Source organism: Aquabacterium sp. A7-Y (assembly GCF_026153205.1).
In the GTDB taxonomy this organism is placed as follows: Bacteria; Pseudomonadota; Gammaproteobacteria; order Burkholderiales; family Burkholderiaceae_C; genus Caldimonas.
Window position 1 is genome coordinate 1 of the sequence record NZ_JAPFBW010000012.1, and the last position, 55241, is coordinate 55241.

Annotated in this window: 52 protein-coding genes and 1 pseudogene (1 of these 53 running past the window's edge); 21 read left to right on the forward strand and 32 right to left on the reverse strand. The window is 69.6% G+C overall.

Going from position 1 to position 55241, the window contains the following annotated elements; genetic code table 11:
* Positions 1-33: 33 nt before the first annotated feature.
* The 3 genes and pseudogenes from ppk1 to OOT46_RS12475 form a co-directional block, all read right to left on the reverse strand.
* Positions 34-2108, reverse strand: a pseudogene (ppk1, locus tag OOT46_RS12465) (polyphosphate kinase 1).
* A 158-nt stretch (positions 2109-2266) separates the two neighbouring features.
* Positions 2267-3028 (reverse strand): LytR/AlgR family response regulator transcription factor, encoded by a 762-nt coding sequence (locus tag OOT46_RS12470; RefSeq protein WP_265403934.1) that lies wholly within the window; start codon positions 3026-3028, stop codon positions 2267-2269.
* A 51-nt stretch (positions 3029-3079) separates the two neighbouring features.
* Positions 3080-4180: a sensor histidine kinase gene (locus OOT46_RS12475; RefSeq protein WP_265403935.1), complete on the reverse strand. Its 1101-nt coding sequence runs from the start codon at positions 4178-4180 to the stop codon at positions 3080-3082.
* 134 nt (positions 4181-4314) lie between these two features.
* Between OOT46_RS12475 and argH the strand changes: the two genes are divergently transcribed.
* Complete coding sequence (gene argH, locus OOT46_RS12480) at positions 4315-5718, forward strand: argininosuccinate lyase (RefSeq protein WP_265403936.1); 1404 nt, start codon at positions 4315-4317, stop codon at positions 5716-5718.
* 22 nt (positions 5719-5740) lie between these two features.
* On the opposite strand, the gene OOT46_RS12485 is transcribed toward argH, so the two are convergent.
* Positions 5741-6532: a protease inhibitor I42 family protein gene (locus OOT46_RS12485; RefSeq protein ID WP_265403937.1), complete on the reverse strand. Its 792-nt coding sequence runs from the start codon at positions 6530-6532 to the stop codon at positions 5741-5743.
* Positions 6533-6717: 185 nt separating this feature from the next.
* The gene (locus OOT46_RS12490) at positions 6718-7431 is read right to left on the reverse strand and encodes an MgtC/SapB family protein (protein ID WP_265403938.1); all 714 of its coding nucleotides are present in this window, start codon (positions 7429-7431) and stop codon (positions 6718-6720) included.
* A gap of 216 nt (positions 7432-7647) precedes the next feature.
* On the opposite strand from OOT46_RS12490, the gene OOT46_RS12495 reads away from it, so the two are divergent.
* Positions 7648-8841, forward strand: a complete 1194-nt coding sequence (locus tag OOT46_RS12495; protein ID WP_265403939.1) for a zinc-dependent alcohol dehydrogenase — start codon at positions 7648-7650, stop codon at positions 8839-8841.
* Here OOT46_RS12495 and OOT46_RS12500 read toward each other — a convergent pair.
* Positions 8817-9743 (reverse strand): DUF72 domain-containing protein, encoded by a 927-nt coding sequence (locus tag OOT46_RS12500; protein WP_265403940.1) that lies wholly within the window; start codon positions 9741-9743, stop codon positions 8817-8819. The genes OOT46_RS12495 and OOT46_RS12500 overlap by 25 nt on opposite strands.
* A 161-nt stretch (positions 9744-9904) precedes the next feature.
* Between OOT46_RS12500 and OOT46_RS12505 the strand changes: the two genes are divergently transcribed.
* The 4 genes from OOT46_RS12505 to OOT46_RS12520 all read left to right on the forward strand — a co-directional run bounded on the left by OOT46_RS12505 (position 9905) and on the right by OOT46_RS12520 (position 14933).
* A complete protein-coding gene (locus tag OOT46_RS12505) occupies positions 9905-10387 on the forward strand; it encodes a hypothetical protein (protein WP_265403941.1) in 483 nt (160 codons plus the stop codon).
* 250 nt (positions 10388-10637) lie between these two features.
* Positions 10638-12158, forward strand: a complete 1521-nt coding sequence (gene adh / locus OOT46_RS12510; RefSeq protein ID WP_265403942.1) for an aldehyde dehydrogenase — start codon at positions 10638-10640, stop codon at positions 12156-12158.
* 64 nt (positions 12159-12222) lie between these two features.
* The gene (locus OOT46_RS12515) at positions 12223-12606 is read left to right on the forward strand and encodes a DUF779 domain-containing protein (RefSeq protein ID WP_265403943.1); all 384 of its coding nucleotides are present in this window, start codon (positions 12223-12225) and stop codon (positions 12604-12606) included.
* A gap of 266 nt (positions 12607-12872) precedes the next feature.
* Positions 12873-14933: a sigma-54-dependent Fis family transcriptional regulator gene (locus tag OOT46_RS12520; RefSeq protein WP_265403944.1), complete on the forward strand. Its 2061-nt coding sequence runs from the start codon at positions 12873-12875 to the stop codon at positions 14931-14933.
* Between the two features lie 20 nt (positions 14934-14953).
* Here OOT46_RS12520 and OOT46_RS12525 read toward each other — a convergent pair whose 3' ends face one another.
* From OOT46_RS12525 to OOT46_RS12560, 8 genes are all read right to left on the reverse strand, one after another.
* The gene (locus OOT46_RS12525; protein WP_265403945.1) at positions 14954-15607 is read right to left on the reverse strand and encodes a DUF1287 domain-containing protein; all 654 of its coding nucleotides are present in this window, start codon (positions 15605-15607) and stop codon (positions 14954-14956) included.
* Complete coding sequence (locus OOT46_RS12530) at positions 15552-16292, reverse strand: penicillin-insensitive murein endopeptidase (RefSeq protein WP_265403946.1); 741 nt, start codon at positions 16290-16292, stop codon at positions 15552-15554. The genes OOT46_RS12525 and OOT46_RS12530 overlap by 56 nt, the downstream gene beginning before the upstream one ends.
* Entirely contained in the window at positions 16289-16897 is a 609-nt protein-coding gene (locus OOT46_RS12535; RefSeq protein ID WP_265403947.1) for a gamma carbonic anhydrase family protein, read from the reverse strand. Before OOT46_RS12535 ends, OOT46_RS12530 begins: the two co-directional genes overlap by 4 nt.
* A gap of 73 nt (positions 16898-16970) precedes the next feature.
* Positions 16971-17564: an NAD(P)H-dependent oxidoreductase gene (locus OOT46_RS12540; RefSeq protein WP_265403948.1), complete on the reverse strand. Its 594-nt coding sequence runs from the start codon at positions 17562-17564 to the stop codon at positions 16971-16973.
* A gap of 86 nt (positions 17565-17650) precedes the next feature.
* Positions 17651-18154: a hypothetical protein gene (locus OOT46_RS12545; RefSeq protein ID WP_265403949.1), complete on the reverse strand. Its 504-nt coding sequence runs from the start codon at positions 18152-18154 to the stop codon at positions 17651-17653.
* Positions 18155-18285: 131 nt separating this feature from the next.
* Positions 18286-18648, reverse strand: coding sequence for a GFA family protein (locus tag OOT46_RS12550; protein ID WP_265403950.1), 363 nt, complete (start codon positions 18646-18648; stop codon positions 18286-18288).
* On the reverse strand, positions 18641-19168 hold the full coding sequence (locus OOT46_RS12555; RefSeq protein WP_265403951.1) for a GNAT family N-acetyltransferase: 528 nt from the start codon (positions 19166-19168) through the stop codon (positions 18641-18643). The genes OOT46_RS12550 and OOT46_RS12555 overlap by 8 nt, the downstream gene beginning before the upstream one ends.
* Positions 19169-19200: 32 nt before the next feature.
* Positions 19201-19680 (reverse strand): metallophosphoesterase family protein, encoded by a 480-nt coding sequence (locus tag OOT46_RS12560; protein WP_265403952.1) that lies wholly within the window; start codon positions 19678-19680, stop codon positions 19201-19203.
* A gap of 116 nt (positions 19681-19796) precedes the next feature.
* Here OOT46_RS12560 and OOT46_RS12565 point away from each other — a divergent pair, with 116 nt between their 5' ends.
* From OOT46_RS12565 to OOT46_RS12585, 5 genes are all read left to right on the forward strand, one after another.
* Entirely contained in the window at positions 19797-21017 is a 1221-nt protein-coding gene (locus OOT46_RS12565) for a DNA polymerase Y family protein (protein WP_265403953.1), read from the forward strand.
* Between the two features lie 33 nt (positions 21018-21050).
* Positions 21051-21968 (forward strand): LysR substrate-binding domain-containing protein, encoded by a 918-nt coding sequence (locus tag OOT46_RS12570; RefSeq protein ID WP_265403954.1) that lies wholly within the window; start codon positions 21051-21053, stop codon positions 21966-21968.
* A gap of 69 nt (positions 21969-22037) precedes the next feature.
* Positions 22038-23228, forward strand: coding sequence for an alpha-hydroxy acid oxidase (locus OOT46_RS12575; protein WP_265403955.1), 1191 nt, complete (start codon positions 22038-22040; stop codon positions 23226-23228).
* 137 nt (positions 23229-23365) lie between these two features.
* Positions 23366-24145, forward strand: a complete 780-nt coding sequence (locus OOT46_RS12580) for a CPBP family intramembrane glutamic endopeptidase (protein ID WP_265403956.1) — start codon at positions 23366-23368, stop codon at positions 24143-24145.
* Positions 24146-24235: 90 nt separating this feature from the next.
* Positions 24236-24508 (forward strand): hypothetical protein, encoded by a 273-nt coding sequence (locus tag OOT46_RS12585; protein WP_265403957.1) that lies wholly within the window; start codon positions 24236-24238, stop codon positions 24506-24508.
* A 22-nt stretch (positions 24509-24530) separates the two neighbouring features.
* On the opposite strand, the gene OOT46_RS12590 is transcribed toward OOT46_RS12585, so the two are convergent.
* The 5 genes from OOT46_RS12590 to dcd all read right to left on the reverse strand — a co-directional run bounded on the left by OOT46_RS12590 (position 24531) and on the right by dcd (position 27754).
* On the reverse strand, positions 24531-24896 hold the full coding sequence (locus tag OOT46_RS12590) for a DUF1801 domain-containing protein (protein ID WP_265403958.1): 366 nt from the start codon (positions 24894-24896) through the stop codon (positions 24531-24533).
* A 311-nt stretch (positions 24897-25207) separates the two neighbouring features.
* Positions 25208-26098 (reverse strand): DUF2243 domain-containing protein, encoded by an 891-nt coding sequence (locus OOT46_RS12595; RefSeq protein ID WP_265403959.1) that lies wholly within the window; start codon positions 26096-26098, stop codon positions 25208-25210.
* Positions 26099-26197: 99 nt separating this feature from the next.
* Complete coding sequence (locus OOT46_RS12600) at positions 26198-26572, reverse strand: hypothetical protein (RefSeq protein ID WP_265403960.1); 375 nt, start codon at positions 26570-26572, stop codon at positions 26198-26200.
* A 191-nt stretch (positions 26573-26763) separates the two neighbouring features.
* Entirely contained in the window at positions 26764-27030 is a 267-nt protein-coding gene (locus OOT46_RS12605) for a hypothetical protein (protein ID WP_265403961.1), read from the reverse strand.
* 154 nt (positions 27031-27184) lie between these two features.
* Positions 27185-27754 (reverse strand): dCTP deaminase, encoded by a 570-nt coding sequence (gene dcd / locus OOT46_RS12610; RefSeq protein ID WP_265403962.1) that lies wholly within the window; start codon positions 27752-27754, stop codon positions 27185-27187.
* A 286-nt stretch (positions 27755-28040) separates the two neighbouring features.
* Here dcd and OOT46_RS12615 point away from each other — a divergent pair, with 286 nt between their 5' ends.
* A complete protein-coding gene (locus tag OOT46_RS12615; RefSeq protein WP_265403963.1) occupies positions 28041-28568 on the forward strand; it encodes a DUF962 domain-containing protein in 528 nt (175 codons plus the stop codon).
* A gap of 24 nt (positions 28569-28592) precedes the next feature.
* On the opposite strand, the gene apbC is transcribed toward OOT46_RS12615, so the two are convergent.
* Positions 28593-29684: an iron-sulfur cluster carrier protein ApbC gene (gene apbC / locus OOT46_RS12620; RefSeq protein WP_265403964.1), complete on the reverse strand. Its 1092-nt coding sequence runs from the start codon at positions 29682-29684 to the stop codon at positions 28593-28595.
* 128 nt (positions 29685-29812) lie between these two features.
* Here apbC and metG point away from each other — a divergent pair, with 128 nt between their 5' ends.
* The gene (gene metG / locus OOT46_RS12625; protein WP_265403965.1) at positions 29813-31876 is read left to right on the forward strand and encodes a methionine--tRNA ligase; all 2064 of its coding nucleotides are present in this window, start codon (positions 29813-29815) and stop codon (positions 31874-31876) included.
* A gap of 57 nt (positions 31877-31933) precedes the next feature.
* Here the strand turns inward: metG and lolA are convergent, their stop codons facing one another.
* The 3 genes from lolA to OOT46_RS12640 all read right to left on the reverse strand — a co-directional run bounded on the left by lolA (position 31934) and on the right by OOT46_RS12640 (position 35731).
* The gene (gene lolA / locus OOT46_RS12630; RefSeq protein ID WP_265403966.1) at positions 31934-32539 is read right to left on the reverse strand and encodes an outer membrane lipoprotein chaperone LolA; all 606 of its coding nucleotides are present in this window, start codon (positions 32537-32539) and stop codon (positions 31934-31936) included.
* On the reverse strand, positions 32536-34959 hold the full coding sequence (locus tag OOT46_RS12635) for a DNA translocase FtsK (RefSeq protein WP_265403967.1): 2424 nt from the start codon (positions 34957-34959) through the stop codon (positions 32536-32538). The genes lolA and OOT46_RS12635 overlap by 4 nt, the downstream gene beginning before the upstream one ends.
* A gap of 103 nt (positions 34960-35062) precedes the next feature.
* On the reverse strand, positions 35063-35731 hold the full coding sequence (locus OOT46_RS12640) for a Crp/Fnr family transcriptional regulator (RefSeq protein ID WP_265403968.1): 669 nt from the start codon (positions 35729-35731) through the stop codon (positions 35063-35065).
* A gap of 243 nt (positions 35732-35974) precedes the next feature.
* On the opposite strand from OOT46_RS12640, the gene trxB reads away from it, so the two are divergent.
* The 3 genes from trxB (at position 35975) to rpmG (ending at position 37656) form a co-directional block, all read left to right on the forward strand.
* Complete coding sequence (gene trxB / locus OOT46_RS12645; RefSeq protein WP_265403969.1) at positions 35975-36937, forward strand: thioredoxin-disulfide reductase; 963 nt, start codon at positions 35975-35977, stop codon at positions 36935-36937.
* Positions 36938-37228: 291 nt separating this feature from the next.
* Complete coding sequence (gene rpmB, locus OOT46_RS12650; protein WP_265403970.1) at positions 37229-37462, forward strand: 50S ribosomal protein L28; 234 nt, start codon at positions 37229-37231, stop codon at positions 37460-37462.
* 26 nt (positions 37463-37488) lie between these two features.
* Entirely contained in the window at positions 37489-37656 is a 168-nt protein-coding gene (gene rpmG, locus OOT46_RS12655; protein WP_047194013.1) for a 50S ribosomal protein L33, read from the forward strand.
* A 256-nt stretch (positions 37657-37912) separates the two neighbouring features.
* Here the strand turns inward: rpmG and OOT46_RS12660 are convergent, their stop codons facing one another.
* The 3 genes from OOT46_RS12660 to purN form a co-directional block, all read right to left on the reverse strand.
* Positions 37913-39136 carry an acyl-CoA desaturase gene (locus OOT46_RS12660; RefSeq protein ID WP_265403971.1) on the reverse strand — a complete coding sequence of 408 codons (1224 nt, stop codon included), beginning with the start codon at positions 39134-39136 and terminating at the stop codon, positions 37913-37915.
* Between the two features lie 150 nt (positions 39137-39286).
* On the reverse strand, positions 39287-40546 hold the full coding sequence (locus tag OOT46_RS12665) for an RsmB/NOP family class I SAM-dependent RNA methyltransferase (RefSeq protein ID WP_265403972.1): 1260 nt from the start codon (positions 40544-40546) through the stop codon (positions 39287-39289).
* A gap of 51 nt (positions 40547-40597) precedes the next feature.
* Entirely contained in the window at positions 40598-41227 is a 630-nt protein-coding gene (gene purN, locus OOT46_RS12670) for a phosphoribosylglycinamide formyltransferase (RefSeq protein WP_265403973.1), read from the reverse strand.
* A gap of 107 nt (positions 41228-41334) precedes the next feature.
* Between purN and OOT46_RS12675 the strand changes: the two genes are divergently transcribed.
* Both OOT46_RS12675 and OOT46_RS12680 read left to right on the forward strand, forming a co-directional pair.
* Positions 41335-42642, forward strand: coding sequence for a tryptophan--tRNA ligase (locus OOT46_RS12675; protein ID WP_265403974.1), 1308 nt, complete (start codon positions 41335-41337; stop codon positions 42640-42642).
* Positions 42643-42673: 31 nt separating this feature from the next.
* Entirely contained in the window at positions 42674-43105 is a 432-nt protein-coding gene (locus OOT46_RS12680) for a DUF3717 domain-containing protein (RefSeq protein WP_265403975.1), read from the forward strand.
* A 6-nt stretch (positions 43106-43111) separates the two neighbouring features.
* On the opposite strand, the gene OOT46_RS12685 is transcribed toward OOT46_RS12680, so the two are convergent.
* From OOT46_RS12685 to OOT46_RS12710, 6 genes are all read right to left on the reverse strand, one after another.
* Positions 43112-44464: a sensor histidine kinase gene (locus OOT46_RS12685; RefSeq protein ID WP_265403976.1), complete on the reverse strand. Its 1353-nt coding sequence runs from the start codon at positions 44462-44464 to the stop codon at positions 43112-43114.
* Positions 44464-45189 carry a response regulator gene (locus tag OOT46_RS12690; protein WP_265403977.1) on the reverse strand — a complete coding sequence of 242 codons (726 nt, stop codon included), beginning with the start codon at positions 45187-45189 and terminating at the stop codon, positions 44464-44466. Before OOT46_RS12690 ends, OOT46_RS12685 begins: the two co-directional genes overlap by 1 nt.
* Before the next feature lie 126 nt (positions 45190-45315).
* Complete coding sequence (locus OOT46_RS12695; RefSeq protein WP_265403978.1) at positions 45316-45894, reverse strand: Spy/CpxP family protein refolding chaperone; 579 nt, start codon at positions 45892-45894, stop codon at positions 45316-45318.
* Positions 45895-46006: 112 nt separating this feature from the next.
* On the reverse strand, positions 46007-46960 hold the full coding sequence (locus OOT46_RS12700; RefSeq protein WP_265403979.1) for an XdhC family protein: 954 nt from the start codon (positions 46958-46960) through the stop codon (positions 46007-46009).
* A gap of 21 nt (positions 46961-46981) precedes the next feature.
* Positions 46982-48409: an ATP-binding protein gene (locus OOT46_RS12705; RefSeq protein ID WP_265403980.1), complete on the reverse strand. Its 1428-nt coding sequence runs from the start codon at positions 48407-48409 to the stop codon at positions 46982-46984.
* Positions 48406-49071 (reverse strand): response regulator transcription factor, encoded by a 666-nt coding sequence (locus tag OOT46_RS12710; protein ID WP_265403981.1) that lies wholly within the window; start codon positions 49069-49071, stop codon positions 48406-48408. The genes OOT46_RS12705 and OOT46_RS12710 overlap by 4 nt, the downstream gene beginning before the upstream one ends.
* A gap of 103 nt (positions 49072-49174) precedes the next feature.
* Between OOT46_RS12710 and OOT46_RS12715 the strand changes: the two genes are divergently transcribed.
* The 3 genes from OOT46_RS12715 to OOT46_RS12725 all read left to right on the forward strand — a co-directional run.
* A complete protein-coding gene (locus OOT46_RS12715) occupies positions 49175-49702 on the forward strand; it encodes a hypothetical protein (RefSeq protein WP_265403982.1) in 528 nt (175 codons plus the stop codon).
* A 137-nt stretch (positions 49703-49839) separates the two neighbouring features.
* Complete coding sequence (locus tag OOT46_RS12720) at positions 49840-53100, forward strand: AAA family ATPase (RefSeq protein ID WP_265403983.1); 3261 nt, start codon at positions 49840-49842, stop codon at positions 53098-53100.
* A 49-nt stretch (positions 53101-53149) separates the two neighbouring features.
* Positions 53150-55241, forward strand: partial view of an AAA family ATPase gene (locus tag OOT46_RS12725; protein ID WP_265403984.1) — the 5' portion only. It continues 1154 nt past the right edge of the window; 2092 of the gene's 3246 nt are visible here — the first part of the coding sequence; the start codon lies at positions 53150-53152; its stop codon lies beyond the right edge, outside the window.

Sequence of the window (55241 nt, forward strand, 5' to 3'; positions counted from 1 at the left end):
TGGCAGCTCCCGGTTCTCGGCGCCGCGCCCGCGTCAGCCGGCGAGGCCGTAGCGTTCCATCAAGGCCTGTTGCGCACTCGGTCCGTCGGTCTGCAGGCGCTCGTAGTGACCGTCGGGCTGCAGGGTCCAGGCGTCGCGTGCGTCGTGCAGATAGGGCACCAGGCACTCGTCGACGACACGCTGGCGCAGCCGCGCATTGCGCACCGGCCAGGCGATCTCGATGCGCCGGAACATGTTGCGGCTCATCCAGTCGGCGCTCGACAGGTAGAGCGCCTCGTCGTCCTCGCCGTCGCCCCAGCAGAAATACGCCACCCGCGAATGTTCGAGAAAGCGGCCCACCACCGAGCGGATGCGGATGCGCTCGGTATAGCCGGGCACCCCGGGCGGCAGCATGCAGGCGCCCGCACGATGAGGTCGATGTCGGCCCCGTGCTGGGCGGCTCGCACCAGCGCCTCGATCATCGGCACGTCGGTCAGCGCGTTGACCTTGATGACGATGCGCGCCCGCCGGCCCGCGGCGGCCGCCTCGGCGACCTGGTCGACGTGACGCACCATCTGCTTGTGCAAGGTGAAAGGCGCCAGCTGCATGTGGCGCGGCATGCGCACCCGGGTGAGGCTGGCAAGCTGCTGGAACACCGTGTCGGCGTCGGCGGTCAGCTCGGCATCGGTCGTCAGATAGCCGACGTCCGTGTACAGGCGAGCCGTGCGCGGGTTGTAGTTGCCGGTCGAGAAGTGGGCATAACGGCGCAACATCGGCCCACGCGAGCCGCTTTCGCGGCGCGTCACCAGCAACAGCTTGGCGTGGGTCTTGAGGCCGACGATGCCGTAGACCACCTGGGCCCCCACCGCCTCGAGCTGCTCGGCCCAGTTGATGTTGGCTTCCTCGTCGAAGCGCGCCTTGAGCTCGACCACTGCCATCACTTCCTTGCCGCGGCGAGCGGCCTCGATCAGCAGGTCCATCAGGACCGACTCGGTGCCGGTGCGGTAGATGGTCTGCTTGATGGCCAGCACCTCGGGATCGTGCACCGCCTCCCGCAGGAACTGCACCACCGGCTCGAAGGATTCGAAGGGATGGTGCAGCAGCACGTCGCCCTGCTTGAGGCGCTCGAAGATGGACAGGTTGCGCGGCAGGCTGGCCGGCCAGCTCGGCTCATAGGGCGGAAAGCGCAGCCCGGGGGCGTCGGCCTGGTCGATCAGCTGGTTCAATCGCACCAGGTTGACCGGCCCGTTGGCGCGGTACAGCGCAGCCTCCGGCAGGCCGAACTGGTGCAGCAGGAAGGCCGCCAGCTCCGGCGGACAGGTGCTCACCACCTCGAGCCGGATGGCCTGGCCGAAGTGCCGCGTGCTCAGCGAGGTGCGCAGCGCCTGGCGCAGGTTGGTGACGTCCTGCTCGTCCACCGCGAGGTCGGAGTCGCGGGTCACGCGGAACTGCGAGAAGGCCTCCACCGGCCGGCCCGGGAACAGTTCTTCGAGGTGGGCGCGGATCACGCTGGACAGCAGCACAAAGGCCTGCACCCCCCCGGTGATCGCATCGGGCAGGCGGATCACGCGCGGCAGCACACGCGGCACCTTGACGATGGCGATGGTGTTGTCGCGACCGAAGGCGTCCTTGCCACCCAGCTTGACGATGAAATTGAGTGACTTGTTGGCGACCTGCGGAAAGGGATGCGCCGGGTCGAGCCCGACCGGCACCAGCAGCGGGCGCACCTGGCGCTGGAAAAAGTTCTCCACCCAGCGGCGCTGCGCCTCGTTGCGCTCGGCATGGTTGAGCACCACGATGCCCTCGCGCTGCAGCGCCGGCATCACCTCTTCATTGAAAAGCGCGTACTGCTGGTCGATCAACTGGTGGGCGGCGGTTGCCACGTCCGCCAGGTCGCGCGCCGAGACGCCGCCGTTGGGCTGGCGCGAGGCTTCCAGATAGTCGCCGAAGCGCACCTCGAAAAACTCGTCCAGATTGGAGGAGACGATGCACACGTAGCGCAGGCGCTCCAGCAGGGGCACGTCTTCGCGCCTGGCCTGGGCCAGCACCCGGTAATTGAACTCGAGGATCGCTCGCTCGCGATTCAGCAGTCTCAAGCCGGCGGCTTGCACAGGGACATCGGCCATCATGGAAATTCAGTATATGACCGCCTCATGACAGATCCACGACAAGAAGTCGCTCATTGTTCGAGGCAGGCCCGGCCGCATCCTCGCGGAGGGCCGGGACATGGCACGTCAACGAGGTGGCGCGGGATCCCGGCCGGCCGTGCCGAGACCGCCTGCGCCGCTCAGAGCCCCTGCCGCGTCAGCGCGTCGCGCACGCCGGCGACCTGCCGGCGCGAGACCGCCAGCCACTCGTCGACCCCGTCCAGCCGCACCGCCCAGCCTTCCTTGCCGCCCTCGTCGTCGTCCATCGGGGCCAGCCGACGCTCCAGCGCCCGAACCGCCTTGCGCGCCACCAGCGCGTTGCGATGGATGCGCAGGAAGCGGTCGCCGAGGCGCTCCTCGAGCTCCGACAGAGAGTCGTCCAGCACATAGGTGTGGCGGGCCGTGCGCAAGGTCACGTACTTGAGTTCGGCCTTGAGGTAGAGCACCTCGGTCAGCGGCACCCGGGTCACCCGGCCGCGGTCGTTGACGACAAACACCGGCTCGGGGCCGTCGTCGGTCGCGCCGCTGCGGGCCTTCAGGCGCTCGGCCGCACGCGCGAGTGCCGCCTGCAGGCGCTCCCGGCGCACCGGCTTGGTGAGGTAGTCCACCGCCTCCAGGTCGAAGGCGGTGACCGCGTGCTCGGGGTGAGCCGTCACGAATATCACCGCCGGCGCCTGCGCGTGCGAGCGCAACTGCGCCGCCAGCTGGGTGCCGTCGGCCCCCGGCATCTGGATGTCCAGCAGCAGCACGTCGCAGCTCTGCTGCGTCAGCCAGCTGAGCGCCTGCACGGCGCTGCCGGCCTCGCCCACCACCTCGGCGGCAGGCGCCTCGCACTCCCCCACCAGCGCCCGCAACCGCAGGCGGGCCAGCTCTTCATCGTCAACGATCAACACCCTGAGCATGTGGCCTCCGCTCTTTGACCTTACTTGTGAATATCTTGTCTAGGTTATGCATCAATCCAGCGGCACCACGACGTGGACCCGCCAGGTGTTGCGCTCCGGCCCGGCGGCGAACTGGGCCGCCAGGTCGTGCATCAGGCGCAGGCGCTCCTTGACGTTGCGCAGCGCGATGCCGTGGCCCGGCAAGCCGGGGTGATCCGCCGGCGGCAGCGAGTTGCTGACCGAGATCAAGGCCTGTCCGCGCCGCGTGCCGGTGCGCACCCGCACCCAGCCCCCCTGGGCGGCCGGCTCGATGCCGTGCCGCACCGCATTCTCCACCAGCGGCTGCAGCAGCAGCGGCGGCACGCGGGCCCGGCCGGCGGCCGGATCAATGTCCCAGCTGACCTTCAGTCGCTTGCCGAAGCGGATCTCCTCGATCGCCAGGTAGCGCTGCGCCAGTTCGACCTCCTCGGCCAGTGTGACCGAGCTGCCGGACTCGATCAGCGCGACACGGAACAGCTCGGCGAGGTCCTCGAGCACCGACTCGGCGCGACCCGGATCGATACGCACCAGGGCAATCGCGGTGTTGAGGGTGTTGAACAGAAAGTGCGGCCGGATGCGCGACTGCAGCTCGGCGAGCCGCGCCGCCGTGACGGCCGGCAGCTCGCTGCGCGAGCGCAGCCTGAGCGCGTAGAACAAGGCCGCCGCGAGCGTCGCGCCGCCGGCCAGCGGGCCGATCGGCGGCACCTGCCGGTGCAGCTCCAGCCCCACCAGCCCGGCCTGCCACCAGCCGTAGAAGCCGCACAGCGCGCCCAGTCCCGTCGCCACCAGCCACTGCCCGGGCTCCGACACCCGGGCCAGCGGGCGCTTCAGCATGCAGGCCACCACCAGCCACAGCAGGGTGCCGGGCATCGCGACCGCCGCGCCCTGGGCGAAGGCGAGCAGCCAGGTCCAGACATCCGACGCGACAAAACTGACGCCGATCGCCAGCACCGCGTGCACGAACAGCACCGCCCGCATGACCACGCCCACATGGCAGGCATCGAAAGGCGACAGCGCCAGAGCCGATGCCCCGGCGGCGCCTTGCGCGGCCAGGTGGTCGAAGATGGTCGTCGTCGCGAACTGGCTCGACGTCGACGCGCCGGTGCGACGTGCCGGCGGGGCGGAGCTGGGCAAGCAGGAGTCTCCTAGAATCGGCAGCTGATCCTCGTGACTTCACGAATACCGGCTTGCGCCGATTTTCCAAGACTGCCCCGGCCTCCGGCAAGCGTCTTGCGCTGCGCCCGTCGGCCTCCCAACCACCGCTCATCATGTCTGCCAATCAACTCGACAAGAAATCCCAAGCCTGGTCCGCGCTGTTCTCCGAGCCGATGAGCGAGCTGGTCAAGCGCTACACCGCCAGTGTCTCCTTCGACCGGCGCCTCTGGCGTGCCGACATCGACGGCTCGCTGGCGCACGCGGAAATGCTGGCCGCCCAGGGCGTCATTTCGGCCGCGGACCGCAGCGCCATCGAGCGCGGCATGGCGCAGATCGTCCAGGAGATAGAGTCCGGCGCCTTCGAATGGAAACTCGACCTCGAGGACGTGCACCTCAACATCGAGGCCCGGCTGACACAGCTGGTCGGCGACGCGGGCAAGCGCCTGCACACCGGCCGCTCGCGCAACGACCAGGTCGCCACCGACGTGAGGCTGTGGCTGCGCGGCGAAATCGACCTGATCGGCGGCCTGCTGGCCGACCTCCAGGCCGCCCTGCTCGACCTGGCCGAGAAAAACGCCGACGTCATCCTGCCCGGCTTCACCCACCTGCAGGTGGCCCAGCCGGTGAGCTTCGGCCACCACATGCTGGCTTATGTCGAGATGTTCTCGCGCGACGCCGAGCGCCTGCTCGACGTGCGCCGCCGCGTCAACCGCCTGCCGCTGGGCGCCGCCGCGCTGGCCGGCACCAGCTACCCGCTGGATCGCGAGCGGGTGGCCCGCACCCTGGGCATGGAAGACGTCTGCCAGAACAGCCTGGACGCGGTCAGCGACCGCGACTTCGCGATCGAGTTCAGCGCCGCGGCCTCGCTCGCGATGGTGCACGTCTCGCGCTTCAGCGAGGAGCTGGTGCTGTGGATGAGCCAGAGCTTCGGCTTCATCGACATCGCCGACCGCTTCTGCACCGGCTCGTCCATCATGCCGCAGAAAAAGAACCCGGACGTCCCCGAGCTGGCGCGCGGCAAGACCGGCCGCGTGGTGGGTCACCTGATGGGCCTGATCACGCTGATGAAAGGCCAGCCGCTGGCCTACAACAAGGACAACCAGGAAGACAAGGAGCCGCTCTTCGACACGGTGGACACGCTCAAGGACACCTTGCGCATCTTCGCCGAGATGGTCGGCGGCATCACCGTCAAGGCCGAAGCGATGGAGCGGGCCGCGCTGCGCGGCTACGCCACCGCGACCGACCTGGCCGACTACATGGTCAAGAAGGGCCTGCCCTTCCGCGACGCCCACGAGGTCGTCGCGCATGCCGTGAAGAGCGCGCTGCAGCAGGGTGTGGATCTCTCGGAGCTGCCGCTGTCGACCTTGCAGGGTTTCTCGCCGCTGGTGGGCGAGGACGTCTACGAGGTGCTGTCGCTGCGCGGCTCGCTGAACGCCCGTGACATCCTGGGCGGCACCGCGCCGGCGCAGGTGCGGGCCCAGATCGCCCGGCACCGCGAGCGCCTCGCCGCCCGCTGAAGCCGCGCCCGCGGGTCCGGCTTCAGCGCACGGTGATGTTGAAAGTCGCGATGTCCGCCGCCTTGGCCATGGGGTCGGTGGCGGAGCGGTATTCCACCCGCAGCACCTGGGTGCCGCTGCCGGCCGCCGTGAAGCGGAACATGTCCAGCCCGGGCGCATCGGGGGTGAGCTCGCTGACGTGCTGCGCCTCGCCCTGGGCCTTCATCGCGCCCAGCCGGTCGGGCAGCGCGGCCCAGCGATAGCCGCTGCTCGGCTGGCTGGCCAGCAGCAGCACCACCTGGTCGCCCGCCTTGACCTCGGCGTCGCTGCCGCGATCGGCATAGGTCAGCACCAGCGACGCCGGCGGCACACCCGCCGGCACCCGCACCAGGCTGCGCGGCAGGTGGGCAGGCAGTTCGCGCCCTTCCGGGCTGAGCGCGCGCAGCACCTGAATGCCGTCCTGGCGGAAGGCCCGCATGCGCTCCGGCACGGTGGGATCGAGGTGGATCACGCTGGCCTGGGCGTCCTCGGCGGTGCCGCTGGCCTGCATCCAGCTGCCCGACACGGTGTCGGTGCGCTTCTTGGGGTCGGCGCCACCGAGGAAGGTCTGGCGCAGGCTGTAGCCGCCCGGCGTGCCGGCCGCGGTGGTGTACAGCAGCAAGTCGGTGCGCACGCCCGCGCAGTCGGTGCACGGCAAGGTGCCGACATAGCGGGCCACCGGCACCGCGCCGGGCGGCGGCTGGTGGCCCGCCGCATCGCTGCCGGAACGCCAGGAGGCGCAGCCGGCCAGCGCCAGCGCGGCGAGCAGCACCGGGAGCCGTCGGGGAAGGTTCATGCAGTCCATGGCCTGGGATCCTGAAGGGAGGTTGGGGAATGGAAATCGCGGCGCGTCCGGCTCGGGCCGGGTCCGACGCGTGCCCTGCACCCTAACGACGAAGCCCGGCGGGCGCAAGCCGGCGCCCACCGACAGCCGCACCGCAGTTGTATCGAGCCGCCTTGCCCGGCCCCCGGCAGCCCCGCTCAGTCGCCCATCGGCAGCAGCCGGAACTCCTTGACGATCTCCAGCGTGCAGAGCATATCGGCCAGCGCCCCAGCCCGGCCGGCGCGGTCGGTGCGGATCACCATGCGGTACTCGAAAAATCCGGCCCCGCCGTCGAGCCGGTAGTTGAGGTTGGCGATCGTGAAGCCGTAACGCTTCAGCATGCTGCGCATCTCGTCCTCGTCCATTTTTGCGTCGCGCTGGAAGCGCACCACGAAATTGGCATAAAACTCACTCGGCATGCGGCTCTCGATCCAGCGGAACAGCGAGAGTGTGCCCAAGGTCAGCGCGGTGGCGAGGACGGCCGGGAAATAGAAACCCACGCCCACCAGAGTGCCGATCGCGGCGGTGATCCAGATCGATGCCGCGGTCGTCAGCCCGCGCACCGACAGGCCGTCCTTCATGATGGTGCCGGCGCCGAGGAAACCGATGCCGGTCATGATGCCCTGCGCCATGCGGGTCGGGTCCAGCGTCACGTTGGTGTGCAGCATCTCCGGCATCCAGCGGTGCTGGTAGACCGTGACCAGCATCAGCAGGCTGGTGGACAGGCACACCAGCCCGTGCGTGCGGAAACCCGCCGGGCGGCCGTGGTAGCTGCGCTCCAGGCCGATCGCCGCGCCGATCGCGAGTGCCGCCACCAGCCGGAAGGTGATGTTCTGGGACGCCGGGTCCGAAATCAGCTCGTGCAGGGTCATGGTTGTGTAGCCCTCCCTTACATCTACCCCGTGTAGAGCAGGCCGCGTGCCAAGCGCCCGCAGCCCAGCGCCATGCCGGATGGTCGGCTGACGCGCGCCCCGGCCGGCACTTCTTACGGCGCCGCCCGGTAAAGCGGACGGCGCCGTGCCGCCCGCCCAGGGGCACAAAAACTGCCCGCAGCCACACACGCTCCCGCCGCGTCCGAAGGAATCCCCATGCAAGCGTTGACCTACCAGGGCCCGCACAAGGTGCGTCTCGAAACCGTGCCCGACCCGGTGCTGCAGGGCACCGACGACATCATCCTGCGTGTCACCGCGACCGCGATCTGCGGCTCCGACCTGCATCTCTACCGGGGCAAGGTGCCGGGCATGGAGCCCGGCGACGTGCTGGGCCACGAGTTCATGGGCATCGTCGAAGAGACCGGCCCCGGCGTCACCCGGCTGAAGCGCGGCGATCGTGTGGTGGTGCCCTTCACGATCGCCTGCGGCGACTGCTTCTTCTGCAGCCGCTCGCTGTTCGCCGCCTGCGAGACCACCAACCCCGGCCGTGGCGCGCTGCTCGCGCCCAAGGGCGTGCGGTCGGGCGCCGGCATGTTCGGCTACAGCCATCTCTATGGCGGCTACGACGGCGGCCAGGCCGAGTTCGTGCGGGTCCCGCGTGCCAACGTGGGGCCATTGCGGGTGCCGGACGACCTGCCGGACGAGCGGGTGCTGTTCCTCTCCGACATCCTGCCCACCGGCTACCAGGCCGCGCTCAACGGCGGCATCGGTCCGGGCAGCAGCGTCGCCATCTTCGGCGCCGGACCGGTGGGCTGCATGGCGGCCGCCTGCGCACGGCTGCTGGGGGCCGAGCGCCTGTTCATGATCGACCATCATGGCGGGCGGCTCGATTTCGCGGCCGCTGCCTACCAGGCGGAGATCCTGAACTTCGACCAGCACGAGGATCCGGCCGCGCTGATCCTGGAAGCGACCGCCGGCCGGGGCGTGGACGCGGCCATCGACGCGGTGGGTTTCGAGGCCAAGGGCAGCACGGTCGAGACCCTGCTGACCAACCTCAAGATCGAAGGCTCGAGCGGCCAGGCGCTGCGCCAGTGCATCGCCGCGACGCGCCGCGGCGGCACGGTGAGCGTGGCCGGGGTGTATGCCGGTCACATCCACGCCTTCCTGTTCGGCGACGCCTTCGAGAAGGGGCTGAGCTTCAAGATGGGCCAGACCCACGTGCAGCGCTACCTGCCCGAATTGCTCGCTCATGTGCAAAGCGGTGCGCTGCGGCCGGAGGACATCATCACCCACCGCCTGCCATTGGCCGACGCCGAGCGCGGCTATGAGATCTTCGCCCGCAAGGAGGAGGACTGCCGCAAGGTGGTGCTGCTGCCGGGCGCCGCTCAAGCCCGGCTGAGCGCGGGATAGCCTGGCGCCCCGGGTTCGACAGGCGACTCGGGCAGCCCAAGCATCGCGCGCAGCCGCATCGCGTCGAAAGGCGCGTGCACCTTGGCGTCGTTGTCGAAGTAGCAGTAGACGTCGCGCGCCGGCAGCGTCTCGGGCGGCTGGTCGGAAATCAGCCGCGCGTCGGCCGGCTGCGATCCCGCGCTCCAGGCCCGGATGCGCTCGGCCCAGCCTTGCAGGGCCGCGTCACCATAGCCGCTGGCGTACAGCTCCTGGTCACCGTGCAGCCGGATGTAGACGAAATCGCTGCACAGGTCCTCGCGCCAGGGCCACTTGCCGGCCGTGTCGGCCACCACCAGCGCAACCCGGTGGCGCCGCAGCATGGCGACAAAGGCCGGGTCCAGGAAACTGTCGTGGCGCACCTCCACCGCATGCCGCAGCGGGCGTGGATGGTCCACCTGCAGGCGCTCGCGCCCGTGCATGAAGGCCTCGCGCCGCGCCGCGATCGCCATCGCCTGCCCGGTGTCGCGCGGCAGACCGGCCAGGAAGGTGTCGAAACGCTCGGGATCGAAACGCATCGTGGGCGGGAACTGCCACAGCAGCGGCCCGAACTTCTCGCGCAGCTCGAACAGGCCGGAGGCGAAAAAGTTGGCGATCGCCACGTCAATGTCCTTGAGCCGGCGCACATGCGTCAGGTAGCGCGGCCCCTTGACGCTGAAGACGAAACCGCGCGGCGTGTCCTCGTACCACTCGGCGTAGTCCTCGGGCCGCTGCAGCGAATAGAAGGAACCGTTGATCTCGATGCTCTGCAGCCGGCGCGACACCCAGCACAGCTCCTGCCGCTGCGCCAGGCCTTCCGGGTAGAACACGCCGCGCCAGGGCTCGTAACGCCAGCCGGAGATGCCGATGTAAATCAGACCGCCCATGCCGCCGTTCAGCAAGAACAGTGCGCGGCGGTCGCGAAGCCGGAAACAGGCCGGACCCGGTGCCGCTGTTCCGGCGACCGCGCCGTCCCCGGCTTCCTAGACTCGCTGTTGCGCGCGCTGGAGCCCCTGCCGGCGCGCTGAAGAAGGACGAGAGACCCAAGATGACCGTTGTTCCCGTGGTACTGAAGCTCGACTGGGAGTCCGGCGAAGGACGCGTCGAGGTCGGCGAGGCGTTTGCCGAAGCGCACGCGCGCTTCCGTCGGGACGTGCTGGCCGACTGGAAGGACGAGATCGAGCGCCTGCTGCAGCAGGCCGAGGACGCGCTCGACCCGCAGCGTGCCGATCAGGAGATCGCCGAGCAGCGCCAGCGCAACCTGCAGCGCCGCCGCCTCTGCGAAGAACTCGGCGGCCAGACGATCAAGCTGGCCGAGCCGCTGGTCAACGGCGACGTGCTGATGCACCTGTCCGACGGACGCAGCGTCGTGCTCTACGCCTACGACGAGGACGTCAAGCTCGAACGGGTCGATCCGCTGCGTGCCCGGCTGCATGCGCAGAAGGCGTGCGCGGGCGATGTCTACGTGCGCGAAGACCCGCCGGAGCGCCCCACCCCGCACCCCGAGGCGGCGCCCGTGCTCGCCAGCTGAGCCCCGCCCGCCGTCGCGCTGTGGCGAACTGAAACAGCGCCGCACGCCGCTGTGCCAGAGCGCGGCAGCGCCGGTCCCGGCCCCTGGTGTTTGCCCTGGCTCCAGCCCCGGAAAGGCCCAACCCGGCGCGCCGAAACGCCGCGGCCGCCTCCTGGCACACCGCTCGCAATAGTCTTCCTCGACGGCCCGGCCGCTCGCGTCCGGGCTGCGCACCGGGGCCACCCGCCCCTATCCCTTTCGAGGAGACACCATGGACATGCTGGAACCCGGCCGTTTCGGCCACGCGGTCAACTTCAAGAAGCGCTACGGCAACTACATCGGCGGACAGTGGGTCGAGCCGGTCGGCGGCCAGTATTTCGAGAACATCACGCCGGTCACCGGCAAGCCCTTCTGTGAGGTGCCGCGCTCGAACGCCGAGGACATCGAGCGCGCCCTGGACGCCGCGCACGCGGCCCGCGCGGCATGGGGTCGCACCTCGCCCGCCGAACGCGCGAACGTGCTCAACCGCATCGCCGACCGGATGGAGCAGAACCTGGAAATGCTGGCGACCGCCGAGACCTGGGACAACGGCAAGCCGATCCGGGAAACCATGGCGGCCGACCTGCCGCTGGCGGTGGACCACTTCCGCTATTTCGCGGCCTGCGTGCGGTCGCAGGAAGGCTCGATCGGCGAGGTCGACCACCAGACCTATGCCTACCACTTCCACGAGCCCCTGGGTGTGGTCGGCCAGATCATCCCCTGGAACTTCCCGCTGCTGATGGCGACCTGGAAGCTGGCGCCGGCGCTGGCCGCCGGCAACTGCGTGGTGCTCAAGCCCGCCGAGCAGACGCCGGTGTCCATCCTGGTCTGGCTGGAGCTGGTGGGCGACCTGCTGCCGCCGGGGGTCGTCAACGTCGTCAACGGCTTCGGGCTGGAGGCGGGCAAGCCGCTGGCATCGAGCCCGCGCATCGCCAAGATCGCCTTCACCGGCGAGACCACCACCGGCCGGCTCATCATGCAGTACGCCAGCCAGAACATCATCCCGGTGACCCTGGAGCTGGGCGGCAAGTCGCCCAACATCTTCTTCGACGACGTCTGCGCGCGCGACGACCGCTTCCTCGACAAGGCCATCGAGGGTTTCGTGATGTTCGCGCTCAACCAGGGTGAGGTCTGCACCTGCCCCTCGCGCGCGCTGATCCAGGCCTCCATCTACGATCGCTTCATGGAACGGGCCCTCAAGCGCGTGGCGGCCATCCGGCAGGGCAACCCGCTGGACAAGAACACGATGATCGGCGCGCAGGCCTCCAGCGAGCAGCTGGAGAAGATCCTCAGCTACCTCGACCTGGGCCGGCAGGAAGGCGCCTCCTGCCTGATCGGCGGCGAGCGCAACGTGCTGTCGGGCGATCTCGAAGGCGGCTACTACATCAAGCCCACCGTCTTCAAGGGCCACAACAAGATGCGCATCTTCCAGGAAGAGATCTTCGGCCCGGTGGTCTCGGTCACCACCTTCGAGGACGAGGAAGAGGCCCTGGCCATCGCCAACGACACGCTCTACGGACTGGGCGCGGGCGTCTGGACGCGCGACATGAACACCGCCTTCCGCATGGGCCGCGCGATCCAGGCCGGCCGGGTCTGGACCAATTGCTACCACGCCTACCCGGCGCATGCGGCCTTCGGCGGCTACAAGCAGTCGGGCATCGGCCGCGAGAACCACAAGATGATGCTCGACCACTACCAGCAGACCAAAAACCTGCTGGTCAGCTACGCCGAGCAGCCGCTGGGTTTCTTCTGAGGGTCCTGGGCGCTGCCGCGGCACCCCACGCCGGGTGCCGCGGCCTGCCCCGAAAGGAAACAGGATGAGCCGTTTCGAAGAGGTCCCGCAAGTCACCGCCAGCACCGCCGCGCTGGCGCTCATCGGCCGTCTGGCGCAGCAGCACGGCGAGCTGATGTTCCACCAGTCGGGCGGCTGCTGCGACGGCAGCGCGCCGATGTGCTACCCGGCCGGCGAGTTCCAGCTCGGCGACCGGGACCGGCTGCTCGGCCGCATCGGCGGCATGCCCTTCTACATCAGCGAGGCCCAGTACGAGTACTGGCGCCACACCCAGCTGATCATCGACGTGGTGCCGGGCCGCGGCGGCATGTTCTCGCTGGAAGGTCCGCTGGGCCTGCGTTTCCTGACCCGCTCGCGCCTCTATGACGAGGCCGAGCTGCAGTGGCTCGCCGATCACGGCCGGCTCTGACACCCCGCCCGCCCACCGCGGGCGGGCCCTCTCCCCCGCTCGGATCGTGCCGCCCCGGTACAGCGCTCGGGGATCACCCTGAGCAGCACTGCACGCTTGTGTGTCAGAACGGGACAGCCCTGCTCCTGTTCGGGAAACAAAACTTTCATCGCTGGATTTGCACCGCCTTTGTGCCTAGCATGGGGACGCCGCGCGCCCGCCGACACGCCGGCGGGACCCACAGTCAGGAGACGCCGCGCAAGCGGAACCACAAGGAGAGGCCGAAGATGCCTACCCGACACGACGGCAGCCCACAAGGCGTACGCCACCAGGCCCGTGCTCCCGGTATGTCCGGCAGCACGTCTTTCCCGGCGCCCGACCCGGAGCACCAGGAGTCCATCACGCGGTCGCACCAACGCTGCGAGGCCCTCGGCCTCAGGCGGCTCGAACGGCCGGATCTGGCGCCGGTCAGCCGGCCCGAGCTGGCGCTCGCCCGCGAGCGCAACCATCGCCTGCTGCAGCACGCGGCGCCGGTGATGGAACAGCTGCTGGAGCAGATCCTCGCGACCCGCAGCATCGTGGTGCTCAGCGATGCCCACGGCACGGTGCTGCACTCGGTCGGGCCGAGCGATTTCCTGGAGCGCGCGGCCCAGGTCGCGCTGGCGCCCGGCGCCGACTGGTCGGAGCAGCACAAGGGCACCAACGCGGTCGGCACGGCCCTGATCACCGAGGCTCCCAGCGTCGTGCACGGCGGCGAGCATTACCTGCAGGCCAACGGCTTCCTGACCTGCTCGGCTGCCCCCATCTTCGACCCGCGCGGCGAATTGCTGGGCGTGCTCGACGTCAGCGGCGACTGCAGCTCCTATCACCCGCATACCCTGGGGCTGGTGAAGATGTCGGTGCGCATGATCGAGAACCGCTGGCTGCGCGAGGACCACCGCAAGGTGCTGAGGCTGCACTTCCACGCGCGCGCCGAGTACATCGACACGCTGATGGAGGGCATCCTCGCGATCGACCGCGATGGCCGGGTGCTGGGCGCCAACCGCAGTGCTCTCGAGCAGCTGGGCGTCAGCGGCGCGGCACTGCGCATGAACACGCTGGTCGGCCTGTTCGGCATCCCCGTGGACGCGCTGGTCGATCACTTCCGCTCGCCCGTCGCCGCGCCGCTGTGCCTGTGCGGCAGCAACGGGCAGCAGGTGTATGTGCGGGCGCGCTTCAACTGGACCGGCTGGGCCCGGCTGCAGGGCGACACGCCGGCCAACGACGGCCCTGTCGATGTGGTGTCGCAGGTCCCGGCGATCGCGGCCGCGCCCGGCAGCGCGATGCCAGCCGCGGCCCACCCCACCGGGCCCGCGGACGAGACCCGGGAGCCGGCCGCCGCGCTGGAGGCGCTGCACAGCGGCGACGCGCAGATGGCCTCGGTGGTCGGCAAGATCCGGCGGGTCCTGGACCGCGGCATTCCGGTGCTCATCCTGGGCGAAACCGGCACCGGCAAGGAACTGCTGGCACGGGCCATCCACCAGGACAGCAGCCGTGCCAGGCGGCCCTTCATCGCGGTCAACTGCGCCTCGCTGCCCGAGGCGCTGATCGAGGCCGAGCTGTTCGGCTACGAGGAAGGCGCCTTCACCGGCGCGCGCCGCAAGGGCGCGCCGGGCAAGATCGTGCAGGCGCACGGCGGCACGCTGTTCCTCGACGAGATCGGCGACATGCCGCTGGCGCTGCAGGCCCGCCTGCTGCGGGTGCTGCAGGAGCGCCAGGTCACGCCGCTGGGCAGCACCCGCTCGGTGGAGGTCGACGTGGCGGTCATCAGCGCGACGCATTGCCGGCTGCAGGAAATGATCCAGCGCCAGGCCTTCCGCGAGGACCTCTACTACCGGCTCAACGGGCTGGCGGTGCGGCTGCCGGCGCTGCGCGAGCGGACCGACCTGATGCGCCTGGTCGAGAAGATCCTGCGCAGCGAATCCAAGGGCCGGGTGCCGCAGCTCGACGCCGAGGTGACCCGGCTGGTGCTGCGTTACCGCTGGCCCGGCAACATCCGGCAGCTCTGCAACGTGCTGCGCACCGCCGCCGTGATGGCGGCCGGCGAAGCCCTGATCACGCGCGCCCACCTGCCGGACGACTTCCTCGACGACGCCCAGCGCGGCGCTGTCGAAGCGCCGTGGGCGCCGCAGGCCCCGACCGAGGAAGAGTGCGGCGCGGCGGGGACGCTGGAGGAACTGGAGCTGCAGGCGATACGGCGCGGCATCGAGGAGGCCGGCGGGAACATCTCGGTGGCCTCGCGGCGGCTCGGCATCAGCCGCAACACCATCTACCGCAAGCTGCGCTGGCGGCAGACGGAAACCAGCTGATCCGCTGAGCTCCGTTCAGCTCAGCGCCGGGCCGGCAGGCCGCGGTAGTGGCCCGTGATCGGGTAGGCGAACAACACGTCCTCCTCCTGCGTGCCGCGGCCGATGTTGTGCAGGACGAGGGGCCGCCCCGCCACCGAGCGCGACGAGACGATGCCGATGTGCGGCAGCCGGCCGGGCAGCTCCCAGGTGACCAGGTCGCCGGCCTGGTAGTCGCCAGGGTCGCCGCTGACCGGCAAGGCGTAACCCTGGCGCCGGAAAAAGACCTGCAGATTGGGCACGCGCCGGTGGTCGATGTTCGGGTCGGGACGTCGCAGGCCCCAACGGCGCGGATAGGCGCTCCAGTTCACCGACATGTCCTCGTGCACCAGGCGCTGCAGGTCCACCCCGAGCCGGCGGTAGGCGCGCACCACCACGTCGGTGCAGACACCGGTGTGATCCGGCACGTCGCCGCCGGGATAGGCGAGGCGGCGGTAGCTGCCGTCGTAGTGGGTGGTGACGCCGATCTGGCGGCGCGCCGCCTCGACCAGGCGCTCAGGGCCGGTGTCGGCCGCCGCCGGGCCGGCCAGGCAGCCGGCGATCAGGCACGCCGCCGCCCATGCTGTCGCGCGGCGGCCGCGTTCAGCGCCGGACCGCGGGGCGCGGAAGCGGCTGGCACGGAAGATCGAAGTCCACATGGTAGTGCTCGTCGTGTCGCACCCAGGCAGGGCGCTGCATGAAGTTGAGCCGCGTCCGCAGTTCAGCGCCGCGCGGCGTCGCGAACAAATGCGGCAGATAGGCGGGGTCGAGGATCACCAGGGCCAGGCGCATGCCCTGCTGCGTGGCCGCCAGGTGCAAGCGGTGCAAGTGCTCGGCCAGTGCTGCGAAGTCGATCTGCAGCTCGCCGTGCCGACCCTCGGCGTCGAACTCGAGGTCGTAGCCGAAGCGTGTCGAGACCTCGGTGGGCAGGAAAACCGCGCGCCCGGCCGCGTCCCGCACCGGCACGAAAAAGTCGACCGACAGGCCGTTCTGGTGGGTCCGGTGCGGGCGGAAGGGCCCGCCGCCGGCAGCGCCGGTCTCACCGTAGACAAAACGCAGCGAGGCATCCTCGGCCTGCAGGGCGGCATACGCTGCTGTCACGACCTCGGCCACCCGGGCGTGCACATAGGTGCGTCCGGCCGGCCCTGCGAGCGGGCTGTAGGCCTGGAAGTTGGGGCCGCGGGCCGGCAGCTGCACGCCGCCTTCCAGCCGTCCGCGTGCGACGCTGCCGAAACACCGGCTGCCTTCGGCCCACGCCGGCACGCCGAGGGCCAGCCCCAGCATCAGGCACAGGGCCGCGATGCCGCAGGGCCCCGAGCGTCGAGACGCCGGCCCCGGTCTCAAGCGATGTCGCCTTGGATTTCGCGAGCGCTGCCGTGGGACGCCAGCGCCTCGGACAAACCGCGCGTGATCTTCACCATGTCGGCATCGGCACGCTGCAAGCCGTAGACCGTGAGCGGGAAGTCCAGCGGCTGCTGCAGGGCCCAGATCTGCTCGTGCTGGTCGGGTGGCAGCAGGCGAGCCGGGTCACCCACCGCGACCCAGCCGATGGGCACGTTCTCGCCCGGCGCCAACCGGCTCCGGAGATGCACCACCGCCCCGATGCGCACCTCGCAGCCGCGCGCGAGGTGGGCTGCATGGAACACCGAGGCGCCGGTCGCGATGAACACCTGGTCTTCAACGGTGCAGCCGACGACATGCGTGTTCGGGCCGACCAGGCAATGGTCGCCCATCATGAGCGAGTGCCGGGCGGTGCTGCGCAGCACCGCGTTTTCCATCACGATGCAGTCGCGGCCCAGCTCGATGGAGCCGCCTTCGGCGATCACCTGCGCGCCGTAGAGGATGCGGCAGCCGGGGCCGATGACCACATCGCCACAGATGCAGGCATTGGGGGCGACCCAGGCGGTCGGGTCGATGCGCGGGGAGTGTCCTGCGTGACTGACAAGCATGCGGCGGCTTTCGAGGTGAAGGAAAAAGATCGCCGCAGCATAGCCGAGCCCGCCCTGCTCGGCCCCCCCCGGCTCAGAGGTGCCGTTCCACCGTGGCGCGCACCTCCGCCAGCCAGGAGGCGCGCAGCTCGGGCGTGCTGCTGGAGACCGGGCCGAACACGCGGCGCTCGAAGCCGGGTACCCCGCACAAGCCGAACACACAGTGCTTCCACAAGCCTTCGAGCGGATTGCCGAACACGGCCACCTCACGCGCCCAGGGCGTGTTGGAGGTATTGAAGACCAGGGCGACGCGGGCCCGCAGCAAGCCGACCGGCTCGCCCTCCGGGCAGACGCCCGGGGGATAGTCATAGGCCAGGCCGGGCCGGAAACAGCGGTCGATCCACCCCTTCAGAATGGCCGGTGGCTGGCCCCACCAGTTGGGGTGGAAGACCAGCACCAGGTCGGCCACCGCGAGGTCGCGGCAGTGGGCCTCGACCAGCTCGTCTGACGAGTCGCGGTTGCCCGCTTCCCCGGTCGGCTGGACCGGATCGAAACCCTCGGCATGCAGGTCGTGCCACAACACCTCGTAGCCCTGCTCGGCGAGCAGGGCCACCGCCTCGCGCGACATGGCATGGCTCAGGCTGTGCGGCGAGGGATGGGCAACGATGACCAGTGCGTGTCGGGACATGCGGACATTCTGTGGCGACGGCGGCGTCCCCGCAGCGGGGGATTACACCCGGGCCGGGACACCGCGCCCGGGAGGACAGGGCCGTCTCAGGACGCGTAGCCGATGTAGGGCACGCGGCCGCACCAGAAGTCGTTCAGGCTCTGCCACCAGCGGCGACCTTGGTCGCCGAGCTTGGCACGCAAGTCTTCCGGATCGGCGCCGTCGGCCGACCAGACGTTCTGCAGACCTTCGAGAACGCCGATCGCAATGAACTCGCGCACTTCCTCGGATCCGTGCTGGAGCACCCGCTCGATGCAGGCGGCCACCTGGGGGAAGCAGGCGAGGTCGTCGGCCTTGTGCAGCGAGAGCAGGTGGTGGGCAAAGGCGGTCGCGGCGATGTAGAGCAGGCTGGCGCCGTTGACCTGCTGGTGCTCGCGCCATTCGGCGGCGAAAGAGGGGCAGGCCTGGGCCAGCAGCGCCATGACCTGCTCCGGCTCGGACACGCCCGACGCGAGGACGCCGAAGTCGGAGTCCGAGGCGTCAGGACGCTCGTGGACGAGCGGGGCGACACGGTGAGCACGCTGCGGAAGATGTTGAACTGCTTGTGTCATACGCATGTGATCCTTTCACAGGTTCATCATGCACTTGCGCATTCTCAAGTCACCGCCGCGGCACCTTTCGCTTCCATCTTTTACAGAGTTGTATCCCTCAGCCGGTACGCCGGGTAGGCCGGCACTTCGCGTCAATCCATCGCGACACCGGGCGTCTGGCGCACCGGGATGCCGGCGAGGTCGACGTCCTCCAGGCAGAAGACGTTGATGCCCAGGTGGTCGGGCGTGACGCGCTTGCGATGGAAGGGATAGATGCCGCAGGTGCCGCAGAAGTAGTGGCGGGCGGTGTGCGTGTGGAAGCGGTATTCGCGCAGCGCCTGCTCGCCGGCCAACAAGCGGAAGCGACTCTCGTGCACCTTGACCATCAAGGCATTCTTGCGACGGCAGATCGAGCAGTCGCACGTCGTCAGTTCGGGAAAGTCCGTCTCGATCTCGAAGCGGACCGCGCCGCAATGGCAGCTGCCACGGCAGGTTTGCAAAAGGCGATCACTCATGCACCGACTCCCCCGGCCAGGCAGGGACCGCCTGCAGTGGCAGCGCCATGGTCTGAACGATGACCGACGGATGGCTCTCCAGCGGACGGCGCTCCGGCAGGAAGCCGAATCCTTGTCCGAGGTAGAACCGGCTGGCACGCCGGTTCTCGGGCGAGACCGACAGGACCACACGACGATGTCCGAGCGAGCGTGCGTGGTCAAGCACCTGCCGCACCAGCGCTGCCGCGACGCCGCTGCCGCGGGCGGCGGGTTCAACCCACATCGAGATCAATTCGCAGTCCCCGCCAGTCACCACCCCGCCGACCAGGCCGACGGGTCGCGCACCCTCGCCCGGTCCCTCGAACGCCAGCCAGAACCAGGGACTGGTGGTGGCCGATGCCCGCTCGCGCCACTGCGCCTCGCTGAAGCCGAGGGCGTCGATGTGGCGGAGCCCGAAGGCCTCGGGCGCATCCTCGAGCGATCGCAGCCGGATGGCCCGGAGTGCGCTCCAGTCGCTCTCGGAAGTGGGTCGGATCATCATGCCGGCGATTGAAGCGGAGCCGGTCGGACCCGTCAAGGTGCCGCCTTCGGCGCCCCCATCAAGTCGACGATGCGCGCGGCGACCGAGCCGCCCCCGACCTCCAGCACCGCCACGCTGACCGGCAGCTTGAAGCGGCGCGGCCCGGCGCTGCCGGGGTTGACGTAGAGCACGCCGTCGCGCTCCTGCACCAGCGGCTTGTGTGAATGCCCCGAGACGACCACCGCAATGCCCTCCGCGGCCGGGTCGATCGACAGCTCGGCGAGGTCGTGGATCGCCAACAGCACCAGCGCGCCCAATGCCAGTCGCGCCGTCTCGGGCAGGGCTTCGGCCCAGGGCCCGTGGTCGTTGTTGCCGCGCACCGCCGTGACGGGCGCCAGCCTGGCGAGTTGTTCGAGGATGCCGGCATGGCCGATGTCACCGCCGTGCACGATGTGGCTGCACCCCTGCAGCGCGGCCAGCGTTTCGGGGCGCAGCAGGCCGTGGGTGTCGGAAATGAGGCCGATGCGTGTCATGGCGGGATCACCTTAACAGAGGGCCGCGGGCGACGCGTCGAGACGCTGCAATGTCTGGCACACCGAGCACAGACTGTATGAAAATACAGGTCTCCCCGGCTCCCCTGCAGTCCCTCATGCGCCGCTACATTGCCCACCTCGACATGGACGCCTTCTATGCGTCGGTCGAGTTGCTGCGCTACCCCGACCTGCGTGGCCGCCCGGTGGTGATCGGCGGCGGCCGGCGCCACCAGCCGGTGCAGCGCGAGGACGGCACACGCAGCTACGCGCAGCTGCGCAGCTATGTCGGGCGCGGTGTCATCACCACGGCGACCTACGAGGCGCGAGCCCTGGGCGTGCACTCCGGCATGGGGCTGATGAAGGCGGCGGCGCTGGCGCCCGAGGCGGTGCTGCTGCCGGTGGACTTCGACGAGTACCGGCGCTATTCGCGCCTCTTCAAGGCCGCCGTCACCGCGATCGCGCCGCACATGGAGGACCGTGGCATCGACGAGATCTACCTCGACCTCGGCGAGCTGCCCGGTGTGCGGGACGCGGTCGGCGACGACCCGCTCGGCGGCGTGCGTGCGGTGGCCCAGTCCATCAAGGACGCGGTGCGGGCCGCCACCGGGCTGAGCTGCTCCATCGCGGTGACCCCCAACAAGCTGCTGTCCAAGCTGGGCTCCGACCTCGACAAGCCCGACGGCCTGACCCTGGTCACCGAGGCCGACATCCCGACCCGCATCTGGCCCTTGCCGGCCAAGCGCATCAACGGCATCGGCCCCAAGGCGAACGAAAAGCTGGCCGCGCTGGGCATCCACACGATCGGCGAGCTGGCGGCGGCCGACCCGCAGTGGCTGATCGGCCACTTCGGCGCGAGCTACGGCGCCTGGCTCCATGAAGCCGCCCACGGCCGCGACGACCGCGCCGTGGTGACCTACAGCGAGCCCAAGTCGCTCAGCCGTGAAACCACTTTCGACCGCGACCTGCACGCGCGCCAGGACCGCGAGCAGCTCGGCGCCATCTTCACGCGCCTGTGCGAGCAGGTGGCCGATGATCTGGTGCGCAAGGGGTATGTCGGCAAGACCATCGGCCTGAAGCTGCGCTACGACAACTTCAAGACGGTCACGCGCGACCTGACCCTGCCCGGCCCCACGCAAGACCCGCGAGTGATCCGGCAGGCGGCCGGGCAGTGCCTCAAGCGCGTGCCGCTGGAGCGGCGGCTGCGCCTGCTCGGGGTGCGGGTGGGATCGCTGAGCCGGCCCGGGGCAGCGCCCGAAGGCCCACCGGGCGATGCCGAGGACAGCACGAGCGCCGATGCCCGCGACCCGTCGGTGGCCTATACCCTGCCGCTGTTCTGAACGCCGGGACGGTCCTTCAGCTAGCATCCCGCCATGTCCGCCCTGCCCCCGCTGCGCCTCCCCACGCTCGACGGCCTGCGCGCCTTCGAGGCGGTGGCCCGCCTCGGCAGCTTCGAGCGCGCTGCGGAGGAGCTGCACGTGACGGCCAGCGCGGTCAGCAAGCGTGTCGCCACCGTCGAGGAACTGCTGGGCACCCAGTTGCTGCAACGCAGCGGCAAGAGCCTGCGGCCCTCGGCTGCCGGCAAGGAGTACCTGGAGCAGGTGCGCGCGGCGCTGGGCCTGCTGGCGGCCGTGCCGCTGCACCGGCGCACCGGTCCGAGCACCGAGCGGCTGCGCGTCTGCGCGCCGCCCACCTTCGCGCGCCAGATCCTGGTACCGCGGCTGGAAAGCTTCACGCGCGCGCACCCCGGGGTCGAGCTGGAGGTGGTGCTGAGCATTCCCTACCTGGACCAGGACGCGACCGAGGCCGACATCGAGGTGCGCAACGGCGACCCGCTGGCCGCCGGCGGCACGCCGCTGATGCAGGACGTGGTGGTGCCGGTCGCCGCGCCGGCGCTGATCCAGCGCCTGCCGCCCCTGGCGATGCCCGCCGACCTGCGGCACGCGCCGCTGCTGCGCACCCCGCTGGAGCCCTGGACCCCGTGGTTCCGCGCCGCCGGGCTGGACTGGCCCGAGCCGGCCCAGGGCCCGCGGCTGGTCGACCTGGGCCTGCTGCTGGAAGCGGCCCTCAGCGGCCAGGGTGTCGCGCTGGCGCGGCCCAGCCTGGCGCAGCACGCCCTCGGCAGCGGCACGCTGCGACCGCTGTTCGCACTGACCGTCCCGGCCTCCCAGCCTTATTTCCTGCTGCCGCATGCCGAGGGCGGCGCTGCGGCGGCCTTCGCCGGATGGCTGCGGCGCTGCTGCGAGGACGCGGCGGCCCGGGGCCTGGAACTTCTTTCGGGTCCGGACTGAGAAACTTTCCGGGCAGGGTAGGCCCGGCTTGCCTAGCATGGCCTCCATACGCCTGACCGGAGACCCCGCATGCCCGCGCCCATCACCTGCGTCGAAGACCTACGCCGCCTCGCCAGGAAGCGCGTGCCGCGCGCATTTTTCGATTACGTCGACGGCGGCTCCTACGACGAGGTCACCCTGAGGGCCAACCGGGACGACCTGGCGCGCATCGCGCTGCGCCAGCGTGTCGCGATCAACGTCGAGCAGCGCTCCACCGCGACCACCTTGGCGGGTGAGGCAGCCACGCTGCCGGTGGCCCTTGCGCCCACTGGCCTGACCGGTCTGAACTGGCGCAACGGCGAGATGCTGGCAGCGCGCGCGGCAGAGCGTTTCGGCGTGCCCTTCACGCTCAGCACGATGTCGATCTGCTCGATCGAGGACGTGGCCGGCTTCGTGCAGCGACCGTTCTGGTTCCAGCTCTACGTGATGCGCGACCGCGGCTTCGCGGCCTCGCTGATCGAGCGGGCCCGCGCCGCGCGCTGCTCGGCCCTGGTCCTGACCCTGGACCTGCAGATCCAGGGCCAGCGCCACCGCGACATCAGAAACGGGCTGTCGGTGCCGCCGCGGCTGACCTGGGCCAACGCGCTCGATATCGCCCGCAAGCCGGCCTGGGCGCTGGGCGTGCTGGCGGGCCGGCGCAAGAGCTTCGGCAACCTGGAAGGGCGCATCCCGGGCGCCGACAGCCTCAGCACCCTGAGCCAGTGGATCGCCGGCCAGTTCGACCCGACCCTGAGCTGGGACGACGTCGAGTGGGTGCGCAAGCTGTGGGGCGGCAAGCTCATCCTCAAAGGCATCCTCGACGTCGAGGACGCGAAGATCGCCGCGGGCATCGGCTGCGACGCGCTGGTGGTCAGCAACCACGGCGGGCGCCAGCTCGACGGTGCGATCTCCAGCATCCGCGCGCTGCCCGAGATCGCCGACGCCCTGGGCGGCGGCACCGAGCTGCTGTTCGACGGCGGCGTGCGCTCGGGGCAGGACGTGCTCAAGGCCGTGGCGCTCGGCGCACGCGGCTGCTTGATCGGCCGGGCCTTCCTCTATGGCCTGGGCGCGATGGGCGAGGCCGGCGTCACCTCCGTGCTGGAGATCCTTCAGCGCGAGCTCGACGTCAGCATGGCGCTGACCGGCACACGCGACGTCCGGCAGGCCACGCCGGAGCTGCTGCGCCTGCCCTTCGACTGGGCCTCCGCCGCCCAGGCACTGCCGCTGCGGCGCGCCGCCTGAGCGGCACGCCTCGGGCTCAGCCGGGGTCGCTGCTTCAGCCGTCGGTTCAAGCGCTCGTCGGGCGTCTCGCCGCAGACCTTCCGACGCCGCCAGAATGCGGTGCTTGGAGCCGGGCGGCCCGGCGAGGAGAGGAAACAATGACACAAGGCACACAGGGGAAAGGCGGCGTCACCGGGCGGCATGCCGGATTTCGCCCGGGAGGCGCGGCCTTGCGGCCCGGTTTGGCGCTGCGCGCCGCGGCCGCGCCTGCGATGGCGGGACTCGCCTGGCAGGCCGGCTGGATCCACGGCCCCTGGCCGCTGCTGGCCGCGCTGCTGTTCGGGGGCCTGCTCTACGCTTCGCAGGCGGCCTCCCGGCGCAGCGCGCCCTGGTATTTCGCTGCTGCGGGGGCGCTGTTCCTCGCGTTCGGCCTGTCGCTGGTGCCGGGCTTCGGCCGGCTCGACCTGGGCCCGGTCTCGGTCAACACCGGCAAGGCCCTGGCGGGCCTGGCCGCGGCGGTGATGCTGCCTTCAGCCTGGCGCTGGAACCGTGCCTGCACGGTGGTGGCAGGCGCCTGCCTGGTGGGTGTCCCAGCGCTGGCCTGGGCCATCGGCTACGTCCACTGGGGGCCGGCGCCGCTGCGCGCCGTGGCGCTGTTCGCGGTCGGCAACGCGTTCGGCACCTTGGCCGAAGAGTGGTTTTTCCGCCGCTGGGTGCAGCAGCCCTTGCAGCGCTGGGGCGCCGGGTTCGCGGTGGGGGTCACTGCGGTGCTGTTCGGTCTGGCCCACCTGGGCGGCGGCACCCACTTCGCGCTGCTGGCCACGCTGGCCGGGCTCGCCTACGGCGCGGTTTTCCACCTCAGCCGCGGCAGCGTGTGGGCGTCGGTGGCGCTGCACCTCGGCTTGAACGTCCTGCGCCGGCTGCTGTTCGGCCTTTGACCCCGGCCCCCGTTTCAGGGGGAACCCGCCGTCGCCAGCCCTCCGGAGGCTGACGTCAAACTTACAATGCGCGTCAGGGAAAACACCACCATGACGTTGCACCAACTCCACCTGTTGAAGCGCTGGCACCAGGCGCACAAGAAGGACCATCCGGTCGAATACCACGTCTACGACCTGGTGCTCACCGCCTGGGTGGCGGGCTGGGCCGGCGCGCCGGCGGCGTTGCTGCTGGAGGCCCCGCTGGGGCTGTTCGGCTGCGGCCTGCTGTTCCTGGCGCCCGCTTTCTACATCGCCTTGCGCAGCCGCCTGCACCAGGCCGGCCGGCTGCGCTGCGACTGGCTGGGCGCCCTGCCGGCGCTCTGAGGCGACTTTTTTCCAGCCGGGTTCAGCCGGCCACGGCGTCCAAGGCTGCCTGGACCAGGGTGCGGACCAGCGCTTCGTCGAGAGGCTGCCGGTAGCGGCATTTCAGGTGGCGCACCCCCTTGCCGCTGCCTTCGAGCTGCGGAAACTGCGGCGCCAGCGCCGCGCCCTGGAAAAACTGCAGATTGGCATGGGTCTTGTGCGTGATGATGGCCATCACGTGCTGACCCGCGGCACTGAAAACCAGGTTGCCCCACTTCACGCTCTGCTCCAGGTGGGGCGCAGCGTCGAGCACGGCGCGCTGCAAGGCCTGCGCGGTGGCGCGCTCGTCGGGCAGGAGATTGTCGAAATAGGCGGCCACGAGGGCCGCTGGGCGCACGGGTGTCCGCATCGCGTCTACCCCCTGCGGGCCTGCTCGGAGCCGCCCGCTGCATGGCAGACCCCGCAAGACAAGGAAAGCCGCTTCGTCGGCAGCGGGAGGCGGCGAGGTGAGGTGAAAGGAATTCGCAAATCAGTGAGAAGCTTGTTTTGCATCAGAGCCATCGCGGGCAGCAGGTGCCCCCTTGTCACCCGGGGTGTCACCGGGGATCACCAGGCCTCAGTATCGGAGCCTCCCGGCCTCCTCAGCAAATGGGTGCTCCTACAACCACTGGCTTTGCTGCGATAAGCACCATCGACGAGCAAAGACGTGCAAGAAGCTGCTCAGGCCTGCTGAGCGTGCACAGCGGCCGCTCCGGGACGGCCGGCCGCCGGGACCGGACGAACGGCAGGGAGTCCGCCTTGCGGCGCCTGCCATGACAGGCAGGCACCGACGATCGCGGACGGGCTGAGGGCCAGCACCCCCTCGTCCCACCAGACCCGGCCGGGCAGCGCCTGGCCCGCGGACGGTGCCAGCACCCAGACGGTGCCGGCGGCATTGACCCACAGCACCCGCCCCTGCAGCCGTTCAGCGGCCTGCAAAGCCCGCGCAGCGGGCACCTCGGGGGCGAGCAGCAAGGTGACGGTGGACCTCACCCCGCGCGGCGGCTGCGCTGCCCACCAGCCGGCAGATGCGGCCAGCAGCACCAGGGCGGCCGCCGACGCCGCGGCGCCGCCCGAGGGTGGGCGCCGGGTCGCGGCACGCAGCCGCCAGCCCAGGGCCAGCGGCAGCACACCGAACACGATCAGCCAGCCGAGGTCCCAGGCGAGCGGGTGCGCCGTGTCCATGCGGACGCGGTGCAAGCCCAGCCACCAGTGGCTGAGCAGCGCGTCAACCACATGCCAGGCGCCGAAACCCAGCAGCGCCCAGCCCACCAGCGCACGGGGGCTCGCCGTGCGGCCGATATGTCGGTGCTGCCTCAGGAGCAGCACGGCTCCGGCCAGGGCCAGCAGGTACATCAAGGCATGGAACAGGCCGTCGGCCAGGACTTGGACCCGCAGGTCCTGCCAGCCTTCCCCCTCCAGCCCGCTGAGCAGGTGATGCCACTGCAGCACCTGGTGCAGCAGGATGCCGTCGAAAAAGCCACCGAGGGCAAAGCCCACCAGACCCGCCGCCCAGGGCAGTCCGCGCGGCGGGTCGGAAGCGAAAGAGGAAGGGGACAGGACCTCGGACATGCGGGCACCTCCTGGCGTGATGGGGAGCGTCACCCCGCATCAGCAAGTCGGGCGCCCGACCGCCCTGGCAGGGCCGATCGGACGGGGTGCCGGACCCCGTCAGTGGGCCTGCGCCGCCGAGCGTGTCGGGGCAGGAGCACGCTGGCAGCTCTCGAAGATCTCGAGCGCCAGCGCGCTGAGAGTCTCGTCGCCGCTGCTGTGGGCCAGCGCCATGCGATCGAAGGCATAGGCCCGGTCGATCAGCATGCGCGCGATCTGCACCGGCCAGCCGTAGCCGGCCATCAGTTCGCGGAAGCGCGCCAGCGTCAGGAGGTCGGCCGAGGGCGCGGCCTGCTGCAGGCCGGACTCGACCGCGTCGATGCGGGAATGGGCCGACGCCGCCATCGCCTGTTGCGGTGGGGCAGCGATGGCCGCGATATCGAACTCGGTGGGCAGGTCGTCGAGGTACTCGATCACGTCGGGCAGAGGAATCATGGCGGCGTCCTGGGTGGCACCGGCCTCCGCAGCGGAAGCCGATGTCGCCACGATAGCCGGCCAGCTGCGCCGGCGATCGGCCGAAAAACGGGGCAGCCTGCCGGCAGTTCCCGCTCCGCCGGGAGCCGGTCGCGCCGAGGCGCTGCGGTGCCGGCTCGGACCCGGGCGACGACGGTTGGGCACCGAATGTCTCATGACACCAGCGCTGCCGGTTCCCAGCACGCCTGCAAGTCGGTCGCGCAACGGCGCAGCGGATGGCAATTGCTGCTCAACGCTGACCTGAGGCAGCCGACCGCATAGGCGCTGTCGCGCTGCAGGCGGGTCAGGTCGACCCACCATCCCTGCCCGGCCATCATCCATTTGAAATCGACCAGCTGGAGCAGTTCGACCGGCGCGTGCTGGACCTCGCCTGTCGAGGACTCGCGTCGCTGCAGTTGTTGGCTCTGTACGGTGCTCATCGTGGCCTCCACTGTCACACTCCCTGCGTCGGGGGAGCCATGCAACAACATTAGGTGGAGGACCGCCTGACGCACATCCCAAGCAAGAGGGGGAGCCGCCCCCCCAGTTTTGGGATTGAATTCGCGCTACGCGACCGTGCTTTTCAGGGCGTATTCAGGTTTTGGGCAGGGTCACGCCGCGCTGGCCCTGGTACTTGCCGCCGCGATCCTTGTAGCTGGTCTCGCAGGTCTCGTCGCTCTCGAAAAACAGCACCTGGGCGCACCCCTCACCCGCATAGATCTTCGCCGGCAGCGGCGTGGTGTTGCTGAATTCCAAGGTCACATAACCTTCCCACTCCGGCTCGAAGGGCGTGACGTTCACGATGATGCCGCATCGTGCATAGGTGCTCTTGCCCAGGCAGATCGTCAGAACGCTGCGCGGGATGCGGAAGTATTCGACCGTGCGTGCGAGCGCGAAGCTGTTCGGCGGGATGATGCAAACGTCGCCCTTGAAGTCGACAAAACTCTTTTCATCGAAGTTCTTGGGGTCGACCACCGTCGAGTGGATGTTGGTGAAGATCTTGAACTCGTCGGCGCAGCGGATGTCGTAGCCGTAGCTGCTGGTGCCGTAGCTCACGATCTTGTGCCCGTCGGCGGCATAACGCACCTGGCCCGGCTCGTAGGGCTCGATCATGCCCTCCTGTTCGGCCATCCGGCGGATCCATTTGTCGCTCTTGATGCTCATGCTGTGCCGTCCGTGCGTTGAAGGACCGACATTCTAGAGGTCGGGAAGCTCCACCGCACCAGCTTCCTGCAGACGCGAACCCAGGCCCTTGGCCGCCGAACCGGGCCCCGAAACATCCGCGGCAGGACCGGCGCCGCGCACGCCGCTTGCATGGAAAGGATTTAAGGGAAAACCATCACACAAAGCTGCAAGAGATGCCAGGCTTTTCGCAGCTGGCCGGGGCGCAAAGCCCTAGCATAAACACAGAGACGAGTCGCCCAGCGACCGCTTGCCGCAGGAGACGAAGATGCGCAATGTCCTGACCTTGCTCAGCCAATATGCCGAGTACCACCGCGATCAGCGCAACATCGCGACCCATTTCGTCGGCGTACCGATGATCGTGTTCGCCGTCGGCGTGTTGCTGGCGCGGCCCGAGTTCCAGGTGCTGGGCCGCAGCCTCACCCCGGCCTGGCTGCTGTTCGGCCTGTCGTGCGCCTGGTACCTGACGCGGCACGCGGTCCTGGGGCTGGCGGTGTGCCTCTCGATCGGCGGCCTGATGCTGCTGGCGCACCAGGCCGCCTCGGGCAGCACCGGCGTCTGGCTGAGCACCGGACTCGGGTTTTTCGTGCTGGGGTGGATGATCCAGTTCCTCGGCCACTACTACGAAGGCCGCAAGCCGGCCTTCATCGACGACCTGGCCGGCCTGCTGGTCGGACCGATGTTCGTGGTCGCCGAGGCGCTGTTCGCGCTCGGCTGGAACCCCGGCATGCTGAGGGAGATCGAAAAGCGCGCCGGTCCGACCGTGCTGCGCGACCTCGCCAACGCCCGGCCCTGAGCGGCGGCCGGGCCGGCCCCCAGGTCAGGTGTTTTTCGAGATCGAGATGGTCGGGAACTTGGACGAGTAGTCCTTCGCGGCCTCCGAGACCTTCACCGCAACACGCCGTGCGACGTCCTTGTAAAGCCCGGCCACCTCGCTGTCGGGCTCGCTCACGACCGTGGGACGGCCCGAGTCGGTCTGCTCGCGGATGCTGAGCTTCAGTGGCAGGGCGCCCAGGTAATCGACGCCGAACTGCTCGGCCATCTTCTTCCCGCCCTCGGCGCCGAAGATGTGCTCCGCATGGCCGCAGTTGGAGCACACGTGCACCGCCATGTTCTCGACCACGCCGAGGATGGGCACCCCGACCTTCTCGAACATCTTGAGGCCCTTGCGGGCATCCAGCAAGGCGATGTCCTGCGGCGTCGTGACGATCACCGCGCCGGTCAGTGGCACGCGCTGGCTGAGCGTGAGCTGGATGTCGCCGGTGCCGGGCGGCATGTCGACGATCATGTAGTCGAGGTCGCGCCAGTTGGTCTGCTTGAGCAGCTGGTCGAGTGCCTGGGTTGCCATCGGACCGCGCCAGACCATGGGGTTGTCGGGCTCGATCAGGAAGCCGATCGACATCACCTGCACGCCGTGGTTGACCAGCGGCTCCATGGTCTTGCCGTCGCTGCTTTCGGGGCGGTCCGCGATGCCCATCATCATGGGCTGGCTGGGACCGTAGATGTCGGCGTCGAGCAGGCCGACGCTGGCGCCCTCGGCAGCCAGCGCGAGCGCCAGGTTCACGGCGGTCGTGCTCTTGCCGACACCGCCCTTGCCGGAGGCCACCGCGATGATGTTCTTCACGCCGGGCAGCAGCTGCACACCGCGCTGCACGGCATGGGCAAGCACCCGGGTGCTCAGGCGCACGTCAACCTGCTGGACCCCCGGCACCGAGCGTGCGGCCTCGGCCAGCCGCTCGCGCAGCGCCGCCTCCTGGCTGCGCGCCGGATAGCCGAGCTCGACCTCGAAGCTGACCCGGCCGCCGTCGATCTGCAGATGTCTCAGCGCCTTGGTCGAGACGAAGTCACGGCCGGTGTTCGGATCGGAAACGCGCTGAAGGGCCTCGGTGAGGGCTTGTGGGGTCAAGGACATGGGAGGGAGCGAAACGGGGTTGGAAGCGGATGCCGGACCAGTCTAGCGCACCGTGGGCGGGACCGGGCTGCGGCGCCTAGAATCTCGGTTTTCCCTGACCGGCGCCTCGAGGGCGCCCCGAGGCCACGATGATCCGCAAGCTCTTCGTCACGACCGCGCTGCCCTACGCCAACGGCAATTTCCACATCGGCCACATCATGGAATACATCCAGGCCGACATCTGGGTTCGCTTCCAGCGCATGCAGGGACACCAGGTGCACTTCGTGGGCGCCGACGACGCGCACGGAGCGCCCATCATGATCGCGGCCGAGAAGGCGGGCAAGAGCCCCCAAGCCTTCGTGGCCGACATCGCCGCAGGCCGCCGGCAATACCTCGACGGCTTCCACATCAGCTTCGACCACTGGCACTCGACGGACAGCCCCGAGAACACCGAGCTGGCCCAGGGCATCTACCGCGCACTGCGCAAGAACGGCCTGATCGCCTCGCGCAGCATCGAGCAGTTTTTCGACCCGGTGAAGCAGATGTTCCTGCCGGACCGCTACATCAAGGGCGAGTGCCCGAAATGCAGCGCGAAGGACCAGTACGGCGATTCCTGCGAGGTGTGCGGCGCGGTCTACGCGCCCACCGAGCTCAAAAACCCCTACTCCACGCTGACCGGCGCCACGCCGGTGATGAAGTCGAGCGAGCACTACTTCTTCCAGCTTTCCTCCTCGCGCTGCATCGACTACCTGCAGGGCTGGACCCAGGACGGCAAGCTGCAGCCCGAGGTCGCCAACAAGATCAAGGAGTGGTTCACCACCGACGAGAACGGCCACGGCGGCCTGAGCGACTGGGACATCTCGCGCGACGCGCCCTACTTCGGCATCGAAATCCCTGACGCACCGGGCAAGTACTTCTATGTCTGGCTGGACGCACCGGTCGGCTACCTGGCGTCGTTGAAGAGCTACTTCGACCAGGGCGGCCCGAAGGCCAAGTACGGCGAGACCCGCTCCTTCGACGAGTTCATCGCCGCGCCCGACATCGAGCAGTACCACTTCATCGGCAAGGACATCACCTACTTCCACACCTTGTTCTGGCCGGCGATGCTGCACTTCAGCGGCCGCAAGGTGCCCGACAACGTCTTCGTGCACGGCTTCATCACCGTCAGCGGCGAGAAGATGAGCAAAAGCCGCGGCACCGGCATCGATCCGCTCAAGTACCTGTCGCTGGGCATGAACGCCGAATGGTTGCGCTACTACATCGCGGCCAAGCTGAGCGCCAAGGTGGAAGACGTGGACTTCAACCCCGAGGACTTCGTCGCCCGCGTCAACAGCGACCTGGTCGGCAAGTACATCAACATCGCCAGCCGCGCCGCCGGTTTCATCAGCAAGCGTTTTGCCGGCAAGCTGGGGCCCACGCCGTCGGCGGACGGAGAGCAATTGCTCGCCACCCTGCGCGGCGCCGCCGCCGAGGTGCAGCGCCTCTACGAGGAGCGCGAATTCGGCAAGGCGCTGCGCGAGATCATGCTGCTGGCGGACCGCGTCAACGAATACGTCGACCAGAACAAACCCTGGGAGCTGGCCAAGCAGACCGGTGCCGAGCCGCGCCTGCAGGAGGTCTGCACGATCTGCATCGAGTCCTTCCGCCTGCTGACGATCTACCTGAAGCCGGTGCTGCCGGCGCTGGCCGCCAAGGTCGAGGCCTTCCTGGATATCGCGCCACTGACCTTCGCCGATGCGGCGCGCGGCCTGGGCGAGCACCAGATCGGCAGCTACCAGCACCTGATGCAGCGGGTCGATCCGCAGCAGTTGGACGCCCTCTTCGAGCCGCCCGCCGTCGAGGCGCCCAAACCGGGCGGCGAGGACATCGCGCCGGTGATCGGCATCGACGACTTCGCCAAGCTGGACCTGCGCATCGCCAAGATCGTCGAGTGCAGCCATGTCGAAGGCTCGGACAAGCTGCTGCGCCTGAGCCTGGACGTCGGCGAGGGCCGCCTGCGCAATGTCTTCAGCGGCATCAAGAGCGCCTACCAGCCGGACGAGCTGGTCGGCAAGCTGACCGTGATGGTCGCCAACTTGGCGCCGCGCAAGATGAAGTTCGGCGTCAGCGAAGGCATGGTGCTGGCCGCCTCGCACGCCGACGACAAGGTCGACGCCGGCATCTACGTGCTGGAGCCCTGGCCGGGCGCACAGCCCGGCATGCGGGTGCGCTGAGTACAGACAGGACAAAGGGCCGCACGCGGCCCTTGTTCATGGCGGCCCGGGACGCGCTTACTGATCCAGCACGTCTGCGCCGGCCGGCGGGGTGAACTTGAAGGTGTCCGGCCCCATCGCCGCATTCGCCTCCACGCGGGTGAAGCTCAGCAAGGACTTCTGCCCGAAGCTGTCGAGGATCTCGACCGCCGCCAGGTCCTTGCCCTTGAAGCCGACCTTGACCGACTGGAACTGGCTGTCCTTCTGCTTGGGCACCGCCTCGGCCCATTGCAGGCCGTCCTGGTCGGGCAGCGCCTTGAGGTCGAAGTCCTTCTCCAGCGCGCCGCCGGCCAGCAAGGCCGCCGGCGTGGCGCCCAGTGCCTGGTTCATCGGACGCATGCTGACCTGGTTGAGATCGGGATCGTAGAGCCAGACCTTGCGGCCATCGGCGACGATGAGCTGCTCGAAGGGCTTGGCGTATTCGAAGCGGAAGCGGCCCGGCCGCAGGAATTCGAAGCTGCCCTTGGAGCTGCGCTTCTTGGCCCCGTCGGGCGAGGTCACGGTCTGGGTGAAGTAGGCGCGGCCGCTCTTGACCTCCTGCACGAAACCCTTCAGGGTATCGACCGCATCGGCCCAGGCCGGGAGCGTGGCGCCCAGCAGCGCCGCCAACAGCAGTTTTTTCATTCGTCTCGGTTGGGAACGACGATGTCCCGGTTCCCGTTGGTGGACATGCTCGATACGAGCCCGGACTTTTCCATTTGTTCCAGCAGGCGCGCGGCCCGGTTGTAACCGATGCGCAGGTGCCGCTGCACCAGCGAGATCGAGGCCCGGCGATGCTGCAGCACCACCTGCACGGCCTGGTCGTACATCGGGTCGGCTTCGCCCTCGGCCCCCCCAGCGCCGCCCGCGCCGCCCTCACCCGCCGGGCCGCCCTCGCCGTCGAGCGTGCCCCCCTCGAGAATGCCCTCGATGTAGTTGGGCTCGCCCTGGCTCTTCAGGTACTCGACCACGCGGTGCACCTCGTCGTCACTGACGAAGGCGCCGTGGACGCGGATCGGCAGGCCGGTGCCAGGCGCCATGTAGAGCATGTCACCCTGCCCCAGCAGCGCCTCGGCCCCCATCTGGTCGAGGATGGTGCGCGAGTCGATCTTGCTGGAGACCTGGAAAGCGATGCGGGTCGGAATGTTGGCCTTGATCAAGCCGGTGATCACGTCCACGCTGGGGCGCTGGGTCGCCAGGATCAGGTGGATGCCGGCCGCCCGCGCCTTCTGCGCCAGGCGGGCGATCAACTCCTCGATCTTCTTGCCGACCACCATCATCAGGTCGGCCAGTTCGTCGATCACCACCACGATGTGCGGCAGCCGGTCGAGCGGCTCGGGCTCCTCGGGCGTCAGGCTGAAGGGGTTGCTGATCTTCTCGCCGCGTTCGGTCGCCTCGGCGATCTTCTTGTTGTAGCCGGCCAGGTTGCGCACGCCCAGCTTGCTCATCAGCTTGTAGCGGCGCTCCATCTCGCCGACACACCAGTTCAGCGCATTGCCGGCCTGCTTCATGTCGGTGACCACCGGCGCCAGCAGATGGGGGATGCCCTCGTACATCGCCATCTCGAGCATCTTGGGGTCGATCATGATGAGGCGCACGTCGCGCGCCTCGGCCTTGTAGAGCAGCGACAGGATCATCGCGTTGATCCCGACCGACTTGCCCGAGCCGGTGGTACCCGCCACCAGCACGTGCGGCATCTTGGCCAGGTCGGCCACCACCGGATGGCCGACGATGTCCTTGCCCAGGCCCATCGTCAGCATGGACTGCGCGTCGTTGTAGATCTGCGAGCCCAGGATCTCGGCCAGCCGGATGCTCTGCCGCTTCGCATTCGGCAGTTCCAGCGCCATCAGGTTCTTGCCGGGGATGGTCTCGACCACCCGGATGCTCACCAGGCTCAGCGAGCGCGCCAGGTCCTTGGCCAGGTTGACGATCTGCGACCCCTTCACCCCGGTGGCCGGCTCGATCTCGTAGCGGGTGATCACCGGGCCCGGCGAGGCCGCCACCACCCGCACCTCGACGCCGAAGTCCTTCAGTTTCTTCTCGATCATGCGGGAGGTCATCTCCAGCGTCTCTGGGGTGACCGTGGTCTCCAGCTTGGCCGGCGCCGCGTCGAGCAGGTCGACCTGCGGCAGCTTGGTGTCGTTCAGCTCCTTGAAAAGCGGCTTCTGGCGCTCCTTGACGACACGCTCGGACTTGGGCACCTCGACGACGGCCGGCTCGATCAGGATGGGCGGGTGGTCTTCGATCACGTGGCGCTCGACCTCGACCACCTTGGCACGCTCCTTGATTGCCTTCTCGCCCAGGCGCAGGTCTTCCTTGATCTCGCGGCGCGCCTCGCGCTTGACACGCCAGCCGTCGATGCGCGCGCCCAGGCCCTCGGCCGCACGGACCCAGGAAAAGCGCAGTGCCATCGAGACGCCGGCGACCAGCAGCGCGATCCACCAGACGCCGGAGCCGGCAAAACCCAGCAGCTTCATGCTGGCCGGGCCCAGCACGTCACCCAACACGCCGCCGGCGTGGCCGGGCAGGTGGGGCTCCAGGTGGTACAGCCGGGTCCATTCGAGGCTGCAGCTGGCGCACAACAGCGCCACCACCCCGACCCAGAACAGCCACAGGGGCGGCGCCGCCGGGTCGGTCGCCGGTGCCCCGTCGGGCCGCAGCAGGCGGGCCAGCGAGCCCAGCCAGGCACGGCTGGCGATCAGGACCAGCCACCAGGACGAAAAGCCGAACAGGAAATACAGCAGGTCCGAGACCCAGGCGCCGAGCACGCCAGCGGCGTTGTGCACACCGCTGCCGTCGCCGGTGGTGGACCAGGCGGCGTCGGCCGGCGAGTGGCTGAGCATTGCGATCAGCAGCAGGATGAGGCCCAGCGCGCCGAGGAAGACGCTCAGCTGGACGCGCCACTTCGGCGGCGCGGCGGGCTCGGGCGCCGCCGCTTTCGCCTTGGGCGTGCGGGTGTAGGCCGCGGAGCTGCCGCGGCCCGAGGACGGCGCCGGAGCCGGTACCGGGGCGGGCGCCGCGGCCTGGCCGGGATCGCCGCCAAGGGAGCCAAGAGGAAATGCCATGCGCGGATTGTGAATCAAGCGCGTGGCGTACAAACGACAGAAGCCCGCGGCCGCAACAAGTCCAAACGATTCGGGCGTCCCGGACCGGGCGGGCCGACCGGCCTCAGCCGACCTGCAGACGCTCCTTGATGATGACCGAGCCATCCGGCTGGGTCTCGACGTACTGACGCTCCTCCAGGTCCTTCATCACGCGGCTGACCATCTCGCGCGAAGCGCCGACGATCTTGGCCAGGTCCTGACGGGAGACCTTGTTGCGGATCAGGAGCGAGCCCCCGCTTTCCTCGGCCATGTCCAGCAGCGTGCGGGCGACGCGGCCGTAGACGTCCAGCAGCGCGAGCGACTCGATCTGGCGATCGGCGGCGCGCAGGCGCGACACCAGGCCGCGCATGATGGCGTAGGACAGGCTGGAGTTTTCGGGCAGGCAGCGCGCGAACTCGGTGCGGCCCAGCACCAGCACGTCGGTCTGCACCTCGGCGCGCACGGTGGCGGAGTGGGGCTCGTTGTCGATCAGGCTCATCTCGCCAACGTAGTCGCCCGGATGCAGCATCGCGAGGATGACCTCCCGGCCCCGGGCATCGGCCGTCAGCACGCGGGCGCGGCCGGTCAGCAGGATGAACAGGGCATTGGACTTGCGCCCCTGCTCGACGATGATCTCCCCGCGCCGGTAGCGGCGTTTCACGACGCCTTCGGCCACCGCTTCGGCCTGGGTACTGGTCAACATCGAAAACAAGGGTACGCGTCGAATCAGGTCCAGGTTAGAGAGCATCGCCATACATCACCTTCTGCGTTGTTTCGTCCTGCGGTCGCGCAAAACCCGTGTCCTGCGCCGGTCGGCGGGGTTTCCTACAATCCCCGCTTGTGATGGCGCCCGAGGGCCCCATCTGCCGGCAGTGTCACACCTTCCTGCACGCCGTGAGATATCTCACAGCTGGACTCTAACCGAAGCAGCGGCTTCGCAGCAGGGGGAATACCACCCGAGCAACGACTCCACTCCGCCTCACCGAAGCGTCACGCCATGAGCCTTACCGCCAAACATGCCAAAGTCCTGATCCTCGGTTCCGGCCCTGCCGGCTACACCGCCGCCGTCTATGCCGCTCGGGCCAACCTGAAGCCGATGCTGATCACCGGCATGGCGCAGGGCGGGCAGCTGATGACGACCACCGATGTCGACAACTGGCCGGCCGACGTGCAGGGCGTGATGGGCCCGGACCTGATGCAGCGTTTCCAGCAGCACGCCGAACGCTTCAACACCGAGATTGTTTTCGACCACATCAACGAGGTGAGCCTCACCGATCGGCCCTTCCGGCTCAAGGGCGACGCCGGTGAATACACCTGCGACGCCCTCGTGATCGCGACCGGCGCCTCCGCCAAGTACCTGGGCCTGCCCTCCGAGGAGGCCTTCATGGGCCGCGGGGTCAGCGGTTGCGCCACCTGCGATGGCTTCTTCTACCGCGACCAGGACGTCTGCGTGGTGGGCGGGGGCAATACGGCGGTGGAAGAGGCGCTCTACCTGTCCAACATCGCTCGCAAGGTCACGCTGATCCACCGCCGCGACAAGTTCCGCGCCGAACCCATCCTGGTCGACAAGCTCCAGGAGAAAGTGGCCGCCGGCAAGATGGAGCTGAAGCTGTTCGCCACCCTGGACGAGGTGCTGGGCGACGCCTCGGGCGTGACCGGCGTGCGCATCAAGGACGTCAACGACGGCAGCACCGAGGACATCGCCCTCAAGGGCTGCTTCATCGCGATCGGCCACCAGCCCAACACCGACATCTTCAAGGGCCAGCTGGAGATGAAGGACGGCTACATCCTGACCCGCTCGGGCCTCAACGGCTTCGCGACGATGACCAGCATCCCGGGCGTGTTCGCCGCCGGCGACGTGCAGGACCATGTCTACCGCCAGGCCATCACCAGCGCCGGCACCGGCTGCATGGCGGCACTGGACGCGCAGCGTTTCCTCGAGCAGGACGGCCAAGTCTGAGATACTGCGGGCCGGCCGGAGGCCCGCACAGTCAGCCTCCGGTCGAATCGTGAGCGGCTTCTCGCAGGCCGCCACGTTTTCTGGCTATAATCGCCGTCTTTGCCGATACCGGCTTTGCCTCTATTTGTGCCGCAAACAGCTCTTGTTTGCGAAGCAAGCCAGGGACGCGAAGCCTTCGAAGGGCGTCCACCAAGCGGCCTGGTTCGCATCCCCCCGAGGGAGACCTCGAAGGATAACGGGCCGCCTGCTCTAGGCGTCAGATCTGAACCGAGATTGAAACGGAGAAGCGTCATGGCACGCGTCTGTCAAGTTACGGGCAAGCGCCCGATGGTGGGCAACAATGTGTCCCACGCCAACAACAAAACGAAGCGCCGCTTCCTGCCTAACCTGCAGTACCGCCGCTTCTGGGTCGAGAGCGAAAACCGCTGGGTGCGCCTGCGCGTCAGCAACGCCGCTCTGCGCCTGATCGACAAGGTCGGCATCGAGCAGGTCGTCGCCGACCTGCGCGCCAAGGGCGAGCTCTGATCGCCAACGCTTAAGGAGCACACACCATGGCCAAGACCGCTCGCGAAAAGATCAAGCTGGAGTCGACCGCAGGTACCGGTCACTTCTATACGACCACCAAGAACAAAAAGACGACGCCCGAGAAGATGGAGATCATGAAGTTCGATCCCAAGGCTCGCAAGCACGTCGCCTACAAGGAAGTGAAGCTGAAGTAATTCGGCTCCTGCCTTGCAGGTCCACCCGCCCGGCTCCGGCCCGGCGGGTTTTTTGTTGGTTGTCTCGGCCCGGTCAGGCCCTTGCGAAGGCCTGTCTTGTCCGGCTGCGGGCCCGGCGACCCGCGCCATCGCGGGGCTCGCCATCAGCCCCCACCGTCCCCGCATCGCCCTGCCCCTGCCCCCCGGGCGCGGCCACCAACAGACGGAAAAAAAGCGCCTCCGAGGAGGCGCTTTTGTCGGGAGGCGAGGCCCCGGATCAGGCGTGGGCGGCGCGCAGCTTCAGCGCGAAGTCCTGCAGCGCGGCGATGCCGCTTTCTTCGGCCTTCTTGCACCAGGCCTGCAGATCGGCCACCAGTTGCTCGGCGGAGACATTGGTGCGGGTCCAGAGCTGACGCAGTTCCTCGCGCATCGCGACCAGCTTCGCCAGGGCAGGCGACTGTGCGCACGCGCTCGCGACATGCTGCTTCACGTCCGACGGGATACGGTCCTCGTCGCGGTGCAGCCAGCGCTTGGCCAGGCGCAGTTCCTTCCACTTGGCGCTGTTCTTGGCGCCGTTGGCTTTGAGGTGCTGCAGTTCGGCGGCGCAGGCGCGCTTGAGCTCGCGCCCGTACTTGGCCATGACTTCGTAACGGTTGGCGATGATGGCTTCCAGGGTGTGGGCATCGGCCACCGGCTTGACCTGGCCCAGCTTGAGCATGGGCGGGGTCTTGCGGACCTTGGCCAGGCCCAGCATCTCCATCGCGCGGATATAGCCCCAGCCGATGTCGAACTCGTACTTCTTGACCGACAGCTTGGCGGAGGTCGGGTAGGTGTGGTGGTTGTTGTGCAACTCCTCGCCGCCGATGATGATGCCCCAGGGCGAGATGTTGGTCGACGCGTCAGCGGCCTCGAAGTTGCGGTAGCCCCACCAGTGGCCGAGGCCGTTGATGATGCCGGCGGCGGTGATCGGGATCCACAGCATCTGGACCGCCCAGACCGTCGCACCGACGGCACCGAACAGCAGCAGGTCGATGATCAGCATCAGGCCCACGCCCTGCCAGGTGAAGCGGCTGTAGACGTTGCGTTCGACCCAGTCGTCCGGCGTGTTGTGGCCGAACTTGGCCAGCGTTTCCTGGTTCTTGGACTCGGCGCGATAGAGCTCGCTGCCGGTCAGCAGCACCGTCTTGATGCCGCGCGTCTGCGGGCTGTGCGGATCGTCGTGGGTTTCGCACTTGGCGTGGTGCTTGCGGTGGATCGCGACCCACTCCTTGGTCACCATGCCGGTGGTCATCCAGAGCCAGAGGCGGAAGAAATGCTGCACCGCGGGGTGCAGGTCCACCGAGCGGTGGGCTTGCGAACGGTGCAGGAAGATCGTGACCGCCGCGATCGTGATGTGAGTGGCCACCAGGACGAAGGCAAGGATCTGCCACCAGGCGGCCTGGAGCACGCCGTTGGCGAGCCAGTCGACCAGACCATCCCACACGACAAGAATTTCTGACATCTAAGAGCCTTTCTGAACGCTCGCCGATTGTAGGGGACCGGGTTCTGCGGATTCCCCGGAAAAAATCGGGTTAATCCGTGACTTCCCGTGCTTTTGACCGGAATCAACAAGCACCCATGACCGGCCAGCCAGCTCTTGGAGCAAACCCGGTCAGCGACGTTCCCAAACGGCGGCAAAAAAACCGTCCGTCGCATGCCGATGCGGCCACAGGCGCAGGTGGTCCCCCTGGACAAGCAATTCCGGTGCCTCCACCTTGGCATGCTCGAGGATGCCGGCCACGGGCACCGGCGTGTAGTCCCGCCCGGCCTCCGAGGTGAACTGCTCGGCGATACGCTCGTTTTCCTCGGCCAGCACGCTGCAGGTGGCGTAGACCAGCCGGCCGCCCGGCTTGAGCAGGCGCGCGGCGCTCTGCAGGATGGCCAGTTGCTTGCCGACCAGTTCCTCGACCGCCTTGGGCGACTGGCGCCACTTGAGGTCGGGGTTGCGCCTCAGGGTGCCGAGGCCGGAACACGGCGCGTCGACCAGCACCCGATCGATCTTGCCCGCCAGGCGCTTGATGCGCTCGTCGCGCTCGTGAGCGATCTGGGCCGGGTAGACATTGGACAGGCCGCTGCGCGCGAGGCGCGGCTTGAGGTTGTCGAGCCGGTGGCCCGAGACGTCGAAGGCATAGAGCCGCCCGGTGTTGCGCATCGCCGCGCCCAGCGCGAGCGTCTTGCCGCCCGCGCCGGCGCAGAAGTCCACCACCATCTCGCCGCGCCGCGGCTCGGTCAGCAGCGCCAACAGCTGGCTGCCCTCGTCCTGCACCTCGACCTCGCCGCGGGTGAAGACATCGAGCTTGTTGAGCGCCGGCTTGCCGGCGATGCGCAGGCCCCAGGGCGAGTGTGGCGTCGGCTGCGCTTCGATGCCCTCCTGCTGCAGCGCCTCGACGACGGCTTCGCGCCGGGACTTCAGCAGGTTGACGCGCAAGTCCAGCGGCGCCGGCTGGTTGAGGCTGTCGACCAGCGGCCAGAACTCCTCGCCCAGGGTCGCCTTCAGCGGCGTCGCGATCCAGTCCGGCAGGTTGTGGCGCAGCTTTTCCGGCAGGCTGGCCGGGTCGATCGCCTTGACCTCGCTGAGCCACTGCTGTTCGTGCGGGCCCAGGGCGCTGCGCAGGAAACTGTCGCTGCCCTGCCAACCGAGGATGGCGAGCCGGCGTTCCAGCGCGCCCGAACCCGACTGCGCGAAGTGCTGCAGCAGCAGGCGCTGGCGCACCACCGCATAGGCGGTCTCGGCCAGGGTGTGGCGCTCCCGGGGCCCCAGCTGGCGGTGCTGACGGAAAAAGGCGGAGACGACGCTGTCGGCCGGGGCGTCGAACTTGAGGATGGCGCGCACCAGGTCGGTGGCGAGATCGAGCAGGGCATTCGGATGCATGACCGGGATTATCCCCGCCCCCCATCCGGAACCACGCCGACCGTGGTCGACTCAGCCGACCACCAGCTGCGCCTCGCCGCCCCGGTGCACGATGACGCCGTCGCGGCTGTCGAGCGCGTCGCTGACGATCCAGCGCACCGCCATCGGGTAGATGCGGTGCTCCTGCACCAGCACGCGCTGCGACAGCGTGGCCTCGGCGTCGCCCGGCAGCACCGGCACCGCCGCCTGCACGACGATGGGGCCGTGGTCGAGCTCGGCCGTGACGTAGTGCACGGTCGCCCCCGCCAGCTTGCAGCCCAGCTCGATCGCACGGCGGTGGGTGTGCAGGCCCGGGAAGGCCGGCAGCAGCGAGGGATGGATGTTGATCATGCGTCCGGCGTAGTGCTCGACGAAGCCGGGCGTGAGGATACGCATGAAGCCGGCCAGCACCACCAGGTCCGGCGCATGGGCGTCGATGGCCCGCGCCAGCTCGGCGTCGAAGGCCTCGCGCGAGGTGTGCTGCTTGTGATCGACCACAGCCGTCGCGATGCCGTGCGCCGCGGCGAACTCCAGCCCCTTGGCCTCGGGCCGGTTGCTGACGACGGCCGCGATGCGCGCCGGCCACTGCTCGGCGGCGCAGGCCTTGACGATGGCTTCCATGTTGGAGCCGCGGCCGGAAATCAGGATCACGATGCGTTTCATGGGGCGGCAGTGTAGCGGGCGGGGTGAGGCTGCCGCCAACGGGAAAGCGCTCGGGCCGCCACCTACAATGCGCGTTCCCCCTAAGCTGACCCCTTGCTGAGCTTCTCATGACCGAACGTGTACTCACCGGCATCACCACCACCGGCACCCCGCACCTCGGCAACTACGTCGGCGCGATCCGACCGGCCATCGCCGCCAGCCGGGCGCCCGGCGTCGAGAGCTTCTTTTTCCTGGCCGACTACCACGCGCTGATCAAGTGCGACGACCCGGCCCGCATCGAGCGCTCGCGCCTGGAGATCGCCGCCACCTGGCTGGCCGCCGGGCTGGACGCCGAGCGCGTGACCTTCTACCGCCAGAGCGACGTTCCCGAGATCACCGAGCTGACCTGGCTGCTGACCTGCGTCACCGCCAAGGGCCAGATGAACCGGGCCCATGCCTACAAGGCTGCCGCCGACGCCAACGCCGCGACCGGCGAGGACCTCGACGCCGGCATCACGATGGGCCTGTACTCCTACCCCATCCTGATGGCTGCCGACATCCTGATGTTCAACGCCCACCGCGTGCCGGTTGGCCGCGACCAGGTGCAGCACATCGAGATGGCGCGCGACGTCGGCCAGCGCTTCAACCACCTGTTCGGCCAGGGCCGCGAGCTGTTCGTGCTGCCCCAGGCCGAGATCGAGGAGGACGTCGCGACCTTGCCCGGGCTGGACGGCCGCAAGATGTCCAAGAGCTACGACAACACCATCCCGCTGTTCGAGGGCGGCGCGAAGGGCCTGAAGGAGGCCATCGCCCGGGTGGTCACCGACTCGCGCCTGCCCGGCGAGCCGAAGGACCCCGAGAACGCCCACCTGGTCACCCTCCACGACGCCTTCGCCAGCCCGGAGCAGCGCGCCGCCTTCCACGCCGATTTGCGGGCCGGCCTCTCGTGGGGCGAAGCCAAGCAGCGCACCGTCGAGCTGATCGAGGGCCATATCGGCCCGATGCGCGCCCGCTATGCCGAGCTGATGGCCCATCCCGAGCGCATCGAAGCGGTGCTCCACGCCGGCGCCCGCAAGGCGCGCGCGGTGGCGACGCCTTTCCTGACCGAGTTGCGTTACGCCGTGGGACTGCGGCCGATGACGGCGGTCGCGGCGCCGGCCGCCGCCGTGGCGGCGACCCGCCCTGCCCTGCCGGTCTTCAAGCAGTACCGCGAGGCCGACGGCCGCTTCTACTTCAAGCTCAGCGCCGCCGACGGTCGCGTGCTGTTGCAGAGCCAGGGCCTGGGCGAAGGCCGCGAGGCCGGCGCCTGGGTCAAGCGGCTCAAGACCGAAGGCCCGGCAGCCCTGGCCGCTGCGCCGGTGCAACTCGGCGAGGGCGTCGCCGCCCCCGAGGTCGAGGCCGCGCTGGCCGCGCTGCTGGCGGCGGCACAAGCGTAACGCCGGCGTCGAGCGGGCATCGGAGCAGCCTATGGCCGGCATCCATATCACCGACATCGAAGCCGCCATCAACTGGTGGCGCGAGCGCCGCCCCTCGCCCGACGGCATCTCGCTGGGCCCGGAGCTGCGCGCGCTGGCCGAGGTGTATGCGCTGATGGTGTACTACCACGAGCAGGAATGCGACGAGCACACCATGCCGCCGGTCGCCAAGCAAGCCTGGCTGGACTGGTACGACAGCATGCCCGACACGCCCTGCATCGCGATCTGCTCCACCAGCCAGGGCGACGAGGTCTGCAAGGGCTGCGGGCGCGATTTCGGCGAGGTGCAGTTCTGGCCCGAGATGAGCCCGGCCGAGAAGCGCGCCACCTGGCGCCGCATCACCCTGCAGGGCAGTGCCTGGCGCTTCAACCGTTATGCGGAGCGCGCCCGCGAGGACAAGCAGACCTCCGAGCCGGGCGCTTGAGGTGCCTCAGCCTGCCCCGGCCGGCAGCTCGAGGACAAAACAGCTGCCGCCGCCCTCGCGCGCCTCGCAGCGCACCGCCCCGCCGTGGCGCTGGGCGATCTGGCGCACCAGGCTCAGCCCCAGGCCGACACCGCCGGCATGCTCGGCATGACCCGGCATGCGGTAGAAGGCCTCGAAGATCCGTTCGCGCTGATCCTCCGGCACGCCGGGGCCCCGATCGCAGACACGGATCACGGCGTGGCCGCCGTCGAGCTCCACCATCACCTCCGGCGGCTCGCTGCCGCCGTAGCGCCGGGCGTTCTCCAGCAGGTTGCGCAGCGCGCGGCGCAGCAGCCGCTCGTCGCCCAGGACCGCCACCTCGCGGCCGCTCACCTGGGCCTGGACATGCGCCCCCTCCTCGGCCGCCAGGCCGAGCAGGTCGACCAGCTCCTGCGGGTCCAGGCGGGGCGTCGCGTCTAGCCGGCTGGCCAGCAGCACCTCCTCGACCAAGGCGTCGAGTTCGCGGATGTTGTGCTCGATCTCCTGCTTCAGCCCGGCACGGCCTTCCGACGAGGCCGACTCCATCAGCGAGACCGCCATCTTCAGCCGCGCCAGCGGCGAACGCAGCTCATGCGAAGCATTGGCCAGCAGCGACTGGTGCGAGCGCACCAGGGCCTCGATGCGGTCGGCTGCCTGGTTGAAGCTGCTCGCCACGGCGGCAACCTCGTCGCGCCCCTGGACCTCGACGCGGTGGCTGAGCTGCCCGGCACCGAAACGCTCCACGCCGCCCTTCAAGGCCTCCAGTTGGCGCGTCAGCCGACGCACCACCGGCCAGGCGCCCGCCGACACCGCGACGAACAGCAGCACCAGCCCGACCACCAGCCCGCCGCCACTCAGAAAGGGCGGCGGCTGCAGCGTGCGGTCCAGCGCACGCCGGCCGCTCGCCGCCTCGCGCCCCGGCTCGCCCGGCACGCCGGCGCCGGCGCTGCTGCGGGGGCCGCGGTTGGCGCGCAGCACCAGGACCGTGCGGCCGTCGCTGAGCGGGATGCGGAAGCGCCGCCGTGGCCCTTCCTTCTCCACCCGGGTGTAGGACTCGGAGGTGGCGATGCGCTCGCCGTCGGCGCCGTCGAGCGCGAGCGGCAGGCGCAGGCGCTCAGCCCATTCCAGCAGCGCGGCGCGCTGCTCGGCGGCCGGCGCTTCGGGAGGCGGGAGGTTGTTCTGCGCGAGTTCGCCCCAGGCCACCATGCGGTCGGACCAGACCGCCTGCTCCTGTTGGCGCTCGTGCTCGATGTTGCGTTGGAACAGCCAGCCGGCCACCAGCGCGAACAGCAGCAGCACGGCCACCACCGTCAGGTAGATGCGGAGATACAGGCTTTTCATCAGTCGGGCTCGCCGTCCTGCTTCTTGGCGAACACGTAGCCGGCGCCGCGGATCGTGAGGATGCGGCGCGGATTTTTCGGGTCGTCCTCGATGGCCGCGCGGATGCGCGAGATGTGCACGTCGATCGAGCGGTCGAAGGCTTCCAGCGCATGGCCCTTCAAGGCGTCCATGATCTGGTCGCGCGAGAGCACGCGGCCGGGCTGCTGGGCCAGCACCGCGAGCATCTGGAACTGATAGCTGGTCAGCTCGCATTCGCGGCTGTCCAGCCGCGCAACGCGGGCGCCCAGGTCGATCTCCAGCCGGCCGAAACGTTTCACCTCGGCGTCGTCGTCGGCCGCTGGCGCGCCGCTGCTGCGGCGCAGCAGGGCGCGCACGCGGGCCAGCAGCTCGCGCGGCTCGAACGGTTTGGGCAGGTAGTCATCGGCGCCCAGCTCCAGACCGACCACGCGGTCCATCGGCTCGCCGCGGGCGGTCAGCATCAGCACCGGCAGCGCCCGGGTGCGCGCCTGCGCGCGCAGCTGGCGGCACAAGTCCAGGCCATCGCCGTCGGGCAGCATCAGGTCGAGCAGCACGGCATCGAAGCCGTGGTCGCGTGGCTCCAGCCGGTCGCGCCCCGCCTTCAGGGTGGACGCGGTTTCGACCAGGAAACCGGCCTGGCGCAGGTAGTCACCCACCATGCCGGTGAGGCGGGTGTCGTCGTCGATGAGCAGGAGTCGGGCGGACATGGCGGCGCGTCAAAACGAAGGAGCAAGGGCGGCCAAGCATAGCGCCACCGGCGCGGCCTCGCGGCGGTGGCGCTGCAGCGGCGGTGGAGGCCGGGCCTCGTCACGCTGCTGCGCTGACGGCGACCGTCACTGCTGGGGCTGCTGGGGCTGCTGCGGCTGGCCCGGCTGAGCGACGCGGCCGGCGTGGCGCTCCTTCCAGCGCTCGGCCCGCTGCTTCATGCGCTCGGCCAGCTGGGCGCGCTGCTCGGGCGTCAGCACGCGGCTGACCTCGATCATGGCCAGGCTGATGCGGCGCGACACCTGGTCCGCGTGGGCCATCTGCTGCTGGCGCAGCGCCTCGACGGCGTTAGCGTCCACGGTGGGCTGGGCGAACAGCTGCAGCGACTGCTGGCGCAGCGCCCGGCCGGCTTCACGCTGGGTCTTCAGGTCGGCCGCCGCGGCCAGCGCGATCTGCTTGACCTGGGCGCGCTGCGCGTCGGTGGCGTTGAGGTCCTTGAGCAGGCGGTCGACCATGCGCTCGACCCGCTCGGGGCTGCCCATGAAGGCGCCCGGCATGCCGATAGCGCCGCCACCGTGGTGCCCATGGCCGTGGGCCAGCACCGGCACGGCGGCTGCGGCGGCCAGGCCCAGCACCAGGCCCATGGCGAGGCCCTTGAACGAGCGGCGGCGGACAGCGGCGGAAGCGGGGGTCTTGAGTTCGGTCACGATGCACTCCTTGGAGGATTCGGGCACGGCGCCCATGAAGCTATGCTCGCGGCCGCAGGTAAAGCGACCGTGCTGCCCCCGTAAAGTTGTGTGAAGCGTCGCGGCCCTGCCCTCAACCGGCGAGGACGCCGTTTTTCGCGGCCACCAGCTGCGCCGCGATGGAGACCGCGATCTCGGGCGGCGTCTTGCTGCCGATGTGGATCCCCACCGGGCCGTGCAGGCGCGCCAGCTCCTCGGCCGTCAGCCCGAAGTGGGCCGCGAGCCGCTCGCGGCGCACCGCGTTGTTGCGTCGCGAGCCCAGCGCGCCGACGTAAAACGCGGCAGAGCGCAAGGCCTCCATCAGCGCGAGGTCGTCGAGTTTGGGGTCGTGCGTGAGGGCCACCACCGCGGTGCGCGGGTCGGGCCTCAGCTCGGTCACCAGGTCGTCCGGCATGTCATGGCTGAGCCGCACGCCCTCCAGCGTCCAGCCGTCGCGGTATTCCTCGCGCGGATCGCAGACCACCACCTCGAAGTCCAGGCCCAGCGCGATCTGGCACAGGAAACGCGAGAGCTGGCCGGCGCCGATCACCAGCAGGCGAAAGCGCGGGCCATGCACGGTGGTCAGCACCTCGCCGTCGAATTCGAGGCCCGCGGAGCGCTCGGCCGGGCGCAGTTCCGCCTGGCCTGTCGCCAGCTCCAGCCGCCGCGCCACCAAGCGACGTTCACGCGCGGCCTGCAGCAATGCTTCCACGCTGCTGCCCTCGTGCAGCGGCTCGCACACCAGTTGCAAGGTGCCGCCGCAAGGCAGCCCGAAACGGCGCGCCTCTTCGGAGGAGATGCCGTAGCTCAGCACGTCCGGCCGCTGGCCGGTGATGCCCTGGGACTGCACACGCGCGATCAGGTCGTCCTCGATGCAGCCGCCCGAGACCGAGCCGCACACCCGGCCGTCGCTGCGCAGCGCGAGCATCGCGCCTGCGGGACGCGGCGAGGAGCCCCAGGTGCGCACCACCGTCACCAGCAACACCGACCGGCCCTGGGCGCGCCAGGCGGCCGCCTGCGTCAGCACTTCGAGATCGACGCTGTCCATGCGAGCGGAAAACTCCCCGGATCAGTAGGCCTGCGCCGGACGCGGCGCACCGGCCAGCGACGCGGGCGACGCTTCGCTGTGGGCCGCCACACCGGTCGACCCCACGTCGAAGTCCAGCCAGACCGCAAAGCCGCGGCCCTCCAGGCCCTCGCCCACCTGCACGCGGGTACCGTGCAGCTGCGCAATGCGCGCCACCAGCGACAGGCCGATGCCGCTGCCCCGGCCGCCCGCCCCCGGCACCCGGTAGAAGCGGTCGAAGATGCGCTCGTGCTCCTCGGGCGGCACACCGGGACCGTTGTCGGCCACCATCAGCCGCACGTACTGCCGCCCACCGTCGTCCCTGCCGCGGCACGACACCACGCAGCGGCCGCCGGCCGGCGTATAGCGCAAGGCATTGTCGATCAGGTTGCGCAGCAGGATGCCCAGGGCGTCGACATGTCCCTTGACCGTGCACGGCTCGACGTCGAGCGCGATGCGCTGCTGCTTCTGGCCGGCCACCACCTCGAAGTCGCGCGCGATCAGCTCGATGGTCTCGTACAGCGGCACCGCCTCGCCCTGGCGGGCCTGCGAGGCGTCGAGCCGGGCCAGGTCGAGCAGTTGCTCCGACAGGCGGGCGCTGCGCTCCACGCCCGCAACCAGCCTGAGCAGGGCCGGCTTGGCGTCCTGGGGCCGCTCCGCCGAGGCCGCGAGCTGGGCATGCGCCAGCAGCGCGGCCAGCGGCGTGCGCAGCTCGTGCGCGGCATCGGCGATGAAGCGCTTTTCCGACTGCAGCGCGCTGTCGAGCTGGCCCAGCAGGTGGTTGAAGGACTGCACCAGCGGCTGGACCTCCCTCGGCAGGCGGTGCGTCGGCAGCGGGTTCAGGTCAAGCGGCGAGCGGCGGCTCAGGGCCCGCTGCACCGCGGCCACCGGGCGGAAGGACCAGTGCACGACGCCCCAGATCGAGCCCTTGAGCAGCAGCAGCACCAGCAGTGCAGTCGACAGGCTCAGCTTGGTCCAGCGCTCCAGGTCGGCGATCAGCAGCACCTTGGGTTTGCCGACCTGGACCTGCAAGGTGCCGGTGACGTCCGAGATCGCATAGACGCGCCAGGTCTGGCCCTTGACCGTGATCTCGGCAAAACCGTCGACGAAGTCGGGCTTGATCGGCGTGTCGGGGGCGCCGGGCGACTGCAGCGCCACGCTCTGCTTGTTGCGCCAGGCCTGGAAGCTGACCTTGTCGCCCTGGTAGCCCTCGGGCGTCGCAACCTGGAAACGCTCCTTGCTCAGCGGTTTGCTGCCGGCGTCGGCCGGCAGGGTCAGCAGGATCTGGGTCGCGATGTCGGCCAGCATCGCGTCCCACTGGCCGGTCTGGTGGCGGCCCATCTGGACCACCTGGCAGCCGATCCAGACGGTCCAGATCAGCGCCATCGTCGACAGCAGCACCACCAGCAGCCGCACCTTCAGGGATTTCATGCACGCTCCTCGCCGATGCGGTAGCCGAAGCCGTGCACGGTGACGATCAGCTCCTCGCCGAGCTTGCGGCGCAGCTGGTGGATATAGACGGCGATGGTGTTGCTCTCGATGCTGCTGCTGCCGCCGTAGACGGCGTCCTGGAGCTGGTCGCGCGTGACCACCCAGCCGCGCTTTTCCATCAAGGCCAGCAGGGTGCGGTACTCGTGCACGCTCAGCGAGACCGGCTCGCCGCCGCGGGTCACGGCCCGGCGTGCGGGGTCGATACTGACCCCGCCATGGCTGATCAGGGGCGAGACCCGGCCCTGGCTGCGACGCACCACCGCGCGCACGCGCGCGCCGAGCTCGTCGAGCTGGAAGGGCTTGACGACATAGTCGTCGGCGCCGGCGTCGAGGCCGTGGATGCGGTCGCTGAGCTGGTCGCGGGCGGTGATGATCAGCACCGGCGTCGGGTCGTAGCGCGCCCGCATGCCTTGCAGCACGGCCAGCCCCGAGCCGCCCGGCAGGCCGAGGTCGAGCAGCACCGCCTGGTAGGCGTGATCGCTCAGCGCAAGCCGTGCCGCCGGGGCGTCGGGGGCGCGGTCGACGCTCCAGCCGGCCCGTTCCAGGCCGTCGCGGACCGCCTCGGCGAGCATGTCGTCGTCCTCCACCAGCAGCAGGTGCATCGTTTCACCTCAAAAGGATGTGCGGCCGAAGTGTGACCGGGTGGCATTAAAGACTTCTTAACCGGCGCTTCACAGAATGACCGCGTCGAGAAGGAGAACCCCGATGCCGCCCCTGCCCCGCCTGCCGGCCCTGCACCAGGCCCCGGCGCCGCCCCTGCGACTGTACCGCCTGTTGCCCGGCGAGCCGGTACCCGAGCGGCTGCGGCCGGACTGGGAGTTCGGTGTCGACCAGCTGCTAAGCAGCTGCGGCGACGCCGAGAGCGTGCTGTGGGAGGCCGCCAGGGGCCAGGTGCTGGAGCGCCGGTACGGCCTGGTGGAGGCCGGCGGCGCAGGGCGGCCGGTCTCGCTGACGGTGATCCGCACCCTGCTCGACGAGGCGGGCCGGCCGCTGGCCTGGTGGCAGCGCTCGATCGCGCGGCCCGACGCCGGTCCCATCGTGATGCCGTCGTCGGGTGCCGCGCACCGCTCGATCTACTGCGTCGAGGCCGAGGACGCGCCGCTCTGGGCGACCGTGCAACAGCTGTGCTGCACCCGCTTCGCCAGCGAACACGACGGCCCGGCACCCGCGGCCGGCCTGTTCGCGCCGCGCTCGCCGGGGCCGGGCTTTTCGGTGGCTGCCGCGTCGGCTTGAGCGGCCCGGCACCGCAGGCCACGCCGGAAGGAAGCGCCAGCGGCGCCCCGGCCAGGCCGCGGGCGTCGGCCACGAGCCGGCGGCGCCCCCCGGACAGGGGACAGCGCCGGCCGCCGCGCCACGGCAGAATCCGCCGTTTGTTCTCCTGCCTGCCCATGGGCCCGCTGCACCCTCCCCCGCTTGCGTTTTTCGAGCTCACCACCGTGTCCGGCGAGACGGTGGTCACGCCACTGGCCTTCCCGGAGATGGCCTGGCTGGGCAGCAGTGCGCAGGCGATGGCGCGCAGGATGGCGCGCGCGGTGCAGTCGGAATGGCTGGATGAGGGCCGCTATCTGGAGGCGGTACAGCTCGCCGATCCACCGGTCTTCGAGCGGCGCGAGATCGAGGTCGAGTTCCCCGCCGGCCCGGACCCGCTGCTGCAGCCCGCCCGGCGTTCCCGCCATGTCGCTTTCCTGTCGACGGCCACGGCCGGCACCCGCTGCCTCGCGTGCGTGCCGGCGCTCGGCATCGTCGCGCTGGCCGAGGCCGAGCGGCTGGGTGAAGCCGTGGTCGAAGCGATCCGGCTGGAACACCGCCGCAACGGCCGCCAGGCCGAGGTGCGGCGCCAGGTGGCGGCGGCGTGGTTCGAGCAGATCGAGCTGAAACAGCTGCCGCTGGAACTCATTTTCCACAGCGCGGAAGGCCTGCGCCGGCTGCAGGAGCTGCGCGCCGAGCCGCTGCTGGACGTGGTTTCCGACGAGATGCACGTGGCAGCGCGCCCCGCCAGCGGCCTGGCGGACGTGCTGGACACCCTGGTAGGTGCGGCGGAAGGGCCGTTTGCGCGCAGCGTCCTGGTGGTCGGTGCCGAAGGCTGCGGCAAGACCGCGCTGATCCACCAGTACGTGCGCGAGCGTCGCCGACGTGGCCTCGCCGCGCCGCGTGAAACCAGCGCCGCGCGACTCATCCAGGGACTCACCCGGGACGGCGGCTGGCAGCACGCGCTGGCCGTGCTGTGCCACGAGCTGGCCGAGCGCGATGTGGTGCTGTATGTCGGCCACCTCACCGAGTTGTTCGAGGTCGGGCAGTACCAGGGCAATGCGGTCAGCCTCGGAGAGGCCCTGCGCGAGCCGCTGGCGCGCGGCCGCCTGATGCTGCTGGCCGAGGCCACGGCGTCCGAGCTGGCACGTGTCGAGCTGCGCAGTCCCGGCTTCGCGGCGCTGTTTCAGACGGTGCCGCTGCCGGAGCGCTCGGACGACAAGCAGGAGTCCATCATCCTGGAGGCGGTCGCGGCCCTGGCTGCCGAACACCGCGTGAGCGTCTCGCGCGACGCGGTGGCGGAGCTGGTCGCGCTGCAGCGCCGCTTCTCGCCCTACTCCGGATTCCCCGGCAAGAGCATCCGCTTTTTCGAGGAACTCATCCTGCAGGCGCGAGGACAGGCTGCGACGCTGGGCCGCGACGAAACGCTGGAGGCCTTCTGCGCCGAGACCGGCATGCCGCGGCACATGCTCGATGCACGGCTGCGGCTCGACTTCGCGGCGGTGGACGACTTTTTCCGTCGACGCCTGTTCGGCCAGAGCGCGGCGCTCGACGTGGTCACCGGGCTGCTGGCCGCGACGAAGACCGGACTCGCGCGCACCGGCAAGCCCATCGCGTCGCTGCTGCTGATCGGGCCGACCGGGGTCGGCAAGACCGAAACCGCCAAGGCGCTGGCGGAATTCATGTTCGGCGATCCGCGCCGCATGATCCGCATCGACATGAGCGAGTACGCCGATCCCGCCGCCGTGCTGCGGCTGCTCGGCGACCTGGGCGGCGACGAAGGCGTGCTGATCGGCGCGGTGCGCCGGCAGCCGTTCTCGGTGGTGTTGTTCGACGAACTGGAGAAGGCCGACCCCAGCTTCTTCGACCTGCTGCTGCAGGTCCTGGGCGAGGGCCGGCTGACCGGCGGCAACGGCCTGACGGCCAACTTCTGCGGCTGTTTTGTGGTGATGACCTCCAACCTCGGCGCCGAGGTCATGCAGCGTGCGCCCCTGGGGCTGGCCGCGCGGCGCGAGGACCCCCGGCGGCATTTCGAGCAGGCCGTGCAGCAGGCCTTTCGCCCCGAGCTGTTCAACCGCATCGACCACATCGTGCCCTTTGCCGCCCTGACGGCGTCGGAGCGGGCGCCGATCTTCGCGCGCGAGCTGGAGCTGATGCGCCGGCGCGAAGGCCTGCTCGAACGCAAGCTCGAACTCGACATCGCGGACGACGTGGCGGACCGGTTGGCAGCCCTGCCCGGCGACCCGCGTTACGGCGCGCGCGACGTGCAGCGCGTGCTGCGCCAGCGGCTGCTGATGCCGCTCGCGCATGCCCTGGCGCCACATGCCTATGTCACGCCGCTGGCGGTCCACCTGCAGGGTGGCGACGCGGGCTCGCTGACGGTGCGCAGCGAGCCCTTGCAGCGGCCCGTGGACACCGGCCCGCTGCTCGTGGCCGACGCGCTGGCCGATGCCCGGCGCCACTGGCAGCGGGTGACCGAGGGACCGCTGTTCGTCAATCTGGTGAACCAGGTGTTCCGCCTCGACAAGGAGCGGCAGCGCCACGAAAAGAAGCGCCGCCGCTCCTCGCACCTGCCGCACTGGGACGCCACCGGAGACGCCGCCCGGGAACGCGAGTTGGCCGCGGTGCAGCAGACCGCCCAGGGCCTGTTCGCGGAGATCCTCGAACTCGAAGGCCAGGCCTTGCTCGCCCTGGTCGGAGCCTCCGAGGCGCCGCCCGACCTGGCAAGCTGGCGGCGCCGGTTTTCGGAGTTCAAGCAGCGCGCCTTTCACGCCATGCGGCCGAGCAGCGCGCGCTGCTCGGTGGGGCTGTATGCATCGCCGCGCCTGACGCCGATGTTGTACGAGGCGTGGTGCGAACTGGCCAGCCTTGCCGGCTTCGAGCTCAGGAGCCAGGTGGTCCGCCTCGTCGAGGATCCCAAACGGGGACCCGGCGCGCGCGAGGCTGCGTCCCCCGCCGACGAGGCCGAGTCGGGCAGCGCAGCGCCCTCTTCCAGCGTCTACCGGAAACTTCCCTGGCCGCAGAAAGAGCGACTGCAGGGCACCCTCGTCGGCTACGAGATCGAGCTCACCGGTCCCGCGGTGTTCGACTACTTCCGGCATGAGAGCGGCCTGTGGCGGATCTGGGAGGACGACCGCAAGACCGACGCCTGGGTGTCGGTGCACAACCTGCCCCTCGCCGAGTTCAAGACGCCGCACAACGTCCACCGCCAGCATTTTTTCGACGGCCAGGCGGTGCGCCGCCAGCTCAAGCAGGCTGTGCTGCTCGACCCCTCGGCCGACTGGCGCTGCGAGTTTCCCGACCCGCTCGCCTGGAAGCGGGTGCTCGACCAGCAGTTCGACCAGCTGATGGACCGCATGCTGCTCGGGGAGGAGGAAGCATGAGGCTGCCCCAAAGCATGCGGGACGCAGGGCTCGGCAGGGAGCGGATCGAATGAACGCCGCGACCCTGAAGATCCCGGTGTTCGTCACCCACCGCAAGGAGTCCGGCTACCGGCTGCGCTGCCTGTTCCTGCCGCAGATCCATGCCGGCGCCCCGCGTTATGAAACCGCCCTGAACAAGCTGCGACAGGTGGTGGTGCAGCACTTCCGCGGCACCCAGATGGACCGCTCGACGCTGGACGAGCGACTGTGGCTCGGCTTCGCGCCGGAACTGCGCTTCGAGCTGGTGCCGCTGGGCTTCGACAGCGGCCGCCGCTGGGTCGAAGGCATGTTCGCGACGGCGCAGTTCAGCGTCGCCGGGCGCCGCTACGCCTGCCTGCCGCAACTCGACGGCATCGTCGCCGACCTCGGCGAGCAGCACCTCGACAAGGCCGCGCGCACCGAGCGGCTGGTGGCACGCATCCAGGCCTACTTCCGCGAACAACGCAAGGAACAGGGCGACGGCTTCGATCCACACCGCTGCCTGGCGGCGCCCAACGACGAACTGGCCGAGCTGGAACTGTCGATGCACCTGGCGCAGGGGCGCTTTCCGTTCCAGAACCCCTTCGACCTGCGGGCCAGGCTGCATGACGACAGCGTCGGCGACGGCGCAAGCGAGATGGCCCGTGTCGCCGTCGATCTGAACGAGCTGTACCCGGACGGGCTGTCGAGCGCCTTCCTGCGCGACGAAGCGGCCCGTGAGCTCGAAGCATCGATCTACCGCCCGGACCGGGGCGCGGTCGTGCTGGTCGGCCCGCGCGGGGCCGGCAAGACGGCCCTGGTCCACGGCGCACTGCGCCGCTACATCGCGTCCCACCCTGGCCGCGACCGGGCCCGCTTGCAGAAGATCTGGCAGCTCGATCCCCTGCGCGTGATCTCCGGCATGAGCGTCATCGGTCAATGGCAGCGTCGCATGGCGGTGGTGCTGAAGTACCTGCAGTCCCGGCTGCCGGAGGGCTTCGGCATCGACCATCCCGATCACCTCTACTGCGACAACCTGGTGGCACTGCTGTCGGTGGGCCGGAGTTCGCAGAACACCCTGACCCTGGCCGACGTGCTGAGGCCCCAGCTCGAAAAGCGCGCCTTCACGATGGTCGGTGAGGCGACCCCCGAGGCCTGGCAGAAAATCCAGCAGCGCGACCGGCGCTTCGCGGACCTGTTCCGGGTCATCCGTGTCGAAGCGCCGGCGCGCGAGCTCGCCATCCGCATCGTCGGCTGGCGCCGTGCCGAACTCGAACAGCAGCACGGCTGCCGCATCGATGCCGCGGCACTTGCCGAGCTGCTGAAGCTGGAGCGCCGTTTCGCCGGTGAAGAAGTCCTGCCCGGCTCGGCGGTTCGCGTGCTCGATCGCCTGGCGGTCCGCCATGCCGGGCGGCAAGTCGGACGGGACGAGGTGTTGTCGGCCTACACCGCGGCCTACCACTTCCGCGAAAAGCTGTTCTCCCGCCATGTCGGGCTGGCGCCGGCGGAGGCCCATGCCCACTTCGCCGCGCGCCTGATCGGGCAGCCGCAGGCCCGCGCCGAACTGGTCGATGTAGTGGCACTGGTCAAGTCCGGCCTCGCGCCGCCCGGCAAGCCGCTCTCGTCGCTGCTGTTCATCGGGCCGACCGGCGTGGGCAAGAGCGAGGCGGCCAAGCTGCTGGCGGACTTCCTGTTCGAGGACGAGGGCGGGCTGGTTCGCTTCGACATGAACGAATACGTGGACGCGGGCGCGCTGGACCGCCTCATCGGGGATGCGGCGCGGCCGGACGGCCAGCTCACCGCCGCGGTGCGGCAGCGCCGTGCCTGCGTGCTGCTGCTCGATGAGATCGAAAAGGCGCACCCGGCCGTGCACGACCTGCTGCTGCAGGTGCTGGGCGAAGGCCGGCTGACCGACGCCCTCGGCCGCACCACCGACTTCTCGCAGTGCGTGGTCGTGCTCACCTCTAATCTCGGCGCCGCCGCGGCCCAGCGGCACACCGGTTTCGCGCGGCAGGCGGCCGACGTGCAGCACACCTACCGGGAAGCAGTCGAGCGCTTTTTCCGCCCCGAGTTCCTGAACCGCATCGACCAGGTCGTGACCTTCACGCCGCTGGCGGCGGGCGACATCGAGGCCATCGCGCGGC

What these genes read in the sequence shown, in the direction of transcription:
- OOT46_RS12470 (WP_265403934.1), bottom strand. Translation starts at nt 3,028, where the DNA reads ATGCTCAGGGTGTTGATCGTTGACGATGAAGAGCTGGCCCGCCTGCGG.
- argH (WP_265403936.1), top strand. Translation starts at nt 4,315, where the DNA reads ATGTCTGCCAATCAACTCGACAAGAAATCCCAAGCCTGGTCCGCGCTG.
- OOT46_RS12485 (WP_265403937.1), bottom strand. Translation starts at nt 6,532, where the DNA reads ATGAACCTTCCCCGACGGCTCCCGGTGCTGCTCGCCGCGCTGGCGCTG.
- OOT46_RS12490 (WP_265403938.1), bottom strand. Translation starts at nt 7,431, where the DNA reads ATGACCCTGCACGAGCTGATTTCGGACCCGGCGTCCCAGAACATCACC.
- OOT46_RS12495 (WP_265403939.1), top strand. Translation starts at nt 7,648, where the DNA reads ATGCAAGCGTTGACCTACCAGGGCCCGCACAAGGTGCGTCTCGAAACC.
- OOT46_RS12500 (WP_265403940.1), bottom strand. Translation starts at nt 9,743, where the DNA reads ATGGGCGGTCTGATTTACATCGGCATCTCCGGCTGGCGTTACGAGCCC.
- OOT46_RS12505 (WP_265403941.1), top strand. Translation starts at nt 9,905, where the DNA reads ATGACCGTTGTTCCCGTGGTACTGAAGCTCGACTGGGAGTCCGGCGAA.
- adh (WP_265403942.1), top strand. Translation starts at nt 10,638, where the DNA reads ATGGACATGCTGGAACCCGGCCGTTTCGGCCACGCGGTCAACTTCAAG.
- OOT46_RS12515 (WP_265403943.1), top strand. Translation starts at nt 12,223, where the DNA reads ATGAGCCGTTTCGAAGAGGTCCCGCAAGTCACCGCCAGCACCGCCGCG.
- OOT46_RS12520 (WP_265403944.1), top strand. Translation starts at nt 12,873, where the DNA reads ATGCCTACCCGACACGACGGCAGCCCACAAGGCGTACGCCACCAGGCC.
- OOT46_RS12525 (WP_265403945.1), bottom strand. Translation starts at nt 15,607, where the DNA reads ATGTGGACTTCGATCTTCCGTGCCAGCCGCTTCCGCGCCCCGCGGTCC.
- OOT46_RS12535 (WP_265403947.1), bottom strand. Translation starts at nt 16,897, where the DNA reads ATGCTTGTCAGTCACGCAGGACACTCCCCGCGCATCGACCCGACCGCC.
- OOT46_RS12540 (WP_265403948.1), bottom strand. Translation starts at nt 17,564, where the DNA reads ATGTCCCGACACGCACTGGTCATCGTTGCCCATCCCTCGCCGCACAGC.
- OOT46_RS12545 (WP_265403949.1), bottom strand. Translation starts at nt 18,154, where the DNA reads ATGACACAAGCAGTTCAACATCTTCCGCAGCGTGCTCACCGTGTCGCC.
- OOT46_RS12550 (WP_265403950.1), bottom strand. Translation starts at nt 18,648, where the DNA reads ATGAGTGATCGCCTTTTGCAAACCTGCCGTGGCAGCTGCCATTGCGGC.
- OOT46_RS12555 (WP_265403951.1), bottom strand. Translation starts at nt 19,168, where the DNA reads ATGATGATCCGACCCACTTCCGAGAGCGACTGGAGCGCACTCCGGGCC.
- OOT46_RS12560 (WP_265403952.1), bottom strand. Translation starts at nt 19,680, where the DNA reads ATGACACGCATCGGCCTCATTTCCGACACCCACGGCCTGCTGCGCCCC.
- OOT46_RS12565 (WP_265403953.1), top strand. Translation starts at nt 19,797, where the DNA reads ATGCGCCGCTACATTGCCCACCTCGACATGGACGCCTTCTATGCGTCG.
- OOT46_RS12570 (WP_265403954.1), top strand. Translation starts at nt 21,051, where the DNA reads ATGTCCGCCCTGCCCCCGCTGCGCCTCCCCACGCTCGACGGCCTGCGC.
- OOT46_RS12575 (WP_265403955.1), top strand. Translation starts at nt 22,038, where the DNA reads ATGCCCGCGCCCATCACCTGCGTCGAAGACCTACGCCGCCTCGCCAGG.
- OOT46_RS12580 (WP_265403956.1), top strand. Translation starts at nt 23,366, where the DNA reads ATGACACAAGGCACACAGGGGAAAGGCGGCGTCACCGGGCGGCATGCC.
- OOT46_RS12585 (WP_265403957.1), top strand. Translation starts at nt 24,236, where the DNA reads ATGACGTTGCACCAACTCCACCTGTTGAAGCGCTGGCACCAGGCGCAC.
- OOT46_RS12590 (WP_265403958.1), bottom strand. Translation starts at nt 24,896, where the DNA reads ATGCGGACACCCGTGCGCCCAGCGGCCCTCGTGGCCGCCTATTTCGAC.
- OOT46_RS12595 (WP_265403959.1), bottom strand. Translation starts at nt 26,098, where the DNA reads ATGTCCGAGGTCCTGTCCCCTTCCTCTTTCGCTTCCGACCCGCCGCGC.
- OOT46_RS12600 (WP_265403960.1), bottom strand. Translation starts at nt 26,572, where the DNA reads ATGATTCCTCTGCCCGACGTGATCGAGTACCTCGACGACCTGCCCACC.
- OOT46_RS12605 (WP_265403961.1), bottom strand. Translation starts at nt 27,030, where the DNA reads ATGAGCACCGTACAGAGCCAACAACTGCAGCGACGCGAGTCCTCGACA.
- dcd (WP_265403962.1), bottom strand. Translation starts at nt 27,754, where the DNA reads ATGAGCATCAAGAGCGACAAATGGATCCGCCGGATGGCCGAACAGGAG.
- OOT46_RS12615 (WP_265403963.1), top strand. Translation starts at nt 28,041, where the DNA reads ATGCGCAATGTCCTGACCTTGCTCAGCCAATATGCCGAGTACCACCGC.
- apbC (WP_265403964.1), bottom strand. Translation starts at nt 29,684, where the DNA reads ATGTCCTTGACCCCACAAGCCCTCACCGAGGCCCTTCAGCGCGTTTCC.
- metG (WP_265403965.1), top strand. Translation starts at nt 29,813, where the DNA reads ATGATCCGCAAGCTCTTCGTCACGACCGCGCTGCCCTACGCCAACGGC.
- lolA (WP_265403966.1), bottom strand. Translation starts at nt 32,539, where the DNA reads ATGAAAAAACTGCTGTTGGCGGCGCTGCTGGGCGCCACGCTCCCGGCC.
- OOT46_RS12635 (WP_265403967.1), bottom strand. Translation starts at nt 34,959, where the DNA reads ATGGCATTTCCTCTTGGCTCCCTTGGCGGCGATCCCGGCCAGGCCGCG.
- OOT46_RS12640 (WP_265403968.1), bottom strand. Translation starts at nt 35,731, where the DNA reads ATGGCGATGCTCTCTAACCTGGACCTGATTCGACGCGTACCCTTGTTT.
- trxB (WP_265403969.1), top strand. Translation starts at nt 35,975, where the DNA reads ATGAGCCTTACCGCCAAACATGCCAAAGTCCTGATCCTCGGTTCCGGC.
- rpmB (WP_265403970.1), top strand. Translation starts at nt 37,229, where the DNA reads ATGGCACGCGTCTGTCAAGTTACGGGCAAGCGCCCGATGGTGGGCAAC.
- rpmG (WP_047194013.1), top strand. Translation starts at nt 37,489, where the DNA reads ATGGCCAAGACCGCTCGCGAAAAGATCAAGCTGGAGTCGACCGCAGGT.
- OOT46_RS12660 (WP_265403971.1), bottom strand. Translation starts at nt 39,136, where the DNA reads ATGTCAGAAATTCTTGTCGTGTGGGATGGTCTGGTCGACTGGCTCGCC.
- OOT46_RS12665 (WP_265403972.1), bottom strand. Translation starts at nt 40,546, where the DNA reads ATGCATCCGAATGCCCTGCTCGATCTCGCCACCGACCTGGTGCGCGCC.
- purN (WP_265403973.1), bottom strand. Translation starts at nt 41,227, where the DNA reads ATGAAACGCATCGTGATCCTGATTTCCGGCCGCGGCTCCAACATGGAA.
- OOT46_RS12675 (WP_265403974.1), top strand. Translation starts at nt 41,335, where the DNA reads ATGACCGAACGTGTACTCACCGGCATCACCACCACCGGCACCCCGCAC.
- OOT46_RS12680 (WP_265403975.1), top strand. Translation starts at nt 42,674, where the DNA reads ATGGCCGGCATCCATATCACCGACATCGAAGCCGCCATCAACTGGTGG.
- OOT46_RS12685 (WP_265403976.1), bottom strand. Translation starts at nt 44,464, where the DNA reads ATGAAAAGCCTGTATCTCCGCATCTACCTGACGGTGGTGGCCGTGCTG.
- OOT46_RS12690 (WP_265403977.1), bottom strand. Translation starts at nt 45,189, where the DNA reads ATGTCCGCCCGACTCCTGCTCATCGACGACGACACCCGCCTCACCGGC.
- OOT46_RS12700 (WP_265403979.1), bottom strand. Translation starts at nt 46,960, where the DNA reads ATGGACAGCGTCGATCTCGAAGTGCTGACGCAGGCGGCCGCCTGGCGC.
- OOT46_RS12705 (WP_265403980.1), bottom strand. Translation starts at nt 48,409, where the DNA reads ATGAAATCCCTGAAGGTGCGGCTGCTGGTGGTGCTGCTGTCGACGATG.
- OOT46_RS12710 (WP_265403981.1), bottom strand. Translation starts at nt 49,071, where the DNA reads ATGCACCTGCTGCTGGTGGAGGACGACGACATGCTCGCCGAGGCGGTC.
- OOT46_RS12715 (WP_265403982.1), top strand. Translation starts at nt 49,175, where the DNA reads ATGCCGCCCCTGCCCCGCCTGCCGGCCCTGCACCAGGCCCCGGCGCCG.